The organism is Aeromonas sp. QDB62 (genome assembly GCF_027705695.1).
Lineage (GTDB): Bacteria > Pseudomonadota > Gammaproteobacteria > Enterobacterales > Aeromonadaceae > Aeromonas > Aeromonas allosaccharophila.
In genome coordinates, this window is sequence record NZ_JAPDCD010000031.1 from 1 (window position 1) to 56413 (window position 56413).

The 56413-nt window shown below is 59.4% G+C and carries 50 protein-coding genes; 29 read left to right on the forward strand and 21 right to left on the reverse strand.

What is annotated here, in order from left to right; translation table 11 throughout:
* Nucleotides 1–267: 267 nt before the first annotated feature.
* Nucleotides 268–2991, reverse strand: a complete 2724-nt coding sequence (gene rdrB / locus OKC27_RS15425) for an antiviral RADAR system adenosine deaminase RdrB (RefSeq protein WP_270806435.1) — start codon at nt 2989–2991, stop codon at nt 268–270.
* On the reverse strand, nt 2991–5909 hold the full coding sequence (rdrA, locus tag OKC27_RS15430) for an antiviral RADAR system adenosine triphosphatase RdrA (RefSeq protein ID WP_270806436.1): 2919 nt from the start codon (nt 5907–5909) through the stop codon (nt 2991–2993). The genes rdrB and rdrA overlap by 1 nt, the downstream gene beginning before the upstream one ends.
* A 537-nt stretch (nt 5910–6446) precedes the next feature.
* Between rdrA and OKC27_RS15435 the strand changes: the two genes are divergently transcribed.
* Complete coding sequence (locus OKC27_RS15435) at nt 6447–7622, forward strand: retropepsin-like aspartic protease (protein WP_270806437.1); 1176 nt, start codon at nt 6447–6449, stop codon at nt 7620–7622.
* A gap of 38 nt (nt 7623–7660) precedes the next feature.
* Here the strand turns inward: OKC27_RS15435 and OKC27_RS15440 are convergent, their stop codons facing one another.
* Nucleotides 7661–8257, reverse strand: coding sequence for an MliC family protein (locus OKC27_RS15440; protein WP_270806438.1), 597 nt, complete (start codon nt 8255–8257; stop codon nt 7661–7663).
* A 291-nt stretch (nt 8258–8548) separates the two neighbouring features.
* On the opposite strand from OKC27_RS15440, the gene OKC27_RS15445 reads away from it, so the two are divergent.
* Nucleotides 8549–8929 carry a hypothetical protein gene (locus OKC27_RS15445; protein ID WP_042059136.1) on the forward strand — a complete coding sequence of 127 codons (381 nt, stop codon included), beginning with the start codon at nt 8549–8551 and terminating at the stop codon, nt 8927–8929.
* Nucleotides 8930–9060: 131 nt separating this feature from the next.
* On the opposite strand, the gene OKC27_RS15450 is transcribed toward OKC27_RS15445, so the two are convergent.
* A complete protein-coding gene (locus tag OKC27_RS15450; RefSeq protein ID WP_042059134.1) occupies nt 9061–9426 on the reverse strand; it encodes a DUF2061 domain-containing protein in 366 nt (121 codons plus the stop codon).
* A 192-nt stretch (nt 9427–9618) separates the two neighbouring features.
* Between OKC27_RS15450 and OKC27_RS15455 the strand changes: the two genes are divergently transcribed.
* A complete protein-coding gene (locus tag OKC27_RS15455) occupies nt 9619–9825 on the forward strand; it encodes a hypothetical protein (protein WP_270806439.1) in 207 nt (68 codons plus the stop codon).
* A gap of 103 nt (nt 9826–9928) precedes the next feature.
* Here OKC27_RS15455 and OKC27_RS15460 read toward each other — a convergent pair whose 3' ends face one another.
* Genes OKC27_RS15460 through OKC27_RS15470 form a run of 3 tightly spaced genes read right to left on the reverse strand, consistent with a single transcriptional unit; the run spans nt 9929 to nt 13141 of the window.
* Nucleotides 9929–10783, reverse strand: coding sequence for a 23S rRNA (adenine(2030)-N(6))-methyltransferase RlmJ (locus OKC27_RS15460; protein ID WP_139707526.1), 855 nt, complete (start codon nt 10781–10783; stop codon nt 9929–9931).
* Nucleotides 10777–11238, reverse strand: a complete 462-nt coding sequence (locus tag OKC27_RS15465; RefSeq protein WP_270806440.1) for a DUF2390 domain-containing protein — start codon at nt 11236–11238, stop codon at nt 10777–10779. The genes OKC27_RS15460 and OKC27_RS15465 overlap by 7 nt, the downstream gene beginning before the upstream one ends.
* Nucleotides 11231–13141 carry an ABC transporter ATP-binding protein gene (locus tag OKC27_RS15470; RefSeq protein ID WP_139409248.1) on the reverse strand — a complete coding sequence of 637 codons (1911 nt, stop codon included), beginning with the start codon at nt 13139–13141 and terminating at the stop codon, nt 11231–11233. The genes OKC27_RS15465 and OKC27_RS15470 overlap by 8 nt, the downstream gene beginning before the upstream one ends.
* Nucleotides 13142–13295: 154 nt before the next feature.
* On the opposite strand from OKC27_RS15470, the gene OKC27_RS15475 reads away from it, so the two are divergent.
* Nucleotides 13296–13709, forward strand: coding sequence for a CBS domain-containing protein (locus OKC27_RS15475; protein WP_270806441.1), 414 nt, complete (start codon nt 13296–13298; stop codon nt 13707–13709).
* Nucleotides 13710–13853: 144 nt separating this feature from the next.
* Here the strand turns inward: OKC27_RS15475 and OKC27_RS15480 are convergent, their stop codons facing one another.
* From OKC27_RS15480 to OKC27_RS15490, 3 genes are all read right to left on the reverse strand, one after another.
* The gene (locus OKC27_RS15480) at nt 13854–15518 is read right to left on the reverse strand and encodes a hypothetical protein (protein ID WP_270806442.1); all 1665 of its coding nucleotides are present in this window, start codon (nt 15516–15518) and stop codon (nt 13854–13856) included.
* A 127-nt stretch (nt 15519–15645) separates the two neighbouring features.
* Nucleotides 15646–16113 (reverse strand): hypothetical protein, encoded by a 468-nt coding sequence (locus OKC27_RS15485; protein ID WP_042059124.1) that lies wholly within the window; start codon nt 16111–16113, stop codon nt 15646–15648.
* Between the two features lie 54 nt (nt 16114–16167).
* A complete protein-coding gene (locus OKC27_RS15490; protein WP_182938187.1) occupies nt 16168–17559 on the reverse strand; it encodes an aminotransferase-like domain-containing protein in 1392 nt (463 codons plus the stop codon).
* Nucleotides 17560–17675: 116 nt separating this feature from the next.
* Between OKC27_RS15490 and OKC27_RS15495 the strand changes: the two genes are divergently transcribed.
* From OKC27_RS15495 to OKC27_RS15530, 8 genes are all read left to right on the forward strand, one after another.
* On the forward strand, nt 17676–18272 hold the full coding sequence (locus OKC27_RS15495; protein WP_270806443.1) for a LysE family translocator: 597 nt from the start codon (nt 17676–17678) through the stop codon (nt 18270–18272).
* Nucleotides 18273–18396: 124 nt separating this feature from the next.
* The gene (locus OKC27_RS15500; protein WP_182938186.1) at nt 18397–18987 is read left to right on the forward strand and encodes a LysE family translocator; all 591 of its coding nucleotides are present in this window, start codon (nt 18397–18399) and stop codon (nt 18985–18987) included.
* Nucleotides 18988–19118: 131 nt separating this feature from the next.
* Nucleotides 19119–19817 (forward strand): aspartate/glutamate racemase family protein, encoded by a 699-nt coding sequence (locus tag OKC27_RS15505; RefSeq protein WP_042059117.1) that lies wholly within the window; start codon nt 19119–19121, stop codon nt 19815–19817.
* 130 nt (nt 19818–19947) lie between these two features.
* Nucleotides 19948–21054, forward strand: coding sequence for a 1-acyl-sn-glycerol-3-phosphate acyltransferase (locus OKC27_RS15510; protein ID WP_182938185.1), 1107 nt, complete (start codon nt 19948–19950; stop codon nt 21052–21054).
* Between the two features lie 314 nt (nt 21055–21368).
* Complete coding sequence (locus OKC27_RS15515; protein ID WP_182938184.1) at nt 21369–21839, forward strand: YhcH/YjgK/YiaL family protein; 471 nt, start codon at nt 21369–21371, stop codon at nt 21837–21839.
* Nucleotides 21840–22157: 318 nt separating this feature from the next.
* Nucleotides 22158–23357, forward strand: coding sequence for an acetate kinase (locus OKC27_RS15520; protein WP_042059110.1), 1200 nt, complete (start codon nt 22158–22160; stop codon nt 23355–23357).
* Between the two features lie 143 nt (nt 23358–23500).
* Nucleotides 23501–24742 (forward strand): mechanosensitive ion channel family protein, encoded by a 1242-nt coding sequence (locus OKC27_RS15525; protein WP_042656462.1) that lies wholly within the window; start codon nt 23501–23503, stop codon nt 24740–24742.
* Nucleotides 24743–24928: 186 nt separating this feature from the next.
* Nucleotides 24929–25855 carry a L,D-transpeptidase family protein gene (locus OKC27_RS15530; protein WP_058053307.1) on the forward strand — a complete coding sequence of 309 codons (927 nt, stop codon included), beginning with the start codon at nt 24929–24931 and terminating at the stop codon, nt 25853–25855.
* Nucleotides 25856–25924: 69 nt separating this feature from the next.
* Here OKC27_RS15530 and OKC27_RS15535 read toward each other — a convergent pair whose 3' ends face one another.
* A complete protein-coding gene (locus OKC27_RS15535; RefSeq protein WP_182938183.1) occupies nt 25925–26818 on the reverse strand; it encodes a VirK/YbjX family protein in 894 nt (297 codons plus the stop codon).
* Between the two features lie 325 nt (nt 26819–27143).
* Between OKC27_RS15535 and putP the strand changes: the two genes are divergently transcribed.
* The 10 genes from putP (at nt 27144) to rpoS (ending at nt 35668) form a co-directional block, all read left to right on the forward strand.
* Nucleotides 27144–28661, forward strand: a complete 1518-nt coding sequence (gene putP / locus OKC27_RS15540; RefSeq protein ID WP_139409173.1) for a sodium/proline symporter PutP — start codon at nt 27144–27146, stop codon at nt 28659–28661.
* 208 nt (nt 28662–28869) lie between these two features.
* The gene (gene ftsB / locus OKC27_RS15545; RefSeq protein WP_139707536.1) at nt 28870–29187 is read left to right on the forward strand and encodes a cell division protein FtsB; all 318 of its coding nucleotides are present in this window, start codon (nt 28870–28872) and stop codon (nt 29185–29187) included.
* On the forward strand, nt 29180–29872 hold the full coding sequence (gene ispD / locus OKC27_RS15550; protein ID WP_182938182.1) for a 2-C-methyl-D-erythritol 4-phosphate cytidylyltransferase: 693 nt from the start codon (nt 29180–29182) through the stop codon (nt 29870–29872). Before ftsB ends, ispD begins: the two co-directional genes overlap by 8 nt.
* 219 nt (nt 29873–30091) lie before the next feature.
* Nucleotides 30092–30568, forward strand: a complete 477-nt coding sequence (gene ispF / locus OKC27_RS15555) for a 2-C-methyl-D-erythritol 2,4-cyclodiphosphate synthase (RefSeq protein WP_182938181.1) — start codon at nt 30092–30094, stop codon at nt 30566–30568.
* A complete protein-coding gene (gene truD / locus OKC27_RS15560) occupies nt 30568–31626 on the forward strand; it encodes a tRNA pseudouridine(13) synthase TruD (protein WP_182938180.1) in 1059 nt (352 codons plus the stop codon). Before ispF ends, truD begins: the two co-directional genes overlap by 1 nt.
* Nucleotides 31607–32353 carry a 5'/3'-nucleotidase SurE gene (gene surE / locus OKC27_RS15565; RefSeq protein WP_042656468.1) on the forward strand — a complete coding sequence of 249 codons (747 nt, stop codon included), beginning with the start codon at nt 31607–31609 and terminating at the stop codon, nt 32351–32353. Before truD ends, surE begins: the two co-directional genes overlap by 20 nt.
* A gap of 7 nt (nt 32354–32360) precedes the next feature.
* Entirely contained in the window at nt 32361–32978 is a 618-nt protein-coding gene (locus tag OKC27_RS15570) for a protein-L-isoaspartate(D-aspartate) O-methyltransferase (protein WP_033138377.1), read from the forward strand.
* Nucleotides 32975–33556 carry a YqaA family protein gene (locus OKC27_RS15575; RefSeq protein WP_042656469.1) on the forward strand — a complete coding sequence of 194 codons (582 nt, stop codon included), beginning with the start codon at nt 32975–32977 and terminating at the stop codon, nt 33554–33556. Before OKC27_RS15570 ends, OKC27_RS15575 begins: the two co-directional genes overlap by 4 nt.
* Before the next feature lie 9 nt (nt 33557–33565).
* The gene (locus OKC27_RS15580; RefSeq protein ID WP_182938179.1) at nt 33566–34636 is read left to right on the forward strand and encodes a peptidoglycan DD-metalloendopeptidase family protein; all 1071 of its coding nucleotides are present in this window, start codon (nt 33566–33568) and stop codon (nt 34634–34636) included.
* A 45-nt stretch (nt 34637–34681) separates the two neighbouring features.
* Nucleotides 34682–35668: an RNA polymerase sigma factor RpoS gene (gene rpoS / locus OKC27_RS15585; RefSeq protein ID WP_182938178.1), complete on the forward strand. Its 987-nt coding sequence runs from the start codon at nt 34682–34684 to the stop codon at nt 35666–35668.
* Nucleotides 35669–35776: 108 nt separating this feature from the next.
* Here the strand turns inward: rpoS and OKC27_RS15590 are convergent, their stop codons facing one another.
* Nucleotides 35777–36814, reverse strand: coding sequence for an alkene reductase (locus OKC27_RS15590; RefSeq protein WP_182938177.1), 1038 nt, complete (start codon nt 36812–36814; stop codon nt 35777–35779).
* A 199-nt stretch (nt 36815–37013) separates the two neighbouring features.
* Here OKC27_RS15590 and OKC27_RS15595 point away from each other — a divergent pair, with 199 nt between their 5' ends.
* A complete protein-coding gene (locus OKC27_RS15595; RefSeq protein ID WP_182938176.1) occupies nt 37014–37580 on the forward strand; it encodes a TetR/AcrR family transcriptional regulator in 567 nt (188 codons plus the stop codon).
* Nucleotides 37581–37675: 95 nt separating this feature from the next.
* Here OKC27_RS15595 and OKC27_RS15600 read toward each other — a convergent pair whose 3' ends face one another.
* A complete protein-coding gene (locus OKC27_RS15600; RefSeq protein WP_182938175.1) occupies nt 37676–38629 on the reverse strand; it encodes a LysR family transcriptional regulator in 954 nt (317 codons plus the stop codon).
* Between the two features lie 155 nt (nt 38630–38784).
* On the opposite strand from OKC27_RS15600, the gene aguA reads away from it, so the two are divergent.
* Both aguA and OKC27_RS15610 read left to right on the forward strand, forming a co-directional pair.
* Nucleotides 38785–39882: an agmatine deiminase gene (gene aguA / locus OKC27_RS15605; protein WP_182938174.1), complete on the forward strand. Its 1098-nt coding sequence runs from the start codon at nt 38785–38787 to the stop codon at nt 39880–39882.
* A gap of 164 nt (nt 39883–40046) precedes the next feature.
* Complete coding sequence (locus tag OKC27_RS15610) at nt 40047–41750, forward strand: amidase (RefSeq protein ID WP_182938173.1); 1704 nt, start codon at nt 40047–40049, stop codon at nt 41748–41750.
* A gap of 113 nt (nt 41751–41863) precedes the next feature.
* Here the strand turns inward: OKC27_RS15610 and OKC27_RS15615 are convergent, their stop codons facing one another.
* From OKC27_RS15615 to OKC27_RS15630, 4 genes are all read right to left on the reverse strand, one after another.
* Nucleotides 41864–42325 carry a CesT family type III secretion system chaperone gene (locus OKC27_RS15615; RefSeq protein WP_182938172.1) on the reverse strand — a complete coding sequence of 154 codons (462 nt, stop codon included), beginning with the start codon at nt 42323–42325 and terminating at the stop codon, nt 41864–41866.
* Between the two features lie 112 nt (nt 42326–42437).
* Nucleotides 42438–43346: a hypothetical protein gene (locus OKC27_RS15620; protein ID WP_182938171.1), complete on the reverse strand. Its 909-nt coding sequence runs from the start codon at nt 43344–43346 to the stop codon at nt 42438–42440.
* Between the two features lie 275 nt (nt 43347–43621).
* Nucleotides 43622–44065 (reverse strand): hypothetical protein, encoded by a 444-nt coding sequence (locus OKC27_RS15625; RefSeq protein ID WP_182938170.1) that lies wholly within the window; start codon nt 44063–44065, stop codon nt 43622–43624.
* Nucleotides 44055–44942 (reverse strand): hypothetical protein, encoded by an 888-nt coding sequence (locus OKC27_RS15630; RefSeq protein WP_182938169.1) that lies wholly within the window; start codon nt 44940–44942, stop codon nt 44055–44057. Before OKC27_RS15630 ends, OKC27_RS15625 begins: the two co-directional genes overlap by 11 nt.
* 658 nt (nt 44943–45600) lie before the next feature.
* On the opposite strand from OKC27_RS15630, the gene cphA reads away from it, so the two are divergent.
* Both cphA and OKC27_RS15640 read left to right on the forward strand, forming a co-directional pair.
* The gene (gene cphA / locus OKC27_RS15635; protein WP_442866075.1) at nt 45601–46365 is read left to right on the forward strand and encodes a CphA family subclass B2 metallo-beta-lactamase; all 765 of its coding nucleotides are present in this window, start codon (nt 45601–45603) and stop codon (nt 46363–46365) included.
* A gap of 227 nt (nt 46366–46592) precedes the next feature.
* Complete coding sequence (locus OKC27_RS15640) at nt 46593–47864, forward strand: hypothetical protein (protein WP_182938167.1); 1272 nt, start codon at nt 46593–46595, stop codon at nt 47862–47864.
* An 88-nt stretch (nt 47865–47952) separates the two neighbouring features.
* Here the strand turns inward: OKC27_RS15640 and OKC27_RS15645 are convergent, their stop codons facing one another.
* The 3 genes from OKC27_RS15645 to OKC27_RS15655 all read right to left on the reverse strand — a co-directional run bounded on the left by OKC27_RS15645 (nt 47953) and on the right by OKC27_RS15655 (nt 51431).
* Nucleotides 47953–49203, reverse strand: coding sequence for a DEAD/DEAH box helicase (locus OKC27_RS15645; RefSeq protein WP_182938166.1), 1251 nt, complete (start codon nt 49201–49203; stop codon nt 47953–47955).
* 98 nt (nt 49204–49301) lie between these two features.
* Nucleotides 49302–50777: a GGDEF domain-containing protein gene (locus OKC27_RS15650; RefSeq protein WP_182938165.1), complete on the reverse strand. Its 1476-nt coding sequence runs from the start codon at nt 50775–50777 to the stop codon at nt 49302–49304.
* A gap of 189 nt (nt 50778–50966) precedes the next feature.
* Nucleotides 50967–51431: a hypothetical protein gene (locus OKC27_RS15655; RefSeq protein ID WP_182938164.1), complete on the reverse strand. Its 465-nt coding sequence runs from the start codon at nt 51429–51431 to the stop codon at nt 50967–50969.
* A 198-nt stretch (nt 51432–51629) separates the two neighbouring features.
* On the opposite strand from OKC27_RS15655, the gene OKC27_RS15660 reads away from it, so the two are divergent.
* Nucleotides 51630–52538: an SAM hydrolase/SAM-dependent halogenase family protein gene (locus tag OKC27_RS15660; protein ID WP_139707551.1), complete on the forward strand. Its 909-nt coding sequence runs from the start codon at nt 51630–51632 to the stop codon at nt 52536–52538.
* A gap of 177 nt (nt 52539–52715) precedes the next feature.
* Complete coding sequence (locus tag OKC27_RS15665) at nt 52716–55754, forward strand: cytochrome c peroxidase (RefSeq protein WP_182938163.1); 3039 nt, start codon at nt 52716–52718, stop codon at nt 55752–55754.
* Between the two features lie 69 nt (nt 55755–55823).
* Here the strand turns inward: OKC27_RS15665 and OKC27_RS15670 are convergent, their stop codons facing one another.
* Nucleotides 55824–56384, reverse strand: coding sequence for a gamma carbonic anhydrase family protein (locus OKC27_RS15670; protein ID WP_005343397.1), 561 nt, complete (start codon nt 56382–56384; stop codon nt 55824–55826).
* Nucleotides 56385–56413 lie beyond the last annotated feature (29 nt).

A 56413-nucleotide genomic window follows, 5' to 3' on the forward strand; every position in this document is an offset into this window, starting at 1 on the left:
TTGGCGACTAATGAGATCGCACAAACTGGACTGAGTTCCCTTCCTCCAGTGATCTACTATTCGGAACAGCTATTTAGTGCTAGGCAAACACCAAAGAAAATCAGACCAACCCCGGAAAACAGTGGAAGCCGACGAAAAAGATAACGTAACCAGTAACTTTCCCGCGCCTTGTTTTTTAACGCTATGGAATGAAAGCTATACATCTGAGTTAATTCATCAAAATTGGTAATTTGCCTTGGTGGTTTTTTTTCTGTCATTAAATTCCCCTTAAACCGGTTCAAACACCGGTAAATGATTGCGATGAAACTGCTCGAGCCCGTACTGGCGTAAAGTCTCCAGCCAGCGTTCGGCCACGGTGCGGCCAACTTTCAGTTCAAGTGCGGCTTCGCGCAGCAACAAGAACTCGGTGCGCAGCGTGGTCGGCATAATGCCGGGATCGTCGGTATTCACCAGCACGCGCACTGGGCCTCGGCGCAGGCCGAACAGGTTGGCTTCCGCTCCTTGCTCCAGCACCGATTCGTCCGGCGGATACCAACGGAAAATCGGGTGTTCGGCGTGTGATTGCAATCGGGCAATATATACATTGGAGGTCGGGTTGGCTTCGATGATCAGCCCCAGCTTGTCATATTCAGTCAGCAGCCAATCCTGTAGCGCGTGCATAAACTCCAGCTCTGCCGGCGTGTCCACATCTTCCAACATGCCTTCATCAACCTTGTGACCCACTCTGGCACTCCCTTTGGGCACAAACCCGACATGAGCCGCCGCTTCGTCACCCATGCGCACAATGACCAGCGGCGCTTCTGTCAGCGAATCCAGCCATCTATGCCGAGCCTGATACAGCTGGCTGGCCAGCGTGCGTTGCTCACTCAATGCTTGATGATCTGGCAAGGCCGACAGCTCGCGGGAATCGACCGGCCAGGCACCACTCAACGAGTTCAGACGGAAATGGCAATTACGCCGCAAATACCACGCCTGATAGAGATCGTTCGGCGTGACATCACGCAAAGGGGCATGTTCGAAATCGGCCAGCGGATCGACAGACTTGTTGCCGTCGCAGCCGCAGCCATCGTTGGCTGCCATTAAATCGGGCGCTTGCCACCAAGTCGAGCGGCGCCAAAACCGGGCAATGCGTCGCTCGAACAAGGGTAACACCTGCTGCGCCAGCGGCAGTACGCAGCTCAGCACGCTGGCGTGATGCCACAGCCAGACTAGATTATCCAGATGCTCGTCCAGTGGCAGCAGCATCTCGCCCTGTCGGGCAGCCCACTGTTTCGGCACTATGCCGAGCGCCAGTGCATGTCCCAGTCGGTCGCCTTCGCGCATCTCACAAAAGCGCACTGTCTCGTCGATATGGCGCATACCCGATGCCGGATGGGCGTAATCCTCACCAGCATGAATGCTCAGGTGAAAGCCGGTGCTAGCCCCCTCGCCATCGGGCAGTGTCTTGAAGCCGCTACGCAGCCAGCGCAGCACCGGAGCAAACCACTCGATTTTCAGCGCGTTTTCATCCCCTGCTACATCCAGCCCACGAAACCATCTGGCAGGCTGAAAATGGAAATTCGGGTTCAGCTTTCCACCCAGAAACTCTTGCGTATTCCAGCCGGACGCACTTTGCAGATTGCCCATCAAGGTGTTTGCGTCTTGCCATAGTTTTTCGCTATTTGGCTTTGGGCGCTGGTTTTGTTGGTGAGTTTTCGAGCGTGAGAAATGGCCACAGAATTGCCGGCGTTCCATCGCCTGCATGGTGGCCAATGCTTGCATATCCAGCTTGATATCAGATTCGCCAAAAATGTATGGGGGCTTTGGTAGGGACAAACTAGCGTTCGCGATCAGACCACGCGCAATGTCACCAACTAACTTAGGCTTGAATGCCAATGGCCCTGACTTGATTTCTGCAAGATCAGCTTGACCTACCCACAATCTGCGAATGTTTCCTTGATAGTCGCCGCCCCGACCAAGTGCTGATTGATAGTAGCGCTCGGCAAAACGGGTCAGTCCTTGGCCATCCATGATCAGGCTGCGGCGCAGCTGATTGACGGTCTGCCAGAAACACAAAATGGCGGAACGTTGCAGTGGGTGGGTGTGCTGCTCGTTGTAGCGACGGCAAAGATAGACATACAGCCACAGCCAGCGATTAGCCTCACCACTGTCCATCGCCATTGCGAACTCACCCAGTAACCAATCCGCACTACCAAGATTGGCCGCAGACAGGCTGGTAGCCAACAAATCCCAGTCCGGCTTGCGGATAGATGTGTCCATGGCAAGATTGAGCCGCGCCAAATGCTGCGGCCAAGCATCCGGATGATATGGTTCCAGCAACAACACCAGCAGTTGCCGCGCACGGTGCAGCAGGGGCTGCAGACTGTTGTACTGTTCGCACTGCCACCGACTCGCCTTGCCATCCAGATTCAGCAACTGTCCAGCCAACAGATAGTCATCGAGGATCGCGCTATCGGCTGTGACTCCCCAGAAATGCACATGACCTTCAGCAAACGGCAGCGATGGGTTGCCGGGAGGGGCGAAAAATGCAGTCTGCGCGGACACGACACGTCGAATATCGTGCGCCTGTGGCTGCGGCATTTCATCCAGCCACTGCGCCAAGTGCCAACCGGCCAGTAGTGTCGGATCCATCCCTGCCGCCAGTCGTACATAAGCCTGAATTTCACCTTCGCGGTAGCAGAGCAAGTCGCCATTGCGCTGCAATAGCCGCTGTTGCAGCTCGTTCAGCCAAGGCAGGGTGGGTGTCAGCAGCAAATGACCATCAAGCATCCGCCCCATCAGCTGTCGCACATCGGTCAGCCGGTGCTCGCGCGGATAACGCGCCTCTATTCCCTCGACCAGAAAATGGTAGAAATCATCTTGCAGTTGATGCCAGCGGTCAGACTCCAGAGCATCCGAGGGTGTGAGTAATGTGTCCCAGAGTAATCCAGCCAACCGCTGATCGCTAAAAAAACACTCGGCGGCATGTTCAGTTAGGGTACGCTGGAGCATTACGCTGGTTCCTGCTCAGGGTCTGATTGTTGATCTAGTGTCAACGTCTGAGATGGATGTTTTTGCTCTGTTCTTACTGGCTGCTCATCAGAAGGTTTAAGTTGTGTTTGGGGGGGGAAACCGGCACAAATTGCAGCAAATGTCTTCGTCCAATAATTATCTGCGCCAAATTGATTTCGCATTTCTGATAGTATACTTTCTCTCTCCTCCGAGGTTTTTCTCTTGGCATTCTCACGAACACGTTTCTCAAAGGTATCTTCCGCGCCAGCCCTCATTCCTAATTTTTTGATTAAGAACTCCTTGGGTTGGGTAGCTCCATCAGTTACCTGGTGGGCACCTATCTCCCTCTTTTGGTGGGGAGTTCCCCCCTCCTTAATCCGCCCATCGGTGATAGTTCCGATTTTCAGAGCACTTCTCAAAGCAGCTAACTGTGGCTCCAAGCGTTGTTTAGGAATAGCATCCATTACTGGATCAATAATCAAATGACGCAAAGGATGGCTGGCTAACACACCCGAAATGGTTCGGGTTGCTTTAGCAAACATCTGCCGAGCATCCGCAGAAGTCGAGCCCCTAGATAGATGCTGTTTATGTGGAGCAAGATGGCCAATATTCATCTTGAAATGGTCATTACTCTCGAAGTTTTTTACTGAATGCAAACCAACACCAGTAACTAATTCTGGCAAACCAAACAAACTTCCTTTCTCAAAACTGCCAAATGCCGACCAAGTCGCATAAAACACCAATCCAGCCTTGTTCAAGGCAATAGCCAGACTACCCTCTCCGTTCCCGTAATCACCATTATTAGATGCCATGGTGTAAACCTTTTCGAACACCTTGTAGATCAGCCAAGGCGAGACATCCAGTTCCTCAATGGCATAATCTTTGCGCCATTTTGCAATTGCCACCTGCAGTTTACTCAGGACCATGTCGAGTGGGTTTACTGTATCTTCGTCATTGCCTTCCTCAGCAGTCTCGTTTCCACCATCAACATCTTTCTGGTCTGAAACCGCAATATCCTGTACTTGTGATTTGGCAGAGAAAAATGGTGCTGAGTGAAGAATTCGCTGTAGGTCGCTTAATTCGACCTCACCAAGCAGGCTGGCAATAATTAGTTCGAAAATACGCCCAATATTTAGTACAAAAGTGCGACCCGTTGGCGTATAGAAATAATATTCTGCCAGTAAATTCAGCAAGAACCCAGCATCGTGTGAGAGCGATTCATTTGAAGTTAATTCCGTTGAGACCCTACCAAGTGCAGCCAGCCAGTCGTGATTATTTTCTTTGTGGCTGTAGGTAAGTTGCTTTTGCAAATCTCCATTTATATTGCAACCGACCTCGGCAAGCGGGTATGGCAGGATAGTTTTTAATCCTGACAAATCCCGAAACCATACTTTCGGCAGTTTTTCTTTCAATGATGCTTCCCAATCAGATAGATCATGATTTCGTTCAAAATGCTGATAGTTCACATTGCCTTGTATACGTGGCTGGAATAGCGGTGTGTCAAATATGCTGCCACCGCGTTGACCTGCCTCTGCATCTCGCCATTGCTGCCAATGTTTCCTTGCCAGTAAAATCAGATACGCAGCACCACCAGTAGATTCAAACTTAAAGTGTTTTTCTAGGCTTGATACCCAGGCCCCGCGATCTACGTTTTCCCTGCCTGAATTTGTATCGGTGGTAGATAATGGCTTGGCGAGTTTAGCAAATGCGGCATAAGCAGAACCATATTCCCTCTTCTCGTCCTTATGTCGTTGCTGATATTCCTTTTCAAAGTCTTCAATCGCTTTGACAGGCACGTCCGGCATTTGCCACGCTCGCTTGACCTGTAAGGCAGAATCAGCTTCTTTGACGGCTTTAGGTAAAGCGGGTATCAGTTGGTGACACCGATTCAATAATTGAGTCAGCGCGCGCATCGATGGAATCGGCAATGGCAACTGGCTATCGCCCAGACCATTTACCGGCCCTGCCAGAAAAATCTCCAGCCACGAAATAAAGTTGCGCAGCGGCATCAAGTCGGCTTGTTTATCATCACGCAAGTAGATATCGCTCTCCTGCCAATAGCGGCTGACTTCCGGCATGGTCAAACGGCGCGGGAATGGAAGGATCTTGCGCTGATACTCTGCCGCCAACTCTACGGCTCTGTCATAAGCAGCATCAGATAAATGGTGGGAATCCTTGGTCAGGCGGCCATGAAAATCGCGCCAGGTCACATCGTTGTAAAGTTCACGATCGCCGCAGACAATGGGCAAGACATGAGGCGTGGCCAGATAGCGGCGCACGATTTCGAGGTTTTCAAAAGCTCGATTAAGCGAGGTATCGACGTCGTCAATCGGCAGGATCAGCAGTTTTTTCTCCAGCAAACCAAGCACGTCACGGAAGAAATCCTGCACGCAGTCGGCCAACTGCTTGTTGCTGTACATGGCGCGTATCTTGTCCATGCCGTGATGCTGTTGCTGGGTCTCGACCGATTCTAGAGACTGGGCTAGTTTTTCCAGCGTCTGGTTCAGGCTGCGGGATCTGTTAGGTTGTTGTTTTTGTGCTTCTTTAACCTCTTTGTCATGCAGCACAGCCGCGACAATGATGTGCAGAAACAGCGATTCGCCATTTTCCAGCAGGGTTGGGTCTACCGGGTCGAGGATGTGAACATCTTTCAAGACATCTTGGTCTTTCAAAAAGCTTTTCAGGTTAACCAATACCGCAGTTTTACCTGTGCCGCGCGAACCATCTATCGATATGGCGCTATGTTCGCGCAGTTCATTGAGCGATTTGTTTTGGGCGGCTTTGGCCTTGTTTACGGCTTCAATAATCATCTGCGCCAGCGGTTTGTACACCTCGTCGCGGGGCAGTAAGGTGTTGGCGTCAGGCAAGACGGCGGACTCGCCGGCGTTTAGAGGTATATATCGCTTGTTATGGCTCATGTTCGGTACCTGGCTAGCTGATTTCTATAGGACAACGGTTGTAATTAACATGGTCACCAATCGTTATTCGGCAATGAAATTGGGGAATGGCATGTCGAGTGGCACGTGGTGGGAGCTTCATTGCGTATCAATTCCATCCGGCATGGCTACCGCCCCTGAATTTCAGCCTCCAGTCTGCTGCGTTTCACCAACGGGATGGGGTTGGCATGGCTCATGGGAGACTCCGACGAGGCAAGTGTTGCCAAATGGCAATATTAACCATGGCGCTGTGGAGATAAAGCTCAATATTTTGAATTTCTGTGCAAGATCAATAAATTAATCAAATGTCACCCACGATTTATGACGCGCCGAGATAGCGTGAACAACCATTCTTGAACTATCACCATAGAATATTCATGGTCATATCTGGCTTGAACCAGCATAAAACTCTTTGTTATTGTCCACCTCCCCCGCTGAAGTAGCTTATTTATCTATAAATCAACAAGATAGCATTATGTGGTGGCGTCGCGGGGGCATCTGCTATCGGGAAGGAGAGTTATGAAGTCGCAGTTCAAAGTGGCGCTGGCCATGTTGGCCCTGTTTGTCGTCCAAGGCTGCACAGCCCCGGATTCATCCGCCAAGCGCAATGCACCCGGCCCGGTGCTGACAGTGCATTACGAAAGTGCCCCCCTGATCCCCGTCACCATCGCCGGTGAGCAGTACCAGTTTTTGCTCGATACCGGGGCCAGTATCACCTTTATCGACCGTCGTCTGGCCAGCCGCTTCAAGGCGCTGACCTTAAGTGAATTGCCCAGGGCCTATCAGGCTGATTTTGCCACTGTGAACAGCGTTTCGAGCCAACTGGGCAGCGAGCAGCTTGGCTTTGTTGAGCCGCAGCCCTTCTCGGTGGGGTCGGTCACCATTGATGACAGCGAGCTGTGGGCAACTATTGATTTCGATCTCTTCTCCCAGTCTCTTGGCAGCCGTATCGATGGCATCCTCGGGATCGACACCATCCGCCGTTTCAACTGGGTGTTTGATCGCGACAAGCATCAGCTAACAGCTTCGCTGACGGCACCGTCGGCAGCCACGTTCGAGCGTTGCATCGGCTATGAAGATAGCTACAACCGTTCCCCGGCAGTGTATCTGACCCACGGCGAGAGCAGCGTGCGCATGTATCTGGATACCGGGGCCGATCAGAGCTATGCCGACCATGCCTTTATCGACTTTATGGCAAGCCAGAAGGCGATCTCTGGCGAAGATGCCACGCCACGCAAAGGGGTGGATGCCAGCGGTATGGTGGAGGGGCGTGAACATATCCTCACCGGCCTGCACTTTGATGAACGCCAGCTCGGTGAGCTGCGCGTGTCGGAAAACAGCAATGAGCAGTATGGTCTGGGGCTGGATTTTGTTAACCGCTTCAATCGCTTTGCGATCATGCCCGGGCGGATGATGCTCTGCTACGACGCCGACAGCCTGGCGCGAAAAGTGCCGCCAGTCCTGCGCAATATCGGGGTGCGTTTTGATGGCGCGCATCTGGAGGTCTTCTACAGCGACGAACGGGATCTCGCCCCCTATGGTCTGGCCAACGGCGATATTCTGGAGCAGATCAACGGGGTGGCTTATCGTCCCCTCGAGATCGACAAGGTGCGTGAACTGCTCAGCACCAGCAAGCCGGGGTCGCTCAAGTTGCGGATTGTGCGGGAAGGAAAACCGCTGGATATCGCCATCTAGTCAAGGCGGGGCGGCAAGACGAGCCGCCCCTATGAGCCTCAGCCCTTGGTTGGATTTTCCATGCAGGTGAGGGTTGGCTGGCCGTAACGTTCCAGCGTGGCTTCGTCCCCTTTGGTAAAGAAGGTGAGATTTTGCCCTTCATAACGGGCGCCGCTGGCGCTGGGGGCTTCATAGGCGAGCACTTGCTGCTGCGTGTCGCCCTCGCTCAGATTGATCACCGCGGCGGGCAGCTTGGCATCGTTATAGAAGTAGGTGGAGAGGGTGACGCTCTTGCCGCACAGGTAGTTGACCGGGGTTGGCACCATCAGCTGGCCGCCACTGATCTGCAGCTCGGTGATCCGCAGCAGGTAGTTATCCTCTACACACTGGCGCAGATCCTGCCCCTTCCAACAGTCGTTGCGCCCCTTGATCCAGCCGCGTTGCATGGCGCGCTCGGTCTTGAGCTGTTCGGGAGAGAGCGCGGCAATCGCCTTGGGGTAGAGGGCCGCCAGTTCGTTATCAAGGGCAGCCAGTCCGGCATCCTTGCAGATCAGGGTTTCGACCGACCCGGCGGCTTTGGCGCAGTCAAAGGAGGGGGTCGCGGCGCTGGCCAGCAGAGGAGCAAACAGCAGGGTGGCAAGCAAGGTCTTGTTCATCGATAGATTCCAGCAATGAAGAGGGCATATTTGCTTACTACAGCACACTCTACTGGGCAATGCAGCAGAGGTGCAGAGCACTTTTTGCGGCGCGGTGCGTGCTGGCGAGCGGTTTTGTCGTTGCACCTCGGGGAGGGGAACCCTTGCAGGTTGAGGCTTTTATGTGTGCAAAAAAGTCAGGAACGGTCGCTATTTTAAGCATTCAGGCTGGGCTGCGGCATTGCGGTTTCGCGCTGGTCCAAGTGGCGTGCTAGATTGCCGGCTTTTGTTAATTACAAGCAGGCTAAAAATATGTTCAGGTTTTTGCTCGGGGCCCTGATGGCCATCACGCTGTCCGGTTGTGCGGCCATGTTCAACGGCGCAAGCCAGCAGGTTTCCATTCGCAGTCAGGATCCGGATGCGGAGATCTACGTCAACGATATGCTGCTGGGCCATGGCAATGTGATCACCTCGTTCAAGAAGAAAGAGAATTACACCATCACGGTCAAGCGTGCGGATTGCTACTCGGTGACAGTGCCGGTCTCCAAGTCGTTCGATGCCACCACCCTGCTCGGGATCTTTATCGATTTCGGCGTGGTCTCCATTCTGGTGGTCGATGGGGTCGGCACCGGCGCCTGGCAGAAGTTTGATCAGAGTGCCTATATCGTTGACCCACTCTGCAAGAAAGCCTGACAGGCGTTGGTGGGGCATCGGATGATGCATCCAGATACAGATCTTTGCTGATGTGAAAAACCCGACACTCCTGGCCGGAATGTCGGGTTTTTTGTGGCCGCGATAAAGGGGGAGGCGGGTTGCCCGGTTGCTCAGGCCAGCGCCAGTTGCTGACTGCGGGCGCGCCACAGCCGCTCGTGGAAGAAGAACACCACGGTATTGATGGCCGGTTCGATCATTGCCATCACGCCGCCGGTGAGCAGCTCGCCGCTCAGCAGGAAGGCAACCCCGAAGGCGACGCTGAAGTGGACCAGTGCGAAGCTGCTGGTCTTGGCCTGCAGGCTGTGATTTGGCTTGAGCTTGTGCCAGCCAAGGTCATGAAAGTAGAAGGCGACCGTGTTGACGGCGGGCTCGATCAGGGCGATCAGGCTGGCGGTCAGCAGCTCACCGGTCAGCAGGTAGGCCACGGTAAAGGCGACACCGAAGTGCAGGATGGCAAAGCTGATGGTCTTTTTCATGATGGCGGCTCCCTTTGTTGATGGTGAGAGTATCCGCCGAAATGAGATTAAATGAAAACTATTCTCATCTATTGCCGGAATAGAGAGAACCTATCAACGGGCGAGTTGCCGGTGCGGTTCAGCGGTTGCCAATCGCAGCCAAGGCGATAAAGTACGGGGTCATCCACTTTTGCCCATGAAAAAGGATCTTTCATGAATATCAATGCCACCCTGCTTGGCCAGTTCATTGCGTTGCTGATGGTGATCGTCGGCGTCATCGCCTGGCGGCTGGCGCGCCGCAAGAGCGAGCATCCGGCGCTGGTCACCCTTATCTGCTCCCTGCTCTGTCTGTTTCCGCCCTTTGGCCTGCGGGCCCTGTTGCTGGTTGCGCTGAAACAGGATTTGCCTGCCCGCTCATAGGGTACGCAGGTTCAGGCTGCTGCACACTCCGGCCGCACCAATAGCAAAAGCCCCGTGACGGGGCTTTTGCTTTTTAACTTTGTGGTCACTGCGGGGCGGGGGATTAACCCTCGGCCTTGTTGAGCCACTCCACCTTGTACTGGGCGCCGGCACCCTGCGCCAGCTTGGCACAGAGCGGTTTCAAGAACGCTTCGATCTGCTCGTCCAGCATCCAGGGCGGGCTGATGATCAGCATGCCTGAGCCGTTCATGCCCCAGTCGGCAGTCTGACCGGCCACTTCCAGCTCGGCCACCAGGACGTTGCCGAAGTTCTCGCGCTTGATGGCGCGCAGCATGTCGCGGGATTTGTCCGCCTCTTGCCCGAGGATCGGATACCAGAGGGCGTAGATGCCGGTCGCCCAGCGCTTTTGCGCCTTTTTCAGGGTATCGACCACGGCGAAGTAATCTTCCTTCAGCTCGTAGGGCGGATCGATCAGCACCAGCCCACGGCGCGGGGTCGGCGGCAGCAGGGCGATCAGCCCCTCGAAGCCGTCGCGGTGGTGGACGGCGACGCGAGGGTCATAGCCCATGTTGGCACGCAGATCGTCCACTTCGTTGTTGTGCAGCTCCATCAGCGCCAGCTTGTCCTGCTCGCGGGAGAGGCGGCGGGAGAGCTCGGGCGAGCCGGGGTAGTAGTGCAGCTCACCGTTCTGGTTCATCTCTTCGATGACGCCCAGATAGGGGGCCATGGCAGACCACTGGGCCCGCTCGTCCCACAGCCGGCCGATGCCGTCGGCATACTCGGCCTTCTTCTGGGACCAGTCGCCGCGCAGGTCGTAGAGACCGCCACCGGCATGGGTGTCCAGCACGATGAAGGGTTTCTCCTTCTTCTTGAGGGACTCGATGATCAGGGCCTGAACGGCATGTTTCAGCACGTCGGCATGGTTGCCGGCGTGAAAGGCGTGGCGGTAGCTCAGCATATTAGATCTCTGAGGGGGCCCTGCTGGGCACCCAGTAACGATAGATAGTTCAACAAATTGCGGCTGTTGCCGCGAAACAGGGAGAGGCTGCGCAGGGTCTGCAACAGGACACCCTGTTGCAGCCGCTCCAGCTCCAGCTCGTGGGCCAGCATCGACTGATACTCCTGCTCGTCGAGCCGCGCCTTGGCGCTCTGGCGCAGGGTGCGCCACGGGGTCAGCACCGTTTCGGTCTGCACCAGCGCCGGTTGCAGGTCGGTGAGATCGACCACGATGCCGAGTTGATCGAGCCGGTACAGCAGCAGCGCCAGATTGACGTTGCCCCCCTGCGTCTGCACGGTGAGCCAATCCTGACTGCGCTCACCATAGACCTTGCCGCTCCAGTGCCAGAAGCCGATCGGCGTCGGCAACTCGTGGACCGCGACCCGCTCACTGGCCATCAGCTGTTCATCACGCAAAGAAGGCTTGCTCCATGGTTTCCAGCTCTTCGGAGAGGCTCATCCACTCCAGCTCCACCTCTTCCAGCTGCTCCTTGAGAGGGCCCTGGGATTTGAGCAGCTCGGAGAGCTTGTTCTTGGCGCTCTCTTCGTAGATGGCGGGGTCGGCCAGCTGGCTCTCGATATCGCCAAGCTTGCCTTGCAGCTTCTCCATGCTCGCTTCGAGCTTTTCCAGCTTCTGGCGCAGGGGACGGGTCTGCTGGCGGAACTCCGCCTCGCGCCGTTTCTGATCCTTGCGCGCTACTGCCGAGTTGGCAGAGACCGGGCCATCAGCCGGTTTGGCGTTGGCCTCTTTCTCCTGCTCGCCGAGCCATTTGTGGTAGTCGTCCAGATCGCCATCGAACGGCTCGACCCGGCCACCGTGGACCAGATAGAAGTCATCGGTAGTGGTACGCAGCAGGTGACGGTCGTGGGAGACCACCACCATGGCCCCTTCGAACCCTTGCAGCGCCATGGTCAGGGCGTGGCGCATCTCCAGATCCAGGTGGTTGGTCGGTTCATCCAGCAGCAGCAGGTTGGGCTTTTGCCAGGTGATCAGCGCCAGCACCAGCCGCGCTTTTTCGCCGCCGGAGAAGGGGGCGACCTTGTCGAGCGCCTTGTCACCGTGAAAGCCGAAGCTGCCCAGATAGTTGCGCAGCTCCTGCTCCGATTTGTCCGGCGCGAGGCGGGCCAGATGATCGAGCGGAGTGTCGTCGAGGCGCAGGGTCTCCAGCTGATGCTGGGCGAAGTAGCCGATGCTGACCCCGGCGCTCACCTCCAGCTTGCCCGACAGCGGCGGGTTGGAGCCGGACAGCATCTTGATAAAGGTGGATTTACCGGCGCCGTTGCGACCGAGCAGACCGATACGGGAACCGGGTACCAGATTGAGTTTGATCTTCTCCAGGATCACCTTGTCGCCGTAACCGGCAGAGAGGTTCTCCATGGCGATCAGCGGGGTCGGCAGGGCCGACGGCTCGCGAAACTCGAAGCTGAACTCGGAATCGGCGTGGGCGGGCAGGATCTTCTCCATCCGCTCCATGGCTTTCAGGCGGCTCTGGGCCTGACGGGCCTTGGAGGCCTTGTAGCGGAAGCGGTCCACATACGCCTGCATGTGGGACATCTCCCGCTGCTGCTTCTCGTACATCGACTGCTGCTGGGCCAGCTGCTCGGCGCGCTGCAGTTCGAAGTCGGAGTAGCCGCCGGTGTATTCGTTGAGCTTGCCGTTCTCGATATGGATGATGCGGCTGATGACCGAATCGAGGAAATCGCGGTCATGAGAAATCAAGACGAGTGTGCCCTGATAGCCCTTGAGCCACTTCTCCAGCCAGATCACCGCGTCGAGATCCAGGTGGTTGGTCGGTTCATCGAGCAGCAGCAGATCGGAGCGGCAGAGCAGTGCCTGGGCGAGGTTCAGACGCATGCGCCAGCCACCGGAGAAGCTGCGCACCGGCGAGCTCAGTTGCTCGTCGCTGAAACCGAGGCCGTGCAACAGCTCGGCGGCGCGGGCGCGAATGCTGTAGGCGCCGATGGTATCGAGGCGACCGTGCAGCTCGGCCACCAGCAGACCATTGTCATCCTGCTCGGCCTGTACCAGCTGGGCTTCCAGCGAGCGGAACTCCTTGTCGCCGTCGATCACGTACTCGAGCGCGGAGCAGTCGAGCGCCGGGGTCTCCTGCGCGACACCTGCGATCTGCCAGCCAGCGGGCAGGCTGAAGGTGCCGCTGTCAATGGCCAGCTCGCCCCGTACCAGTGCAAAAAAGGTGGACTTGCCACAGCCGTTTTTGCCCACCAGACCCACTTTGTGGCCGGGGTGAATGGTGGCGGAGGCGTTGTCCAGCAGCTTGCGGCCGCCGCGGATCAGTTCGATTTGACTGGCAACTATCATGGGTGGGATCTGCTTGCTCAAAATGGAGGAGAAAAACTGGCGCGGATCTTACGTGAAATGACGCAGATTTGCACTGTAGCGAAGGGCTGGCCACTGGCTGACGCTGCAAAAACATGCCATAACAGTGAAACCAGTTCGGATACCGGAGGTTAGCATGCATATCAGGGATATTATGACGACCCGAGTCGCCACCGTTTCAATGGATGATCGACTCAGTGTCATCAAGGATATCTTCGAGCAGGCTCACTTCCGCCACCTGCTGGTGCTGGAGGAGGGCGAGCTGGTGGGGGTGATCTCGGATCGGGATCTGTTTCGCGCCATCAGCCCTTACCTCGACTCCGAGGCCGAGATGAGCCGTGACACCGAAACCCTCACCAAGCGGGCCCACCAGATCATGAGTCGTCAGCTCATCACCATCGCATCTCATCTCACGGTGCGCGACGGCGTCAAACTGATGCTGGAGAAGGGGGTCTCCTGCCTGCCGGTACTGGAGAATGGCGCTCTGGTCGGCATCATCAGCTGGAAAGATTTTCTGAAAGTGGCGCTGGAGAGTGACGCGCTGGATTGATCCCGCCGTTCATCGCCACCAGCTGACAGAGAACCAACATGCAGAGAGGGGAGCCAAGGCTCCCCTCTCTCTATATTTGAGCGCAACGGATTGAACGCAACTGATAGCGCGCCGCAGAGGGCACAGCTCTGTGTGCAGCCCGGATCACGACGACTCGGGTCGCCCCTCGATAAGGCAGGAGGGGCCACTGGCGGAGAGGTGCGGCTGCAGGTGGCTGCGGATCTCGTGCAGGGTGCGGTGATACTGCTGGGCATGTTGATCGAGAAACGCGGGGCTGTGCTTGAGGCGCCGCTCCAGGGTGTCGACCAGCAGTGCCACTCGGGGGGCGGCCATGCCCGCTGGCCAGCAGTGTTGCAGCAGCTCCAGCAGTTGCCAGGCATCGCCGGGCAGGGCAGGGAACTCCTCCAGCAGCTGCAAGCCCGCTTGCAGGGCGGTCTGATACTGGCTGGCCTGCATCGCCTTGTGGCGCAGCTGGCGCAGTTCGCTCAGGCGCTGCTCTCTCGCCGTCAGGCGCTGGCCCAGCTCGGTGACCAGATGGTGGAACAACTGATGGGTGAGCGGGTGGGGCGCCACTCTGGCGCGGTAGTGGGTCAGCTGGGTCAGGTAGCGCCGGGCGTGGTGGGGCAACCCGCAGAATTGGCTGACCGCAAAGCCGAGCAGCAGGGCGAGGTGGTTGTCGTTCCCCTCGTCCGGCTGGTGGTGGGCAATCAGGATCAGCGCCTCGTCAAAGCGGTAATCCAGCCCCAGCATCAACGCCTGCAGCAGCTCATATTCGTGGGGGGCCAGCGTGGCGGTGCGTTTGAGGTGCTCCCACTCCTGTTGCAGGGAGCGGATCCGGTTGCTGGAGGGGGCATGCCACAGCACCGCCAGACTGGCATTGAGCATAAAGCTGTCGATGGCGAGCCGGACGCGCTGTTCGCTGAAGTGGCGCAGAGTCAGGCTGTTGGCCTGCTCCAGCACCTTCTCCTCATCTTGCAGCACCAGCCCGAGCAGCATCGCCAGCTGATGCCAGCGTGGCTGATGGGGGCGAAGCTGCTGCAGCTCCCCCATGGTTTCCCAGGCGGCCAGCCAATGCTGCTGGTGTAGTTGGCTGGCGAGTCGCAGCTCCAGCCGGGTGGCGGAGGGCAGCCTGGCCTGATGGCGCTGCAGGTCGGTCTGGGCGCTCTGCAACTTGCCGAGCCCCAGCATGGCGTAGAAGAACCCGGCCCTTGGCCAGCTCGCTTGATACTCGTTGGCACAGAGGGCGTAGTGCTGGGCGGTGGTGACCCGCTCGGCCGATTGCAGCAGCAGGTAGCCCTTGAGCCGATCCAGCCAGGGGGTCAGCTCGCGATGCTCCCGCTGAAACAGCAGGTCTTCGCACAGGGCGGTGGCCAGTTGCCACTCCCGCAACAGAATGGGGGCGGCCAGGGTGCGAGTCAGGCTGCTTAATTTCACCAGCGGGCCGAGCACGGTGGCGAGCTGCCGGGTCATGAAGGGGAGTGGCAGATAGAGGGAGAAGTAGAGATCCGAGGGGAGAAACTCCTGCTCGCTCTGATCGGCATCGAGCAATAGCAAAACGCAACCGGGTTGCAGCAGGCCGAGATAGTGCGCCTCGTGCAGCAGCCGGGCCCCTTCAAGGCCCTGTTGCTTGTCCTGCTGACAGATGATGGTGTCGAAGGGTTGCTGTTGCAGCAGCGCCAGCAGGCCACTGCGCTCCTGATTCGGATGGCTGTGATAGTGGATCCGGTCGGCGGGCACACCCTGTTCGGTCAGTTCCCGGGTGATGGCGCTACGGAGCAGGGCATCCTCTTCGAGCAGCAGTATCGTCATGCACGCACTTCCTTTGAGCAGACCATTGAATGGATCATGGTAGAGCCAAGGCGCACATAGGCCCAGTTTTGGGCGAGTGAAAAGTTGACAGTAGTCAGCAGGGTAATAGATGGCGCATGATGGACAGTTATTGTACTGGTGCGCCGCTGGCCGGGAAGCTGCATTCGGTCTGCCGGATCAGGCGAGATCCATCTCCCCTCGTACCCTGCCAGTTCAGATCGAGCTGTCCGAGGCGGCCCAGATGGCGCAGTTCAAATTCGTAGCGCTGGCAGAGGTTGTCCTGAGGCAGGGTCGCCATGCTCGCTGGCAGTCGGTATTGATAGTGAAGGATCGGCCCATCCTCCAGCTTGCTGCTGACCGGCACCAGCCCCTCGGCTGTGGGCTGCAGGGCACCCAGATAGCGGCGCAAACTGAGCGGGGCATCGATCGCCTTTTGATAGTGCAGGCCGTTCATCGCCGCCAGCTCCTCTTCCAACCGTTGCAACTCCCCTTCCAGCCCATTGAGCGCCGCCCCCAACTGCTGGTGGGTCGTTGACGAGGCGCAGCCACCCAGCAGCAGGGTGGCAAGCAGCAGGGCGGCTTTCATGGGGGGCATGGCTTCTCCTTGGCTATGACGATAAAGAGTGACGGTCAACTCGGCTGGCCCTGACTATAGCAGGGGGTTGCTGGGGGGCGTCCCCTGCAGCAGTTGCGCCAGTCGGGCCAGCCCTTCGCCGACCCGGGCGTCGGTGGCGGGTTGGCTCAAGCTCAGGCGCACCCCTTGCGGGGCGGCAAACTGGCCGGCGGCGAAGTGTTCCCCGCTCGCCACGCCGACGTCAAGGGCATCGGCGGCAGCGGCAAACTGCTGGCTGCGCCAGGGCTCCGGCAGCGGCAGCCAGGCGTGCATACTGCCCGGCTGCCAGCGGGCGGTCGGCAGCAGGTGGCGCAGCAGTTCGCCACGGCGTTTGAGGATCTCCCGCTGCTGCGCGATCAGCGGCATGATCTGGCGCTGAGTGACCATTTTGCAGGCCAGCTCGATCAATAGCGGACTCACCATCCAGCTCGACAGCCGCATGGTCTGGGCGAAGGCGCTGCGCAGGGCGGGTGGCGTCAGCACGAAGCCGACCCGCAGGCCGCCGCAGGCGATCTTGGCCAGACTGCCCAGATAGATGACCCGCTCCGGCGCCAGATTGACCAGCGGCTGCGGATGGGGCTCCGGCAGCAGGCCGTTGACGTCATCCTCAATGATCAGCAGATCGTGGCGACGGGCGATGGCGACGATGGCCTCCCGCCGCGCCAGACTCATGATGGCGGTGGTGGGATTTTGCAGGGTCGGGGTGAGGTAGAGCAGCTTGGCCCGGCGGGTGCGGCAGGCGGCGTCCAGCGCCTCGGGCAGCAGCCCCTCCTCATCCATCGCCAGCCCCACCACCTGATTCTTCAGCTGGCGAGCGTTGCCCAGCATACCGGGGTAGCTCAGCCCCTCGCACAGGATGGTCTCCCCCACGCAACCGGTCGCCAGCAGCGCCAGCATGATGCCGTGCTGGGCGCCGTGGCTGAACAGCAGGCGATCCTCACTGCAGGCCACCCCTTGCTCCGTCAGCCAGTCGACGAACTGCTGGCGCTGATCCGGCCGTCCCGCCTCCTTGTCGTAGCCGAGCAGAGCGTTGAGATCCCCGTCCGCCACTTCCCCCAGCATGGGGCGGATGATCGCCGCCCGATCCAGCTGCACCGGCAGGTTCTGCCACAACTCGATGCGGTGCCCCTTCTCCTGGCGGATCACCCACTCACTGGCGGGATCCGTGTTCGCCCCGTTGACCCCGCGCGCCTTGACCCAGGTGCCGTGCCCCACCCGGGCGGCCAGCAGGCCGCGTCGCTCCGCCTCACCGTAGGCGCGGGTGACGGTGCCGACGGTGACACCCAGGCGATCCGCCAGGGCGCGGTGGGTGGGCAATCGGGTCTGCGGGGGCAGCTCGCCGCTCGCGATCCCCTGTTCGATCGCCTTGACCAGCTTGAGGTAGAGGGGGCCATCGAAGGCCGCCAGGTCGGGGGTCCAAATTGTCATGGTGACAATAAATCCATTGATCCAAATTTGTTCCCAATATAGCGTGAATTTCAGCCTAATCACAATCAAATAGCACACATTGTATCGACACAATGTGGCAAGTAAGGAGTCACAATATGACGATGGAGTGGTATGTCACCCTGTTCGGGTTTGCCGTGCTCACCTGCGGTACGCCGGGGCCCAACAACCTGATGCTGACAGCCTCCGGCGCCAACTTCGGGGTGCGCTGCACCCTGCCACATCTGCTCGGGGTGGGGGTGGGGCAGCCGGTGTTGCAACTGGTGCTGGCGCTGGGGCTCTATCCCCTGTTCGAGCGCTGGCCGCTGCTACGCCTCGGTTTGCAGATCTTCGGCAGCCTCTATCTGCTGTGGCTGGCCTGGCGTATCGCGGTGGCCGGTGCCCCCGGGGATCCGGCCCGCCGCGCCCGTCCGCTGACCATGCTGGAGGGGCTGGGCTTTCAATTCCTCAATCCCAAGGCGTGGATGATGGGGATCTCCGCCATCAGTCTGTTCAGCCTGTCCGGTGCCAGTTACTGGCCGAGTCAGCTGGCGGTGATGACAGTGTTTGTGCTGGTGGCGCTGCCGGTCTGCTTTGTCTGGGTGCTGTTCGGCCATCAGCTGAGCAACTGGATCAGCTCGGATCGGGGCTGGCGGCGGCTCAACGGCTCCCTCGGCCTGCTGACGGCGCTCTGTGTGGTGATGCTCTGGTATTGAGCCGCGTTGCGCCGATGGGCGAGGGGCCGAGAAAGAGGCATTTCTGACTTGTCGCCACGGGGTTGGCTCTGCATATTAGAAGGCTTTCCCCATAACGGGCGCGTTGTATCGACAAGAGGTTGAGATGGATCTGAACTGGTTACTGCCCCTGGCGGGGTTTGCCCTGGTTACCTGCGGCACGCCGGGGCCCAACAATATGCTGCTCACCAGTGCCGGGGCGGCGCAGGGTTTTCGCCGCACGATTCCCCTGCTGGTGGGGGTGGTGGGGGGGATCAATCTGATGATCCTCGCCACCGCGCTGGGGCTTGGCGTGGTGTTCGAGAAGGTGCCGCTGCTGCACGATGGTCTCAAGTTGATCGGCTCGGCGTATTTGCTCTGGCTGGCGTGGAAGGTGGCGACCGCCAGCGGCCCGGCCGAGGGCAATCGGCCGCTTATTCCCGCCCATCAGGGGGCCATGCTGCAACTGCTCAACCCCAAGGCGTGGATGATGGCGCTCTCCGCCATCAGCGGTTTCACCCTGGGGGGGGAGGCTTACTGGCCCTCCGCGCTCTGGGTGCTGGTGATCTTCTTTATTACCGGCCTCTACACCGGGGCGTTCTGGGTGTTGTTTGGTGCCCAGGTGCGGCAAATCATCCGCACCGCCCGAGGCTGGCGGCGTTTCAACCTCGGCATGGGGCTGGCGACGGCGGCCTGTGTCGGGATGATCTGGATTTAGCTCGGGTTGACCCGGGCCTTTACCGGCTGTCTTGTTGGCCCCGCGGGGCCTTTTTTATCTCGCCCGCGTTGCCTTGCCTGCAAGTGCAAGGTGGTACGGTACGGCCCTCCCTTGGGATGAAAGGAGTTCCTATGAAATGTATCGGTCTGCTGGGTGGCATGAGCTGGGAGTCCACCGTCAGTTACTATCAGGCGCTCAACCGCGGGGTGCGGGCGCAGCTCGGCGGTTTGCACTCGGCGCGGGTGCTGCTCAACAGCGTCGACTTTGCCGCTATCGAGCGGTTGCAGCATGCCGGTGACTGGCCCGCCACCGCCCGCCTGCTGGCGGCGGAGGCGCGCAAGTTGCAGGATGGTGGCGCCGATTTCTTGCTGATCGGCACCAACACTATGCACAAGGTCGCCCCCGAGATTGAGGCGGCCATCGATATCCCGCTGCTCCATATCGCCGATGCCACCGCGGCCAAATTGCAAGCTGACGGGGTAACCCGGGTCGGCCTGCTCGGCACCCGCTTCACCATGGAGCAGGATTTCTACAAGGGGCGCCTGCAGGAGAAGTTCGGGCTGGAGGTACTGGTGCCCGGCGAGGCGCAGCGGGAGCGGGTGCACCGCATCATCTATGACGAGTTGTGCCTTGGCGACATTCGCGATGCATCGCGGGCCGAGTATCTGGCCATTATCGCGGGGCTGGCGGCCGCTGGTGCCGAGGCGGTGATCCTCGGCTGTACCGAGATAGCCCTGCTGGTGGGCGATGCCCGCGCGGCGGTGCCGCTCTACGACACCACCGCCATCCATGCCGAGGCGGCAGTCGCGCTGGCATTGGCATCCGATTAATAAACTGGTCAGATCTCACTATTCTTGCTTGCCACATACCCCTTGCCATAAAAGCGTGTAAAATTGCGCCCTGAATTTTCCCCAGCCAACGCGGGTTGGCTGCGGTTCCCTAGCATGCAAGGCTGACATTGTGACTGAAGTAGATAGATTCGCGGATATTCGCCCCTACCGCGATGAAGAAGTGCCGGCAGCCATCGAACGGCTGATCCAGGATGATGAATTTATCGGCGCCATCGCCAAGTATCGTTTCGGTTCCCTGATGAACTGGTTTGGCTGGGCCATTCGCCCGCTGATCCGCCTGTTCCTGCGTCGCAAGTGGTCAAAGGTGACCACAGTGCATCAGGTCCAGATGGGGGTCACCCGCTATATGTCCCGCATGATCGCCACCTCCACCAAGGGGGTGACCTTCTCCGGGATTGAGCATCTGAAGAAAGAGCAGGGCTATCTGTTTGTCTCCAACCACAGGGACATCGCCATGGACCCGGCGTTCGTCAACTGGGGGCTGCACAGCCATGGCTTCGATACCGTGCGCATCGCCATCGGCGACAACCTGCTGCGCAAACCCTGTGCCACCGAGCTGATGAAACTCAACAAGAGCTTTATCGTCAAACGCTCCGCCAAGGGGCCACGGGAGATGATGAAGGTGCTGGGCGAACTGTCGGCCTATATCGGCAACTCGGTTCACGAAGGGCACTCCATCTGGATCGCCCAGAAGGAAGGGCGCGCCAAGAATGGCGATGACAAGACCGATCCCGCCATCCTCAAGATGTTCTATGTCGACGGCAAGAAGCAGAAGATCGACTTCGTTGACTACATGCGCAGCCTCAATATCGTGCCGGTCAGCATCAGCTATGAGCTGGACCCGACCGACAAGGCGAAGGCGCGCGAGCTCTACGAGAAGTCGGTCAACGGCTGCTACGAGAAGGGCGAGTTCGAGGATATCGAGAGTATCGTCGCCGGTATCGTCGGCCAGAAGGGGCGGGTACACGTCTCCTTCGGCGCCCCCATCACCGAAGGGTTCAGCGATCCGGACGAACTGGCCGCGCTGATCGACAAGGCGATCTGGAGTAGCTACCACCTCTTCCCCAGCAACTATCTGGCGGCAGATGTCTCCGGCAAGGCCAATACCATCGAGCAGGCGGCCTTCCTGACCCGTCAGTCAGAGGTGCCGGAAGAGCACAAGGCGATCTGGCGGGCCATGTACGCCAAACCGGTGGAAAATGCCCAAAAGGCTTGAATGAAACCGGTTGTTAAACGGTTTTGCGAAAAAAACGGGCGCTGATGCGCCCGTTTTTGCGTCTGGTCAAAGTCGAGGGGGAAAGGGTGGTGAATAATATGGTTTCAGCTGGTACGATCACTATGAAAATGGGATTATGTCTCTTGGCAAGGTGCTGACGAGTGTGTAACAGTGCCCATATAGCTGAACATGAGCAAAAGCTCTAAACCGGTTTGCACGGATTGCAGACGGCATTATTGAAGGACCTGTCACAGGTCCTTTTTCATTGGCTGGCAAAGATGCCGCTCAGATATACCTAACAGGAAACAGACGCCATGATCACCGGTAGCCTGAACACCCTGCAGCGAACGCCGCTGCCCGCCCCGCTGGCCCGCATCATGGCCGAGGTGGTGAAGAGCGTGGCGCACTGGGGGGACGCTCCGCTCGGCAAGACCGAGATCGATGGCCTCAATCTGTTCTGTCTGGTGAGCGAGGATCTGACCGAGCCAGCCGCGGATCGCCGTGGCGAATTCCATCAGCAGTATCTCGATATCCAGTTGCTGCTGCGCGGTGAAGAGTGGATAGGTGTGGGCCCCCACGACTACGTGAGCGACGGCGCCGACCATCCCCATCCCGACCTCTGGTTTGTCGCTGACGAGCAGACCAGCTACCTGGCGCTGCAACCGGGCGATTTCGCCATCTTCTGGCCGGGCGAGCTGCACCGCCCGCTCTGTACCTTCAACCAGCCCGCCAAGGTGAAGAAGCTGGTGGTCAAGGTACACCGGGATCTGCTGGCCAGCTGCTAAGCGCTATCCTTGGGTGTCAGAGACCCGATCACAGCAGGGCCGCTTGCCCCGTCATGCATTGAAACGAGTGATGCGCACCCTTGATGCGTTGAAACTTGCAAGAATTGAAACCAGTGATACGCACCCTTGATGCGTGTTTACTGTGAAGACCAAGAATTGAAACGAGTACTGCGCACCCTTTAATGCGTTGAAACTCGCAAGAATTGAAAAATTGGGCGCACCCTCCTGCGACCATAAGCCCCCGGCAGGGGAATCCCATCCTCTTTTGGATGACACGACACTGTCGGCATAAAGCCGAAGCACAGGAAGATGTAGAACATGAGCAAGTTGGTATTGATCCTTAACTGCGGTAGCTCTTCCCTGAAATTTGCCGTAATGGACGCCGAAACAGGTGAGGACATGCTGTCCGGCCTGGCCGAATGCTTCAATCTGGATGATGCACGTATCAAATGGAAACTCCACGGGGTCAAGGGCGAAGCCATGCTGGGAGCGGGTGCCGCTCACCAGGAGGCCCTCGACCATATCGTGGGTCACATCCTGCCGCAGGATCCGACTCTTGCAGAGCAACTGGTGGCCATCGGTCACCGTATCGTACACGGTGGCGAGCAGTTCTCCCGCTCCGTGCGCATTGATGACGGCGTGATCGCCGGTATCGAAGCCGCCATTCCGTTCGCTCCGCTGCACAACCCGGCGCACCTGATCGGTATTCGTGCCGCGCTGAAAGTGTTCCCGCAGCTGTCCGAGAAGAACGTGGCCGTGTTCGACACCGCGTTCCACCAGACCCTGCCGCAAGAGGCCTACCTCTATGCGCTGCCGCACAAGCTCTACCGCGAACACGGTATCCGTCGTTACGGTGCCCACGGTACTTCTCACCGCTACATCGCGGAAGAAGCCGCAAAAGAGCTGGGCAAGCCGTTGAATGAACTGAACATCATCAACTGCCACCTGGGTAACGGTGCCTCTGTCTGCGCCATCAAGAACGGCGAATCCGTTGACACCTCCATGGGTCTGACTCCGCTGGAAGGTCTGGCGATGGGTACCCGCTCCGGTGATATCGATCCGGCCGTGGTGTTCTTCATGCACGATCAGCTCGGTTACAGCGTGGAGCAGATCAACCACACCCTGACCCGTGAGTCCGGTCTGCTGGGGCTGACCGAAGCGAGCAGCGACTGCCGCTACGTCACCACCAACTACGCCACCGACGCCGGTGCCAAGCGTGCGCTGGATGTCTTCACCTACCGTGTGGCCAAGTATGTTGGTGCCTATGCCGCTGCGATGGACGGTCGTCTGGACGCCATTGTCTTCACCGGCGGTATCGGTGAGAACGCCGCCATGGTGCGCGAGATGGTGCTGGCACGTCTGGCCCTGTTCGGCTTCAAGGTGGATAAAGAGGCCAACAACGCCGCGGTACTGGGTGGCGAAGGCCGCATCACCACCGCCGACAGCCGTTGCGCCATGGTGATCCCGACCAACGAAGAGCTGGTCATCGCCCGCGATGCCCTGAGCCTGGTCTGCTAAGTCAGCCTCGCTTTGAAACAACGCCCGGCCTGTGCCGGGCGTTGTCGTTTCTGGCGCTCGCCGATTTGACATGGGGGAGGGGGGCGGTACCCTGACCACCACTGTTTTTGCAGCCAGTGGGCTGCCCGGTTCGGGAGAGAGCAATGAAAGAGGCGTTTTTTAACTGGTTGTCGGGCCTGGGGGTGGAAGTGACCAACCTGATGGCGCTGGTGATCGCGCTGGGCTTTATCGTCATCACCTCGCTGCTGCTGCACATGGCGCTGCACCGGGTGCTGCTGGTCCGGCTGGTGGGGATCCTCGGCAAGGCCAAGCAGGTTTGGCTGCCGCCCCAACTGCAACAGCGCCTCTTCAACCGGCTGGCCTTCGTGTTGCAGGGGGCCGTGCTGCTCGGTCAGGCAGAGATCTGGCTGCCCCGTCAATCGGATAGCCTCAAGCTTATCGAGATGGTGGCCCAGCTCTGGATTTTGCTGTTCCTGCTGCTGGCCTTCTTCGCCCTGCTCGACTGCCTGTTGTCGGTGAGCCGTTACACCCGGCTGGGGCGGGATTTGCCCCTGCGCGGCATCTTCCAGGGGGCCAAGCTGGTAGGCAGCATTCTGGTGGGCATCCTGATGATCGCCCTGCTGCTCGGCAAGTCGCCGCTGTTCCTGTTCAGCGGTCTGGGTGCCATGACCGCAGTGCTGATGCTGGTGTTCAAGGACCCCATCCTCGGGCTGGTGGCGGGGATCCAGCTCTCCGCCAACCGGATGCTGAGCGTCGGTGACTGGTTGCAGATGGACAAGTACGGCGCCGATGGCGAGGTGACCGATATCGGCCTCACCACGGTCAAGGTGTCGAACTGGGACAAGACCATCACCACCATTCCCACCTATGCCCTGATCTCGGATTCTTTCAAGAATTGGCAGGGGATGACCGAATCAGGTGGCCGCCGCATCAAGCGCAGCGTCAATATCGACATGACCAGTGTGCGCTTTCTGACGGCCGATGAGCAGTTGCAGCTCAAGCAGGCGCAGCTGCTGGCACCCTATCTCAGCCGCAAGGAGCAGGAGTTGAGTGCCTACAACCAGCAGTTGAGCGATGCCCTGAGCTGCCCTATCAACGGTCGCCACCTCACCAACCTCGGCACCCTGCGAGCCTATCTGGATGCTTATCTTCGTGCCCATTCCGGTATTCGCAAGGACATGACCCTGATGGTGCGCCAGCTGGCGCCCACGTCAGATGGACTGCCGCTGGAAATTTACTGCTTTACCGCGACCACCGCATGGGCCGATTACGAAGGGATCCAGGCCGATATTTTCGACCATATCTTTGCCATCATTGAGCAATTTCATCTGCGGTTGCATCAATCTCCCACAGGTTACGACATGCGTGGCTGGCAACGGGGATAAACAGGGAAACCGGGCGGGTCGGGGACGCGGAAAAATCCGCATATTAATCATCGACCCGTCGCCACTTGTCAGTTGAAATTTGCCGTGCAGAGGAGAAAAATGGCGACCTTCTCTTCGCGCCCCTGATCCCGCTTGATCAGCTGCCAGCCCAGAGACGTCACTTCAAGTCATCATCATGGGAAAGTTATGAAGCTCCTTCGCAATAGTGTGGCAACACTCTGCTACAGCCTGCTGCTGACCGCTGCGCCGGTTTTCGCTGTTGAATATGCTCTGCCTGCGGCCAACAGCCGTCTGGTAGGGGAAAATCTGGAATACGTGGTCCCGGCCGAAGAGAACGGCCAGCCGCTGGAGGCCATTGCGGCGAAATTCCAGCTGGGGCTCACCAACATGACTGAAGCCAACCCCGATGCGGATCCCCTGCTGGTGCAGACCGGCGAGAAGCTGGTGATCCCCCAACAGCTGATCCTGCCGGATGCGCCGCGGGAAGGGGTGGTGCTCAACGTGGCCGAGATGCGCCTCTACTACTACCCCAAGGGTAAAAAAGTGGTGGAAGTGCTGCCCATCGGCATCGGCCAGCTCGGCACCGACACCCCGGAAAACTGGGTAACCAGCGTGCAGCGCAAGAAAGCGGGCCCGACCTGGACCCCGACCGCCAAGATGCATGCCGAATATGCCGCCCGTGGCGAGAGCCTGCCTGCGGTATGGCCAGCCGGTCCGGACAACCCTATGGGTCTGTTCGCCCTCTACATCGGCAAGATGTACGCCATCCACGGTACCAACGCCAATTTCGGTATCGGCCTGCGGGTGAGCCACGGCTGTGTGCGTCTGCGTAACGAAGATATCGAGTACCTGTTCAAGCAGGTACCGGTCGGTACCCGCGTCCAGTTCGTCAACCAGCCGATCAAAGCCTCTCTCGAGCCCAACGGTGTCCGCTATCTGGAAGTGCACCAGCCGCTGTCGCGCAGCGAAGAGGAGTTCAACTCCAAGCTGCCGGCACCGCTGCCGATGACTCCGGCGGTGACCCGCTTCATTGCCCACGCCGACAGCGACTCCCAACTGGTGAAGCAGGCGCTGGAGCAGCGCAACGGCATGCCGATGGCGATCAACCGCTAACGGCAAATCCCCGTCACGACAAAGGGCGAACAGCATGCTGTTCGCCCTTTGTGTTTCTGCTGTGCTGACTCAGCGTCGCAGCAGATTTGCCTGCAGCTCGCTGCCGAGCTGATCGAGCAGCTGGTAGCGCGCCTTGTAGCTTGCCCGCTTGCGGGAGGGGATCTCCTCCAGCGTCTTGCGGGGCACCTCCAGCGGCAGGCTCATCCAGAGGTCATCCTGCACGCAGCCCTGATGATCCTGCCACAGGCCGTCGAGGTCGAACTTGACCCGATCGGCGGTGCGCTTGCTGCTCTGATAGATGTGGCTTCGGGTGCGGATCCCGAGCAGGCGCTTGCACGCCAGCCCCCGGGCCAGTTCGGCGGCCATATAGACCAGCAGGGACATGGGGCGCAGCCCGCCGCACGCCTTGGTGACCTGCTTGATCTCCTCGCTAAGCCCCTTGCCGCCCTGCAGCGAGCAGATCTCGAGGGTCGGATTCGGTGCGGGGCGCAGATTGAGGGCCATGTAATAGAGCGCCGCGTCATCCAGCTTGAGGGTCAGGCTCATCTCCCCCTCTTTGCCCATGTGGGTCTGGTAATCCAGTTGCAGGGTCAGCGGTGTCGTCAGCTTGTCGCTCTGCCACTGGGCCAGCAGCAGGCCGCGCCCGCTGTAGATCGCCAGTTGCTGCGCCTTGGGCAGCTGGCGAGCCAGCTGCTGGTAGTGGCTGCTGATAAGCCCCGCTCGCAGGCGCTTGCTGAGCCCCTTGTGGCGATAGGGGTGGATCGGCTTTTCCAGAATATCGGGGAAGCGGCTGATCGCCTGCGCCAGCAGCGGTTGCTCCTGCTGCTGGCGATAGAGGGCGCGCGCGCCGGGATTGAGCCAGAGACGACCCACATACTTGGCCCGTCGGATGAGGTGACCCGACTCCTCCACCGGGTGAAGGCGGCGGGCGAGGGTGCGCAGGTGTGACAGATGAGATGACATGGTGCCGACCTCTGGCTGGTGTGATGAGACTGGGCGGGGAGTGTAGGAGCGGGGCGCAGGCTTGTAAAAAATGGATAGTAACAAAATGTGAAAACAGAACGCTCAATAGCCGCCGTTGCGACGATATGGTCGTAACGGCCATGGCAGGAAATCTGGCGCCATCCTCTTGATGCGGCAGATGATTTGATGCGCAAAGGTTTTTATTGTGTTTTGTGTTTGTTAAAAGTGGTTGAGCTGGCGCGAACGGCTGATTAAGCTAGGCCGGTTTTTTAGGGATGAGCCCGTCACCAGAGCGGGCAGAAAATGACACAAAACGGAGTTTTGCATGACAGCTAGCACACCCATGTTAATCACCTTCCTGGTGTATATCCTCGGAATGGTGTTGATCGGCTTCGTTGCCTATCGCGCCACCCGCAACTTTGATGACTACATTCTGGGCGGTCGCCGGATGGGGAGTTGGGTCACCGCCCTCTCTGCCGGCGCCTCCGACATGAGCGGCTGGCTGCTGATGGGGCTGCCCGGCGCCGTCTTCGTCAGCGGCATCTCCGAGAGCTGGATCGCCATCGGTCTGGTGATCGGCGCCTACCTCAACTGGCGTTGGGTGGCGGGTCGACTGCGGGTACATACCGAGAAAAACCGCAACGCCCTGACCCTGCCGGACTACTTCACCTACCGCTTTGAAGATCACAGCAAGGTGTTGCGCATCCTCTCGGCGCTGGTGATCCTGCTGTTCTTCACCATCTACTGCGCCTCCGGCGTGGTGGCCGGTGCCCGTCTGTTTGAGAGCACCTTCGGCATGGATTACAACACTGCCCTCTGGGTCGGTGCCGCCGCCACCATCACCTACACCTTCTTCGGCGGCTTCCTCGCGGTGAGCTGGACCGACACGGTGCAGGCGACCCTGATGATCTTCGCCCTGATCCTGACCCCGATCTTCGTCATCATCGCCGTCGGCGGGGTGGACAGCGCTATGATCGAGGTAGCCGCCAAGAGCGCCACCAACCTCGACATGTTCAAGAATCTGGATGTGATCGCCATTGTCTCGCTGATGGCCTGGGGCCTGGGCTACTTCGGTCAGCCCCACATTCTGGCCCGCTTCATGGCGGCGGATTCCCACCACTCCATGGCCAATGCCCGTCGCATCAGCATGACCTGGATGGTGTTCTGCCTCGCTGGCGCGGTGGCCATCGGCTTCTTCGGTCTGGCCTACTTCGCCCGCTTCCCGGAAGTGGCGGCTGGGGTGACCGGCAACCCGGAACGGGTCTTTATCGAGCTCTCCAAGATCCTGTTCAACCCCTGGATCGCCGGTGTGCTGCTCTCCGCCATTCTGGCTGCGGTAATGAGCACTCTGAGCTGTCAGCTGCTGGTCTGCTCCAGCGCCATCACCGAGGATCTCTACAAACCGTTCCTGCGCAAGAACGCCTCCCAGCGTGAGCTGGTGTGGGTGGGTCGCCTGATGGTGCTGCTGATCGCGGTGATTGCCATCGCCGTCGCCATGAATCCGGAGAACCGGGTGCTGGGGCTGGTGAGCTACGCCTGGGCCGGTTTCGGTGCCGCCTTTGGTCCCGTGGTGCTGCTCTCCGTGCTGTGGCCGCGAATGACCCGCAACGGCGCGCTGGCTGGCATGCTGGTCGGTGCCATCACCGTCATCGTCTGGAAACAGTTCGGTTGGCTGGGGCTGTATGAGATCATCCCGGGCTTCCTGTTCGCGCTGCTGGCCATCGTGGTGGGCAGTCTGCTGGGCGAAGCGCCCTCAAAAGCGATGCTGGAGCGTTTCCGCGATGCCGAGGAGGAGTACAACACTCCGGCCGAGAGCGCGGGAGAGCCAGTCGCGGTGAACTGATCCCCCCGATCGCTTTCTGATTGAGAGCCCCGCCCCCGGATAAGGAGCGCCCTGGTTGGCCATCCTTGCACCGGTTTGGCGGGGCTTTGTGCTATCTGATTCACTCTTGGGCACTTTTTTATGTTCGGCCGGGGGCTCGACGGTGCTCGCTTTCTTTTGTCTTGGCACCGAATATGGGACACTAGGCCGCCTGAAGGAGACCCAGTGCATGCGCCTATTCACCCTGATCCTGATCCTCCTGCTGGGGGGACTGCAATATGACCTCTGGCTGGGGAAGAACGGGCTATCCGATTACCAGAACCTGTCGGAGGCCATCTCGCAGCAACAGCGGGACAACCAGACTCTCAAGGATCGTAACGACCTCATCTACCGCGAGATAGATGATCTCACCTCTGGCCTCGAGGCCATCGAGGAGCTGTCGCGCAACGATCTGGGTTACATCAAGCAGGGGGAGACCTTCTACCGGATCATCCCCAAAGAGAAAGACAAAGAGACAGTGCCGGACGATGAGCCCTACGATGACTGATGCCAGCCGGGTATCCGGCCTGACGGCGATCGTCCCTGCCGCCGGCATCGGCTGCCGGATGGGGGCCGATTGCCCCAAGCAGTACCTGCAACTGGCGGGTAAAACCATTCTCGAACATACCCTGGAGCGGTTGCTCTCCCATCCGGCCATCGCGCAGGTGATCGTGGCGCTGGCGCCCCATGACCGCTGGTTCGAGGCCCTGCCCGTGGCGGCCGACCCGCGCATTGTGCGGGTAGAGGGAGGCGCCGAGCGCGCCTTTTCCGTCCTCAATGGTCTTCATGTGGCGCAAGGGGAGTGGGTGCTGGTGCACGATGCGGCTCGCCCCTGCCTGACTCACGGCGATCTCGATGCGCTGATTGCTGCGGCCATGGGCTGCGGTGGCGCCATTCTCGGCAGCCGGGTGCGCGATACCATGAAACGCTCCGATGGCGAGGGCAATATCATCGCTACCGTCGAGCGCGAGCAGCTCTGGCATGCCCTGACGCCGCAGATGTTCCCGACCCTTGCCCTGAAACGGGCACTGGAGGAGGGGCTGCTGCTGGGCGCCATCATCACCGACGAGGCCTCCGCCATGGAGCGGGCCGGATTCGCGGTACGCATGGTGGAAGGGCGCGCCGACAATATCAAAGTGACCCGGCCGGAAGACTTGTCGCTGGCGGGGCTGTTTTTAAGCCAGCAGGCATAAGCCCCTCAGTCAGCACAAACAGTTCAGAACAAGGTGTTCAGAGCAGGTTGTCTCGAATAAACAGGCCCGAACAAGGAGTTAGCATGATCCGGATTGGACATGGTGTGGACGTACACAAAATTGATGTGGGAGGTTGCCGCTGATGATGCGCATTGGTCATGGTTTTGACGTGCAAAAAATTGATGGGGTTGGTTTCAGCATGTCGGGAGGTCGTCTCTTATGATGCGCATTGGTCATGGTTTTGATGTCCATAAATTTGGTGGGGTTGGCCCTTGCATGCTGTGCGGCGTGCCGGTTCCCTACGAGCAGGGGCTGGTTGCCCACTCCGATGGCGACGTAGTGCTGCACGCGGTGAGCGATGCCCTGCTGGGCGCCATCGGTGCCGGTGACATCGGTCGCCACTTCCCCGATACCGCAGCCGAATTCAAGGGGATCGACAGTCGCATCCTGCTGCGGGATGTGTTTGCCCGCGTGCAGCGCGCAGGTTATGCCATCGGCAACCTGGATGTGACCATCATCGCCCAGGCCCCCAAAATGGCCCCCCATATCGACGCCATGTGCGCCGTGCTGGCCGCCGATCTGCAATGTGATTTGAACCGGGTGAACGTCAAGGCGACCACCACCGAACAGCTTGGGTTTACGGGGCGCAAGGAAGGGATCGCCACCGAAGCCGTCGTCCTACTGGTGAAACAATAATGCTGGAACAACTTGCCTATCTGCACGGGGCACCCACTGCCCGCGGTATCCTCAAGGCCGAGGCTGCCGATTTCGTGGTGAATGAAGATCTCGGCTTCGAGCCTTGCGGGGAAGGGGAGCATATCTTCGTCCGGGTGCGCAAAACCGGCGAGAATACCGCCTGGGTGGCCGGTCTGCTGGCCGATGCGGCCGGGGTCAACCGCAATGCGGTGACCTGGGCGGGCCTGAAAGATCGCCACGCGGTGACCGAGCAGTGGTTCGGCATTCACCTGCCGGGCAAGGCGGAGCCGGACTTGTCGGTCATCGAGAGCGACAGCATCCAGATCCTGCAAGCCAAGCGTCACAACCGCAAATTGCGGGTCGGCTACCTCAAGGGCAACCACTTCACCCTGCGTCTCACCGGTCTGGAACAGGCCGACGGGCTGGAAGCGCGCCTGCAGGCCATCGCCGGGCAGGGCGTACCCAATTACTATGGTGAGCAGCGTTTTGGCCGTGATGGCAACAACCTGGAAGCGGCCAAGGCGATGTTTGCCGGCAAGCGGATCAAGGATCGCAACAAGCGTTCCCTCTACCTCTCAGCCGCTCGCAGCATGCTGTTCAATGCCATCGTCAGCGCCCGCATCGAGCAGGGGCTGGCTCACCAGCTGCTGGCCGGTGATTGCGTGATGCTCAAGGGCAGCCACTCCATCTTCAGTGAAGAGGTGCTGACCCCCGAGCTGGAAGCGCGTCTTGCCTCCGGCGACGTGCAACTCACTGCGCCCCAGTGGGGCCGTGGCCGTCTGGCCAGTCAGGGTGCCGCTGCCGAGTTTGAACAAGGCGTGTTGGCCCCTTACGCCGAATGGTGTGACGGGCTGGAGAAAGCCGGGCTGGATCAGGATCGCCGCCCGCTGCTGCTCAAGCCGGAGCAGATGAGTTGGCAGCTGGACGGCGAGGTGCTGACCCTCTCCTTCTTCCTGCCGGCGGGCGCGTTTGCCACCAGCGTGGTGCGCGAGTTAATGCAGGCCGAAGAGGCCGATCATGGTTTCAGGAATCAGACCGATGCGAATTCTGGTCAGTAATGATGATGGTGTGCATGCCGAGGGCATTCGTGCCCTCAGCGAGGCGCTGCGCGCCTGCGGCGAGGTCATTGTGGTGGCGCCGGATCGCAATCGCAGCGGCGCGAGTCACTCCCTGACGCTGGAAGTACCGCTGCGGGTCACCCGTATCAGCGAAACCGGTTACTATGCGGTGAAGGGCACGCCGACCGACTGCGTGCATCTGGCGGTCAATGAGCTGGTACGCCCGGAGCCGGACATGGTAGTGGCCGGTATTAACCACGGCGCCAACCTGGGGGATGATGTCATCTACTCGGGCACGGTCGCCGCGGCCACCGAGGGGCGCCATCTTGGCTACCCCTCCATCGCTATTTCGCTGGTGGGCAAGACCCACTTCGCCACGGCGGCCCACTATGCGGCCCTGCTGGTGAAGGGGCTGATGAAACACCCCCTGCCTGCCGATCAGATCCTCAACGTCAACGTGCCGGACTTGCCCCTCGAGCAGATCAAGGGGATCAAGACCACCCGCCTTGGCAATCGCCACCGGGCGGAGTCGGTGATCTGCACCGAAGATCCCCGTGGCCAGCCCATCTACTGGATTGGCCCGCCTGGCAGTCAGCAGGATGCCGGTGACGGTACCGATTTTGCTGCCATCGAGCAGGGCTATGTCTCGATTACCCCCCTGACCATCGATATGACTGCCTATGACAGTCTCGCCGGTCTGGGGGCCTGGTTAGATCTGCAGGGATGAGGGTGGTGTGATAGTACAGCGCCTGTTAAATCAGCTCATTGCGCAGGATATTCGCGATTTTCGCGTGCTGGCGACCATCGCGAAAGTGCCGCGCCAGTTGTTCGTGGACGAGGCTATGGCGCACAAGGCGTGGGACAACACCGCCCTGCCCATTGGCCACGGCCAGACCATTTCGCAGCCCTATATGGTGGCGCGAATGACCGAGTTGCTGATGCAAAATGATCCGGCCCATGTGCTGGAGATTGGCACTGGCTCCGGTTACCAGACGGCGATCCTCGCCCATCTGGTGGAGCATGTTTATACCGTTGAGCGGATCAAGTCGCTGCAGTTCCAGGCCCGGCGCCGACTGCGCCAGCTCGATCTGCACAATGTCTCGGCCAAGCACGGCAACGGCTGGCTGGGGTGGCCCAACAAAGGGCCTTATGACGCCATTCTGGTGACGGCCGCGGCGAGCGAGATCCCCACGGCACTGACCGATCAGCTGGCCGAAGGGGGCCGACTGGTGTTGCCCGTGGGTGACAGCCAGCAGACCCTGCAGCTGATCGAACGATCCGGCTCCCAGCTGACCAGCCGTATTCTGGAGCCGGTACGTTTTGTTCCCCTGATTGACGGAGATGTTGAGTGAAGTTGTTTTCCCGTTTGTACGTACTGGTGATGCAGTGGGCCCGCCACAAGCATGCTCCCTGGTATCTCTCCATCACCGCTTTTATCGAGTCGGTGTTCTGGCCGATCCCGGTGGACGTGATGCTGGCGCCAATGGCGCTCGCCAAGCCGCACAAGGCGTGGCACTACGCCGGGTTGGCAACCCTCTTCTCGGTGCTGGGTGCGCTGTTCGGTTACGCCCTTGGCTATGCCCTGTGGGATCCGGTGGTGCTGCCACTGGTGGAGTCTGTCGGCTATCAGGACAAGATCGGGATCGCCCGCCACTGGTTTGAGCAGTGGGGGATCTGGGTCATTTTCATTGCCAGCTTCACCCCTATCCCCTACAAGGTGTTTACCGTGACGGCAGGGTTGTTGCAAATGGCTCTGCTGCCCTTCATCATCACCTCCCTCATCGGTCGTGGCATGCGCTTTTTCCTGGTGGCGGGCCTGATGCGCTGGGGTGGCGAGAAGATGGAACGCAAACTGATGCACTACGTGGATGTGCTCGGTTGGCTCTGTATTGGTCTGGCCGTTGTGGCCTATTTCTGGTTTAGTCGTTAAGGATCCATTATGCGTTCGCGTATTTGGCAAGGAAGCAGTGTCGTGGTGTTGTCATGGCTGCTGCTTGCCTGCTCCTCCAGTAAAAATGCAGCTCCGGTGGATGGGGTAGGTGATGATCAGTTCGTCTCGACCATTCCGGCTCGCCAGAGCGGCACTCAGCTCAGCGCCCCCATTCAGGGCGGCAGCTATGTGGTGAAGCGGGGCGATACCCTCTACTCCATCGCCTTCAACTCCGGCAATGACGTGCCGTCGCTGGCCAGTCTCAACAACATCAGCCCGCCCTACAATATCTACCCCGGGCAGCGGCTGCGTCTTGACGCGTCGGGCTCTGCGGTGACCAGCAGCAGAAGTGCCGGTACCTATGAGGTACGCCGCGGCGATACCCTGAGCAGCATCGGCCGCCAGTTCGGCATGACGCCGCAGGTGCTGGCCCAGAGCAACAATCTGAGCGCCCCCTATGCGCTGCAGCCGGGTCAGGTACTCAACGTCCAGACTGCTGGCGGTGGTTCGACCCAGATGGTGGCTGCGACTCGTCCGGCAACCGTGACGCCAGTGGCAGTGAGCCGTCCGAGCAGCGGACCGCGTCCGTTGGCCGAGCCGAGCGGATCTGGTCAGACCACGCCATTCATCGCTCAGAAATCCGTTGCTCCGGCAGCACCGAAGGAATACGCTCAGACCAAAGAACAAAAAACAAACAACTCCCAGTCGAGACTTGCTTGGCACTGGCCCGCAAAAGGCCGGATCGTCGAGGGGTTCTCTGTTGCAGAACAGGGTAACAAGGGTATCGACATAGCCGGCCAGAAGGGGCAACCCGTCTACGCCGCCAGCGGTGGTAAAGTGGTATACGCTGGCAGTGCTTTAAGGGGGTACGGCAAGCTGATCATCCTCAAGCATGATGATGACTATCTCTCCGCTTACGCACACAACGACGAGTTGCGGGTGAAGGAAGGGGACAGCGTCAAGGGGGGCTCGGTCATTGCCAACATGGGTAGCACGGACGCGCCGGATGTGCGATTGCATTTCGAGATCCGGTACCGAGGCAAATCGATCAATCCGATGAGCTATTTGCCAAAGCGTTAACCCCAGAGAGACCGTCTTACTCTGGTAACGTCAGGGAGACACACCATGAGCCAAGAACAACTGGTAATGCAGGATGCAGAGTTAGAGTTTGACGCTGAACCCGAATCGAACGAAGAAGAAGTAGAAGAGTTGCATGAGGTAGTCGCCGAGGTGGAAGAGACTATCTCCGATGAGTTGCTGGCACCGGAACTGAACAAGGTGATGGATGCCACGCAACTCTATCTGGGGGAGATTGGTTTTTCCCCGCTGCTCACTGCCGAAGAGGAAGTCTACTACGCCCGTCGTGCCTTGCGGGGTGACAAAGCAGCCCGCAAGCGCATGATCGAGTCCAACCTTCGACTGGTGGTGAAAATCGCCCGTCGCTACAACAACCGCGGCTTGGTGCTGCTGGATCTCATCGAAGAGGGCAACCTCGGTCTTATCCGCGCGGTCGAGAAGTTCGACCCCGAGCGCGGCTTCCGTTTCTCCACCTACGCCACCTGGTGGATCCGCCAGACTATTGAGCGGGCCATCATGAACCAGACCCGCACCATCCGTCTGCCCATTCATGTGGTCAAGGAGTTAAACGTTTACCTGCGCACCGCGCGTGAACTCTCGCACCGTCTCGATCATGAACCGACCGCCGAGGATATCGCCTTTGCGCTGGATTGTTCGGTGGACAGTGTGAACCGCATGCTCAAGCTCAACGAGAAGATCACCTCGGTAGATACCCCCATCGGTGGCGATCGCGACAAGGCGCTGCTGGATGTGCTCTCCGACGAACGCGGCATGGGGCCGGAGCTGGAGTCCCAGGATGACGACATGCGCGCCAGCATTGTGCACTGGCTGGAAGAGCTCAATCCCAAGCAGCGGGAAGTGCTGGCCCGTCGTTTCGGTCTGCTGGGCTATGAGCCGGCCACCCTCGAGGATGTGGGGGCCGAGATTGGTCTGACCCGCGAGCGGGTGCGTCAGATCCAGGTCGAGGGACTGCGCCGCCTGCGGGAGATCCTGCTGAGCCAGGGGCTTTCCATCGAGGCGCTGTTTCGCACCTGATCACGGTGGCTGCCGGCTGACAACAAACGGCTGAACAAGTGAATAGCACGAGGGGAGCAATCGCTCCCCTCGTTTTTTATTGCCTGTCGTCTGGCGATGGCGGCGTGGTTATACCAGCTCGGCCAGCATGGTGTCGGCGTAGGGCACCAGCGCTTCGCCCTTCTTCACCTTGGCGAGATAGTCCGGGTTGGCGATGAGCGGACGACCGATGGCCACCAGATCGAAGCGGTTGGCCTCGATGGCCGCGGCGGCGCGCTCGGCGTCGTAGTTGCCCACCCCGACCAGATTGCCCTTGTAGTGGGCGCGCAGATAGTCGGAGGCGCGGCCACCCAGATAATCGAAGGTGAGGTTGTCATCGAAGATGCCGAGGTGGATATAGGCCAGCGGGCGATCGTTGAGCTCGGCCAGCAAATAGTCGAACACGGCGCGATCTTCCGGGCTGCCCGCCAGATGGACATAGGCACCCGGGGAGAGGCGAATGCCAACCCGATCACCGCCGATACGGGCGCTGATGGCATCGACCACTTCCAGCGCGAAACGGCTCATCTTTTCCGGGCTGCCGCCGTAGTTGTCGGTGCGCAGGTTGGTGGAGTGGTGCAGGAACTGATCGATCAGGTAGCCGTTGGCACCGTGGATCTCCACTCCGTCGAAGCCCGCTTCGATGGCGTTGGCAGCGGCCTGGGCGTAATCCTGCACCAGCTGGGCGATGTCGGCCTCGGTCAGGGCGCGTGGCACCTGATAGGTCAGCTCGCGCATGCGGGGCACAGTGCCCTCGTGCGCCACGGCAGAGGGGGCAAGCACTTCAGCCTGATGGAAGAAGGGGTGGGAGAGGCGACCGACATGCCACAGCTGGGCGAAGATCTTGCCGCCTTTGGCGTGCACGGCGCTGGTCACTTTCTTCCAGCCATCGATCTGCGCCTGGGTAAAGAGGCCCGGGGTATTGGGGTAGCCCTGCCCGTCGGGGCGAATGATGACGGCCTCGGAAACAATCAGGCCGATGTCGGCGCGGCGGCCGTAATAGGCAGCCATCTGCTCGGTCGGCACCAGACCGGGGCCTGCCATGCAGCGGGTGAGCGGGGCCATCATGAAGCGGTTGGCCAGGGTCAGAGTGTCATTGAGTCGATACGGCTGAAACAGGGTATTCATGATAGTTTGTCCTGAACGGGTTATTCTTGAATGTGCATTCAAGACGTTTTTTGCGTCGGGCGCAAGCTTTTTTTGAATGCGCGTTCAAGAAGGTTGGCCCGAGCGGGCGGCTGGGGTAAACTTGCCGCCCTTTCCAGCCACTCTTTATCGGCGGGCCTGTTTGCCCCTTGCCGGTGAACCATTTCCCACGGGAGGAACCATGCGCATAGCCGAGTTTGATCGGGACGAGGTGCTGCGAAATGCCATGGAAGCGTTTCGTGCCAAGGGGTACGCCAAGACCACCATGCAGGAGCTGGTGGCCGCCACCGGCCTGCATCCTGGCAGCATCTACGGCGCCTTCGGCAACAAGCGCGGCTTGCTGCTGGCGGCGGTGGATCACTATGTCGAGGGCAAACGCACCCTGCGCCGCGCCTTGCTCGACAACCCGAGCCCGCTGGCGGGCCTTGCTGCTTATCTCGACGGAATTGTGGGAGAGGCGCTCTGCGGCTCCTGTCTGGTGACCCGCACCATGATGGAGTTGAGCGAGCAGGATGAGGAGCTGACCCAGCGGGTCAAGGGGATCTACGGCGAGCTGGAGCAGGACCTGGCCGAGTTGCTGACGCAGGCGCAGGCAAAGGGCGAGCTAGCCCCTGATAGCAATATCCGCACCCTCACCGCCCTGCTGCTGATCAACCTGCAAGGGCTGGTCACCTTCGCTCAGTGTCGCCCCGATCGTGTTTTGCTCGACGACGTAGTCGCTCAACTGATGCGGGCCCTGCGGGCGTAACGCGATACCGCAGAAACAACAGTGGCTCCCGAGGGAGCCACTGTTGTTTCTGGTCTCAGTCCTTGCATCAACCTTTGGTGCCAGACGCAGCGGGCTTACCTCGGCCCCACCAGCTCCTTCATCAAATCTTTCAGCCACACCAGCGCCGGTTGCTGCGCGTGCACGGGGTGCCAGACGCAGTTTAGGTGGTAATCCGGCACGTCTTCGGGCAGCGGCAGGCTTTTCAGCGGCCAGTGGCTGGCGAGCAGCTCGGCCACCATGCTGGGCAGAACCAGCAGGTGATCGCTCTGGCTGACGATGGCGGCGGCGGACATATAGCTCTGGCTGTTAACCGAGATGGTGCGGCTAAAGCCCTGACTCTTCAGATAGCGGTCGAGGCTCGCCTCCGAGGTGCCGAGCGGTGAGTGGAACACGTGGGGCATGGCGATCAGCTGCTGCAGGGTGATGCGCTCCATCCACAGGGATGGGTCATCCTCGGCGCCGGCGGGGGCCGATTTGGCAATCGGCAGATCGGCGCGCACTAGCCCAGCCAGCGGCTCGGTGAGCCAGGTCTCCTTGCCGAGATACCCCGGCACCTGCATGTACTCGTCAAACCCCAGCACCAGATCGATCTCGCCGCTTGCCAGCTCGGCTTCGGGCAGGGTGTCGCGCAGGATGCGGATCTCGATGGTGACCCCCGGCGCCAGCCGCCTGAGCCGCTGAATAAGCGGCGGGATCAGCACGCACTCCACGTAATCTGTGGTGCAGAGCACGAAACGGCGCCTGGAATGGATCGGCTCGAACTCCTCTTCCTCGGTGAGCTGCTGCTCCAGCAGCCGCAGCGCCTGCTGCACCCCGAGATGCAGCCGCTGGGCGCGCGGGGTCGGCAGCATCCCCTGCGGGGTACGCACCAGCAGCGGGTCGCCGAGAAAGGTGCGTAGCCGGTTAAGGGAGTGGCTCATGGCGGGCTGGCTGATAAAGAGCGCTTCGGCGGCGCGGGTGACGCTCCCTTGCGTCATCAGGGCGTCAAACGCGAGCAGCAGATTGAGGTCGAGCTGGTGCAGTTTCATGGGGGGATTATTCGCCGTGTTTATGGGACAATCCATCCTATTCATTTGATGGATATGGGCGCAACGTCTTACTGTGCGACCCACTGTTATTTTTCCAGGATTCCCGCGCCGTGTTGGCGTAAATGGGGGCCTCAATCCATGCAAGGAGCCTTGCGATGAGCATCAAGACCATTCATTCCACGCCGGCCGCCGACGGCTTCACCATGCCCGCCGAGTGGGCGCACCAGCAGGCCGTCTGGATGATCTGGCCGTTTCGCCCTGACAACTGGCGTGAAGCCGGTCGCTTCGCCCAGCCTGTCTTTGCCAAGGTAGCGGATGCCATCGGCGGCGCCACCCCGGTCTTTATGGGGGTGCCTGCCCAGTTTATGGAGCAGGCTCGCGCCATCATGCCCGCCCACGTGACCCTAGTCGAAATGAACAGCGATGACTGCTGGGCCCGCGATACAGGCCCCACCATTGTGACCAACGTTGCCGGCGAGTGCCGTGGCGTGGATTGGGGCTTCAATGCCTGGGGCGGTCACAAGGGCGGTCTCTACTACCCGTGGAATCAGGATGAAGAGGTCGCTGCCCAGATGCTGGCCCAGCACGGTATGGCTCGCTACGACGCGCCGCTCATTCTGGAAGGGGGTTCCATCCACGTCGATGGCGAAGGCACCTGCCTGACCAGCGCCGAGTGCCTGCTCAACGAAAACCGCAACCCGCACCTGAGCAAAGAGCAGATCGAAGCTCACCTGCGCGACTATCTGGGCGTCACCAGCTTTATCTGGCTGGACGAAGGCGTCTACATGGACGAAACCGACGGCCACATCGACAACATGTGCTGCTTCGTGCGTCCGGGTGAAGTGGCGCTGCACTGGACCGACGACCAGAACGATCCCCAGTACGCCCGCTCCGTGGCCGCCCTCAAGGTGCTGGAAGCGGCAGTCGATGCCAAGGGTCGCAAGCTCAAAATCTGGAAGCTGCCCCAGCCGGGCCCGCTCTACTGCACCGAAGAGGAGTCTGCCGGCGTCGAGTGCGGCAGCGGTGTGCCGCGCGAGGCCGAAGGCCGTCTGGCCGGTTCCTACGTGAACTTCCTCATCACCAACGATCGCATTGTCTACCCGCTGCTGGATGCAGCCACCGATGGCGAAGCCCAGCGCATTCTGGAAGAGATCTTCCCGGATCACACCGTGATCGGCGTACCGGCTCGCGAGATCCTGCTGGGCGGTGGCAATATCCACTGCATTACCCAGCAGATCCCCTCCGGGAAATAAGCCGTAGGCGCGATTAGCTCGACAAAACCCCACATCGTGGGGTTTTGTCCCTTGATATGCGGGTGGTCGGGCGTTGTAGCGGCGGCGATCACCCTGAAGCGATTAGCTGCGATATGGCTGCGTTAGCCGATATTGCACACCGTCACCCTTTACAGGAGATCCCCATGATCGAAGTGACCGAGGTTTCCATTGCCGAACTGCGTGCCGCGCTCGAATCAGGCCGCACCACAGCGGTCGAACTGGTCAAGGCCTATCTGGCCCGGATCGAGGCCTACAATGGCCCCGAGACTGCCACCAAACTCAATGCCGTGGTGGTCGCCAATCCCGATGCGCTGAAAGAAGCCGAAGCTTCCGATGCCCGCCGTGCCCGTGGCGAGACTCTGGGCCCGCTCGACGGCATCCCCTACACCGCCAAAGACAGCTATCTGGTCAAGGGGCTGACTGCCGCCTCCGGCAGCCCGGCCTTCAAGGATCTGGTGGCCCAGCGCGATGCCTTTACCGTTGAGCGCCTGCGCGCCGCCGGTGCCATCTGCCTTGGCAAAACCAATATGCCGCCGATGGCCAATGGCGGCATGCAGCGCGGCGTCTATGGCCGTGCCGAGAGCCCCTACAACGCCGACTACCTGACTGCGCCGTTTGCCTCCGGCTCCTCCAACGGCGCCGGTACTGCCACCGCCGCCAGCTTCTCCGCCTTCGGTCTGGCCGAAGAGACCTGGTCGAGCGGCCGTGGCCCTGCCTCCAACAACGGTCTGTGTGCCTACACCCCGTCCCGTGGCGTCATCTCGGTGCGCGGCAACTGGCCGCTGACTCCGACCATGGATGTGGTGGTGCCTTATGCCCGCACCATGAACGATCTGCTGGAAGTGCTGGATGTAGTGGTGGCTGACGATAGCGATCCCCGTGGCGATCTGTGGCGCATGCAGCCCTGGGTGCAGCTGCCCAAGGCCTCCGAAGTGCGTCCGGCCTCCTATCTGGATCTGGCTGCCAAGCCCGATGCCCTCAAGGGCAAGCGCCTCGGCGTGCCGCGCATGTTTATCAACAAGGATGAACTGGCTGGTACCAGCGAAAACCCCGGTATCGGCGGCCCGACCGGTCAGCGCATCCATACCCGTCCGACCGTGATCGCCCTGTGGGAGCTGGCCCGTCAGGCGCTGGAAGCCGCTGGAGCGGAAGTCATCGAAGTGGACTTCCCGCTGGTCTCCAACTGCGAAGGGGACAGACCCGGTACGCCGACCGTGTTCAATCGCGGCATCGTGAGCCCGGAGTTTCTCAACGACGAGCTGTGGGAGCTCTCCGGCTGGGCGTTCGACGACTTCCTGCGCGCCAATGGCGATCCCAAGCTCAACAAGCTGGCCGATGTCGATGGCCCCCAGATCTTCCCCCACGATCCGGGCACCCTGCCGAACCGCGAGGGTGATCTGGCAGCGGGCATGGACGAGTACGTCAATATGGCCAAGCGCGGCCTGAAATCCTGGGACGAGATCGCCACAGTGCCGGACGGCCTGCGCGGGTTGGAGCAGACCCGCAAGCTGGATCTGGAGGACTGGATGGACGAGCTCAAGCTCGACGCCGTGCTGTTCCCCACCGTGGCCGATGTCGGCCCGGCTGACGCGGACGTGAATCCGGCCTCCGCCGATATCGCCTGGAGCAATGGCATCTGGGTTGCCAACGGCAACCTCGCCATTCGCCACCTCGGCGTGCCGACCGTTACCGTCCCCATGGGCATCATGGCCGATATCGGCATGCCGGTGGGGCTGACCTTTGCCGGTCGCGCCTATGACGACAACAACCTGCTGCGCTTCGCCTCGGCCTTCGAGTCCACCGGCAGCAAGCGCAGGGTGCCGCCACGCACGCCGCCGTTGGCTTGATCGTTACAGCTGGCCTGATTGCTTTAGCGCCCTGTCCGCGAGAAATCAGGGATAAAGAGAGAGGGAGGCATCATGCCTCCCTCTTTTTTGTATCCATTTTCTGGCTGTGGCCATCACACCCGGATGTTCTGGCCCGCACCCATCTCGCTCTTTGTCACATGCGGGGTCTGCTCCTCTTGGGACAAGCTGGCCTCCCACTCGTGGGCCTTTTCCAGCAGATCGGCGAGGCGCTCCCTGATCTGCTGCGGGCGATAGCTCTCCAGCGCGATCCGGGAGAAAAACGATACCCGCTCGGTGCCAGGATAGATGCCGACCCCGTAGCAATGGCGCAAGGGGGCGAGGGCATGCTCGCCAAAACGCAGGAACAACTCGCGAGACAGACGCTCGGGAAGATCGCTCGCCGTGGTCACCGAGAGTACCAGCGCCATCTCGTCGGGTTGAGCCACGATATTGACCACAAAGGGGGCTGTCGCCTCCTCTGCTGCCCGCTGGATCTCGAACGTGCAGACGCCGTTTTCATCGAAGGCCAGCGGTTCGACCGACAGCTCGGCCAGGATTTTCTGATAGATATCCAACACAACACTCCAGTCCGGTTGCCCGGTCGTCTTCGAAGGGGCAGGGCAAGATCACCAAGAGACGGCCCCGCCACCGAGCGGGCAGGGCCGTCATCCATATTCACTGCAAGGGTTACACCTTGATATTGAGTGCTCGACCCTCTTCCAGCTCGAACACCCGAACATCGCTCACCGGGTTGTCGTTAAAGCACACGCTTTTCTTCATTTTGGCGGGGGCGTTCTCCCCGTCCGATGAGCCTGTGTGCTCTTCGACCAGCTGTGAGGTTTCGTTGGCGCGGGTGTTTGCCTCGGTCAGGGCGTCCAGCTCGGCGGTGGCTCTTTGCTCAAACAGCTGGCCGAAGCTGCGATTGAACTCGGCATTGACCTTGGTGTTGAACACCTCAGACTCCTGACTCTGCACCTTCAATGCCTCTTGCAATGCCTTGGGATCGTTGCTCAGCGAGGCGAACAACGTAGTGGTCTGCTCGATGGCACGGGAACTCAGCAGGCCGAAGATGGCGTCTCTCCCGTTGATAAAACTGGAGAAGTGCTCCATGGCAAATTCCCGGGAGGAATCACTCATGGTCTCAAGACCCAGCCGATTCTTGTTGGCGTCGGTCACATCCGCCAGAGTCGCGGTCTTGGGATCGCTGCCCGGCTTCAGATATTGGGCATCGTTTTTGAACTCGCTGATGGGCTGGTTAAAGGCTTGCTGCACAAGCTTCTTGATCTGGCCAAGCTCAGTCAGCTGCCGCTGCACCTCGGACTGAATTTGAGTGGCCCGGGTGGTGAGTGCACTCTCCCCCTTGGTGGCGGCTCGGCTAAAGAAATCGATCACCGCATTTTTGATGCGGCCCAGCGTGCTTAAATGGGCCAGGTCCCGTTGTACGGAGACATCCCCACTCTTGCCGATATGAATGCTGTACTCCTTGCCTTCACCCAGATGAAGGGCCAGCTTCTGATTGCTGCCGGGATTGACGTTGGCGAGCTGCAGGCTGTCGATAGCCTTCAACATCACCGGGGTAGCTCCATGAATAGCCATGACCTTGGTTCCTTATCTCACTAACAAGCGATACATCTGGCCTGCATCATACCCGTCAGTGAAAACGCCGTTTATTAGCCATGGTTGCACTATTTTAGTTTCGGGTTGGCCTGCGCTGGCGTGTGTGAGAGGAGAGCCGGTTGCAGTGTGGCCTCAGATTTTGAGTCCATAGCTGCAAGCGTATGGTGCCGCCACGGAGGCCGCTGTTGGGGGGATTGCCGCTGTGAGTTACATATTCCGAGTTTGACAGGTAATAACAAAAACAAACCCACCCGCTATGCTGGTGGGTTTTCTTTCTTCTGTTCGAATACTTCATCAATCATTACATGTGCAGCTGAACCAATCCAAAAGAATATAGAGGTCGCAACAATGTAGAGGATTACTTGAATGGTCATTATGTAAATTGAACTGGCATCGTTCAATAAAATTATCGCAATAAGAATTAAGCATGGCGTGACCCCCATTATAAAAAGCAACGTAATTATCAAAACTATTCTTGGCGAAGCGGAGTTTTTATTGATAACACCAGCGCTAACAATTTTCACTATTGCTTGGCCGAATAGGATTGCAGATGCAAAACTCCAATCTGCAGCAGCAAAAAAGTCACCCATACTTGATTTGTATAATTTTACCATTCCAATAACAATAAATGGCAAAAGTATAAACAAATACTCGGAAAGCAATGTTATTCTTGCATTTGAGTAGACATTATTCTTCATAGTCAAAATTCCCCTGTTTATAAAACCGCATTTCTACAGGGTTGTGCACCTTGATTACTTCATATTTTGTCTCTACAGGTTTGTCATATTTATCATAAAATACAATAGTAACTAAATCGCATAATAGGCCATCTCCAGGTGCCACTAATACCTTCCGATTATGAAACTCTGTCAACCATTCAGGAACACGCATCTTAGCTGATATTTTTGTTTTCCCTTTAATAAAATCCCACATGGAGTTACCAATGAAATCTGCTTTTTTAATGATGAGAGTTTCTTTTGTTATATTGCTTCGAGTTGAATCCACGATTAGTAAATCAATGTCATCCTTTGTCAGTTTGAAATTTTTATTAAGCTTTACAGTATGCCCATTTGCTAAAACATATATATCATCATGAGCATTAAGCTTTCCTGATGCATCACTGATGGATGTATAAGATTTCAACAATCGATATCTGTTAAGGTCAAGGACATTCGGGAATTCTTCGAGTCTAAGCTCATCGGCTTTTCTATGAAGTTCATTTATAAGAGGGTCTAATTCATCTACATTTGTTATAGTATCTTTGTCTTTTATAAAAGTGATTAATCGTTCTGTACAATAGTTCATGAACCCAATGAATTTACTTTGCTTTTCATTAGGGATTTCACCGTCTATATTGATGGTGAGCCAAGATTTTATGGATCCTTCATTAATATCTGATAATAGAAGGAAAGGTCTGATTTCTGTATCTACTGCGTGTAAGACACTTTCGTGGAACTCTTCAACGCTACTAATTAGAAGACTCATGGAGTCAAAAACCCGTTGAGGTTTTTCAGAGTTTTTTTGAAAATCAATTTTCAAGCATATATTATTTTTGTATGAACTCTCTATTTGCATAAACGTAATCCATTTCAGCATTAGATGTATACATGAACAACGACCCAACATTGATACCCGGATGAGCACGGTAGCCATAATGAGGTATTGTGGAGAGGAGAACAAGAGGGTCTTCAGTGCGAATAGCTACTAAGCGTACTTGGGCCAGCGTGAAATAAGATTACCGAAATGCCGTTGATATCCATGGTGTCCTGCTAGTCTTGCCATCATCATTTTCACGGTAAACGGACGATTACGCTGCGCTAATCGTCCCTACATTATGTGGCTTATTGTTACCTCCCCCTCATCCCCGGCCCTTCTCCCCTTGTTTGTGATCAAGAGTGGGAGAAGGGAGCAGATATGCTCCGCTGGTTGTGTGTTGGCTCTGTGGTGCGGGTGAATATGAGTAGCGTGGAATTGGCACGGGCCATCCCCTCTCCCTCGGGAGAGGGCTAGGGTGAGGGGCAGCTATCTGTGTTGTAGGTTCGAATAGCGCAGCGTATTCGGACGTTCGCGAATAGGAGGTGGCCGCCGATTTTCCCGGACTTTCCCCAGACTTCACCTTCTCTTCACAGAACCTCATTTTCCCCTCACAAATCCCCCGTATCTTCTGCCCACTGCTTAAAAGGCCCTGCTTGCCACAGGGGTGGCGAGGGGCCGGTTGGAGTGAGGGAGCAAGATGATGAAAGGTTGGATAAAGTGCACATTGGCCGGGGCCGTGGTGCTGATGGCGAGTTTCTGGGGTGGCAGCGTGCGGGCGGCGGGGATCTCCCTCAAGCAGGTAAGCGGCCCGGTTTATGTTGTTGAAGATAACTACTACGTAAAGGAAAACTCCATGGTCTATTTCGGGGCCAAGGGGGTGACTGTGGTGGGGGCGACCTGGACGCCGGATACCGCCCGCGAGCTGCACAAGCTGATCAAACGGGTCAGCAGCAAGCCGGTGCTGGAGGTGATCAACACCAACTACCACACCGATCGGGCGGGCGGTAACGCCTACTGGAAGTCCATCGGGGCCAAGGTGGTGGCGACGCGCCAGACCTGGGATCTGATGAAGAGCGATTGGGCCGAGATTATCGCCTTTACCCGCAAGGGGCTGCCGGAGTATCCGGATCTGCCGCTGGTGCTGCCCAACGTGGTGCACGATGGTGACTTCACGCTGCAAGAGGGCAAGGTGCGCGCCTTCTTCGCGGGCCCGGCCCACACGCCAGACGGCATCTTTGTCTACTTCCCCGACGAGCAGGTGCTCTATGGCAACTGCATCCTCAAGGAGAAGCTGGGCAACCTGAGCTTTGCCAATGTGAAGGCCTATCCGCAGACCATCGAACGGCTCAAAGCGATGAAGCTGCCGATCAAGACGGTGATCGGCGGCCACGACTCCCCGCTGCACGGCCCCGAGCTGATTGATCACTATGAAGCGCTGATCAAGGCGGCGCCGCAGTCATAACCGCCGCATGACAGACCGCCTGCAAGCCTTGCCATTGCTGCACTCTGCGCCATAACGGCCCACTACAAAACGCCCGCTTTCAGGAAATAAGTGGGCGTTTTTCTGTTGCGGCTTTTCTGCGGCCGCTTATTGCGGGCGTTGGCACGGCGAGATTAAGGCTGTTCAAGGCGGGTGGGCTTTCATAAGATGGCCTTCTCTCTTTTCCCTGAAAGTTATCCATTTTCGTTATGCAATACGCCTCTCTCGCGCGCCTCAAGCAGGCCTTTATCACCGGGATGTGGGCCTCGCTGGTCAGCATCGTTATCGGCTTCGCCTTCAAGGTGTGGCTGGCGCAGTGGGTCGCCAAGGGGGAGCTGGCGCTGTTCAACAGCGTGGTGGACCTCATCTCCCTCTCCTTTATCCTGATGACAGGTTTTCGCTCCTCCATGGTGGTGAGCTACTCCCAGACCAAAAACGATCGGGACATCATCAATATCTTCCGCTACTTCCTCATCGGCATCGTGCTGCTCACCTGGGGGACGGTGATCCCCTATATCAAGCACGGGCTCCATATCCGGGTGGAGTATCTGCAACTGGTGGGGGTGATCTTCGGGCTGGGGCTCAAGGTCTACTTCACCAATCTGGTGGCCATGTACCGGATGTATGCGCTCTCCAACCGGGTCACCTGGCTGGAGCCGCTGGCCAATGGCCTGCTGTTTATGGCCTGTTACTTTGGGCTCGGGATGGCTGCGCTCCCTTCGCTCTTCTACGGGCTGACCTTCTCCTCGCTCGCCATCGCCGGTTATATGTATGTCTCGCGGCGTCGGGCTATCGCCACCAAGCCGCTGGCCAAAGTGGCGCTCGGCCCCGAGATGGTGAGCTATGTGAAGAAGAGCTTTACCGCCTCGCTGGAGGCGGGGGCCAGCATCCTGATGATTTACATCACCGTGCTGCTCACCATCCGCCACTTCAGCATCGACGAGCTGGGGGATTTTCAGGTGGTGGTGCGCCCCATCTTCACCTATATGACCACTCTGTTTGTCTTCCCCATCTACCGCTTTGTGCTGCCGGAGCTGGCGGTCAATCTGCGCAACGGCGATCACCGCCAGATCAGGATGATCCGCCGCTGGATCTTCCGTCTCTCCGCCATCGTCAGTCTGGTGTTCTTTGTGCTGATGCTGCTGGCGGGCAAGCTACTGGTGTTGCTGCTGTTCCCCGTCGACTATGTGGGCGCCGTGCCCGTGCTGTTCCACTTCTCCATCTTCTTTATCTTCATGATGCTCAACGGCTATCAGCTCGCCTATATCAAGGCCCATGGCCACTTTACCCAGAGCCTGCTGATCCGGCTGGCGGGCATAGTGGCGCTGGTGGCGGCCTACTATCTGGTAGCCCGCTTCACCACCAATGTGGTGGCCATTATCGTGGCACTCGGCCTCGGCTATATGGCGATGTTTATTCTCTCCACCCTGGCGGAGCGGCAGATCCTGAAATCCCTGCCATTGGTGCTGGCGACCCGCTAGGTGTTCAGTCGCCAAGGGTGGCGCTGGTCTGTATTGGATAATAAAAAACGCCCATTCGGGCGTTTTTTGTTGGTGGGATTGAGGTGGCTTAACGCTTGCCCTTGCCACTCTTGTTACCGCTTAGGGCCTGTTTTCTGGCTCTCTGTTTCTGGGCGGCCTTGCCGTTGCGGCGCGGCTCGGGTTCGAAGCGGGTGAGGTCTGGCTCAAAGCCCGGGAACCACTGCTGGGGCAATCGTGTGTCGAGCACGGCTTCCACCTTCTCCAAGAGCGGCGCATCTTCCGGGCTGAACAATGTGATGGCCAGCCCCTTGTTGCCGGCGCGGCCGGTGCGACCGATGCGGTGGACGTAATCTTCGGCCACAAAGGGGAACTCCAGGTTAATCACGTAGTTGAGATCCAAGATATCGAGGCCGCGGGCCGCCACATCGGTGGCGACCAGCGCCTGCAGGGTGCCGGCGCGAAACTCAAGCAGTACCTTCTCCCGCGCCCCTTGCGACAGATCGCCGTGGAAGGCGAGCGCATTGATGCCCGCCTTGCCGAGCTGCTGGGCCAGCTTGTCGGCCCCTTGGCGGGTACGGCTGAAGATAAGTGCGGGCGCCCAGTCCTTCACCTTGATCATGTATTCCACCAACGCCAGCTTGCGCTCGCCATCCACCGCATAGACCCGCTGCTCCACCTCGGCCGCCGTTGTGTTGCGCGGCGCCACTTCAATCAGTTCGGGGTCGCGCAGCAATACGCGGCTCAAGGCAAACAGGTTGTCGTCGCAGGTGGCCGAAAAGAGCAGGGTCTGACGATCCGCAGGGATCTGTTTCAGCAGGGCCTTGATCTCGTCCATAAAGCCCATGTCGAGCATGCGGTCCGCCTCGTCAAACACCAGATGGCGGAGGCTATCAAGGCTCAAGGCCCCCTGCCGCAGATGGTCGAGCAGGCGGCCCGGGGTGGCGATCAGCAGATCCACCCCGGCTTGAAGCGCGTCGACCTGCGCCGCGATACTCACCCCGCCATAGACCAGCGTGCTGGTGAGGCCGGTGCCTTGCCCGTAACGCGCCACACTCTCGGCGACCTGCACCGCCAGCTCGCGGGTCGGCACCAGTACCAGTGCGCGGATCGGGCGTGGGGATTCTGCTTGCGGCTGCGCCAGCAACTGCTCCAGCAGCGGCAGCACAAAGGCGGCGGTCTTGCCGGTGCCGGTCTGGGCGCCAGCCATCAGATCCCGCCCCGCCAGAATGACCGGGATGGCGCGAGCCTGAATGGGGGTGGGCGCGGCATAGCCGAGTTCGCTCAGGGTCTGCTGCAGATGGGGGGAGAGGGCCAGTTCGGCAAAGGAGGCAATGGACATAGAAGGCACCAGTAGGGGGTTATCGCGGCCAGCGGCCACAACGACACAATCATCGTGGCCGCGATGGTAACAGAAGCAGGGGGATCGGCAGAAGGCGGCTATGCCTCTGCGTCGTCCGGCAACGGGCGGATCAGCCGGATCGTTTTACCCTTGTAGCAGGCGATGTTGTGTTTGCCATGCTGTTTGACGTGGTAGAGCAGCTCGTCGGCCAGATGCACCGCCTCGGTGACGGTGAGGTAGTCGCGAATGCGGATCACCCCGGCGGAGAAGGTGATGGGGGCTGGCAACTCGGGGATCTGCAAGGGGGCGTTTAACAGCCGCTCGGCCGAATGGATCATCATCTCGTCATCCTCCATCCCCTGAAACAGCACGATAAACTCCTCGCCGCCCCAGCGGATGGCGGTATCGATCTTGCGAATGCTGACCTTGAGGTGGCGGGCAAAGGCGATGAGTGCGGCATCGCCAATGCTATGACCATGCAGATCATTGATCGACTTGAAGTTGTCGATATCGAGGATCATCAGGTAGTCGTGCTCGTGCAGCAGCCTCTGGGTGAGAATGTCCCGCCGTGGCAAGCGGGTCAGGTGATCGGTATGGGCCAGGGTGCGCAGCCGCTGATAGATCTGCTTCCATGCCACCATCACCAGCAAAATGATGATGAGATAGATCTTGAACGCGGGGCCGTGAAAGGCCAGCTGGATGAAATCGAGCCAGGAGTAGGACCACCTCAGATAGAGATCTTCCCCTGCCTTGGTGCGCATAAAGGGTTTGCTCAGGCAGATCTGCCAGGGGAGGCAGGGCTCGGCAGCCTCAAACGAGATATCTGTACGGGTCGGATTGACGGTATCGAAGGGGTGCAGCACATCCCGAAACGCCTCATCGACGGCGATGTCGATGCTAAGCAGCCCGTACTTGTAGCCGCCGCGCCCCGACTGATGAATGAAGGGGAAGCTCATCACTATGGTCTTGCGCATGCTGAAGCTGTCGATACCGATATCGGAGACAAAGGCCTCATCGGAGCTGCAGAAGGGGCGGCCGGGTGCAAAGCTGGCGCAACCGAAGTAGTGATACCAGGCGGGCAGTGTCATCAGATCCAGATTGATCGGCGCCAGTCTGGCGGGCAGCAGCTTGTTGTCGGCCACCATGCCGATCAGCCGGTAGTCATTCCAGATGGTGTAGATGTTGATCACCTCCGGATAGGAGAGGGCATAACGAAAGGTGTTGAGGAGATTGGCGGCCGGGTATTGCAGCGGCACATCGGCAAAGCGGTGCTTGCTTCTCAGGTCGTAGCCATAGAGGTAGTTGGTGTTCGACTCGTTGCGAACGAGGTGGGCGGGAGTCTCCAGCGACCGCTGGTAGGCGAGATAGCTGGTGATGTTCTCCACCTCGAGGATCTTGGCCCGCTGGTAGAACACGTCGAACACGTTCTTCTGCTTGGCGGTGATGAGGTCCATGTCGTGGCGCAGGCTCTGATAGGTGTAATAGAACACGCAGCCCAATCCGGTCAGTATTAGCAGGGTTACCCCCAGCAGCGTCAGTTTGGGGTGTTCGATTCTAACCTTATGCCAAGCCATGGCGAGGGGCGCCTCCAGAGTGAAAAGGGTGTGATATTGCTGGCAGGTCGCCAGATTAGCTGGAGTATACGTCAAAGCAAGTCCGGGAGAGTCCGCCGCTGCCGTTCATCGCCGACAGCGGGGTGGTAGCCGGCAATGAGCGGATAGTTGCTCCCGAGGGGATACGCTGGTGAGCGGCGGCGTAGTCAGCTATTCGACGATCAGCACGCTCTCGCTGGCCAGATGGTGCAGCCACTCTCTGGCGATCAGCAGCACGGCAGCAAAGCACTCATCACGCGGCAGCAAGCTGGTGGCGAGGGGATCCCCTTCCGCCATGGCGGCGAGCTGGCCGAACGCCTGCTCCACCAGATCCCGGTCGAGCTGGTTGTCCCCCAGCACTTCGGCCAGTGACGGCTGGCTGCGCAGGGTCAGCTGCAAGCCGGGCGGGATCTGCGGGGCGATGCGCATCAGCTCATCTTCCACCACCATGATGGCCCGCTCCAGTTCGAGCGGGGTGGGCGGCGCATGGCGAAACGGTCCGGGCTGGATGGCGTGGGTGCCAAAGGCCAGCGGGTAGTGTGAGGGGGCCCCATCTGGCTGGCTAAGCCAGACCTGACTGCTCTGTTCACCAATCTCCAGCAGCAGGGTCATCATCTCGGGTACGGGTTGTGTCATGGTGCCGGGCTCCTGTATTGTAAACGTTTTCCCATTCTGCCTTTGATACCCCCGCTGTCGCCGTTTGGCGAGCACAATTTCTGCGAGTCGCCCCTCACTTTGGTGCAAACTCCTTGCAAAAAAATCTATCAATGGCAGTCTAGATGTCTAAATGGCTGTTGCCGTTTCGTTATCCTCAGATGATTCAGGAGTTCAGATATGGATATTCGCACCGCTCCCCGCGCCATCGCGCTCGCTCTCATGCTGGCCAGCGGCATCGCCGCCGCCAACGAAGCGCTGGTGATCCAGACCGATTTCGGCCTCAAAGATGGCGCCGTGTCGGCCATGAAAGGGGTCGCCTTCGGGGTGGATCGCACCCTGCCGCTCTATGATCTGACCCACGAGATCCCGGCTTACAACATCTGGGAAGCCTCCTACCGCCTCTACCAGACCCTGCAGTATTGGCCCAAGGGCACCGTGTTTGTCAGCGTGGTGGATCCCGGCGTGGGCACCGATCGCCACTCGGTGGTGCTCAAGACCAAGAGCGGCCACTACATCGTCACCCCGGACAATGGCACGTTGACTCTGGTGGCCGAGCACTTCGGCATCGAGGCAGTGCGCCAGATTGACGAGAAGCGCAATCGCCTCAAGGGCTCCGAGAAGTCCTACACCTTCCACGGCCGCGATGTGTACGCCTACACCGGTGCACGGCTCGCCTCCGGCGCTATCAGCTATGAGCAGGTCGGCCCGCTGCTGCCCGCCGAGGTCGTGAAGATCCCCTATCAGCCTGCGGTAGCCGAGAAGGATGGTACCCTCAAAGGCACCATCCCGATCCTCGATGTGCAGTACGGCAACGTCTGGACCAATATCGACGATGCGCTGCTGACCAAAGTGGGGATCAACAAGGGGGATAACGCCTGCATCAAGATCAGCGAAGGGGATGCGGTCAAATATGACGGCAAGGCACCCTACGTCAGCAGCTTCGGCGATGTGCCGGAAGGCCAGCCGCTGGTCTACCTCAACAGTCTGCTGCAGGTGTCGGTGGCGTTAAACATGGACAGCTTCGCCGCCAAGCATCAGGTGCAATCCGGCGCCAACTGGCATATCAGCCTGAAGAAGTGCTCCTGAAGATTGTCGGGCTTTCGACAAGCGGGTTTGAAGCAAGCGAGGGCAGCCAAAGAGGCTGCCCTCTCTCATTGGCTGATAAGGAGTTGCTGTCAAAAAGCATATTAATTGAATGCAATTGATAATGATTGGTATTTGGTTGGGTAATCGCGCACTTGTCTGACCACCTAACCATAACGAATGAAAACCAGCCTTTTACTGCTCAGCCTGCTGGCCCTGACCGCATGCAATGACAATCACAGCAATACGTCGGTGGCCCCCTCACCCGAGGTGACCCCGCCGGTCGTCAAGCCGACTGAACCGCCCATCACGCCACCCATAGTACCGACAGCGACTCATACCCGGGTGCCCCTGACCATAGAGGTCAATGTGGCGGATCGGCTGGGGGCGGGTGCACAGCTCGAGGTGAAACAGGTCGCCACCGGGATCCGCGTGCAACAGGCCATCGAACCGGGCCAGCTTGTCAGCATCACCTTGCCAGCAGGTCTGCAACTGGATCAGCCGCTGGAGCTGCTCGGTAGCGACGAGGGCTATCTGCTGCGTGCGGTATCGGTGCGGGTGGTGGATCTCTCGGCCGGGATCACTCTGGCGCGCCGCAACAGCGTGCCGCGGCTGGGATTGAACGAGGAGGAGACTGCGCTCTTCCTGCTGGCGGATCAGAGCGGAGATGGTTCCCTCAGTCAGGCCGAGTGGGGCAGGGCAGAGGAGATCCGCGTGCAGCAACAGGCAGCCATTGAGGATTACGCGGCCTTCCTGCTGGCCCAGCGCCAGCCGGGCGCCGTGCTCGACTATGCCGATAGCTGGCAGATGCTGCTGGCCCTGCGCGATGACAAGCAGGCGCGTAGCTGGTATCAGCGCAGCAACAGCGTCCAGATCCAGTCCGCTCGCACCCAGCTCTATCCCGCCAATCCCAGCCAGCCGGACGAGCCGGAGACGGCGGATCTGCTGCGCCTCGATGAGCAGGGCCAGCTGGTGGTGCGCGGCCCCTGGCAGTGCCTGCACGATGTGCGCACAGTCAGCGGGGTCAAGGGCAGCCAGTACTGGCTTTATGGCAGTGACACCAGTGCGTTGACGGTTGCCAGCCAAGCACAACTGGCGGCGGTGCCGAGCGGTTGTGGCCGCAGCGACTGGCGCCTGCCGACCCTCACCGAGTTCGAGCGATTGCTGAGCAGTGACAAGTCGGCATGGCGTTACCCCAATACCTTTGCCGTCCCCCTGCCCACCCAGCTCTGGCTGCAGGATGGTGCGGGTCAGCCCCGTCTCTATCAGCTGGCGACCCGAATCTGGCTGGATGAGGGAGAGGGCAGTCTGCTCTGGTATGCGCTGGCACCCTATCCGGTGCGACCCTCCGTGGTACGCGACAGCAGCAAGCCGGACATGGCGGCCCTGCGCGCCCAATACAGCGGTTCATCGGCCCAATGGCCTGCCGCCCGGGTGGATGACGGGGTGGAATGGCAGGAGCTGGGGCTGCTGCCGGCGGTTCCTTTCCCGGCCGACAACCCCTATAGCCGGGCCAAGGTAGTGCTGGGTCAACAGCTCTTCTTCGACAAGCAGCTTTCCAAGGGGCGGGACATCAGCTGTGCCAGTTGCCACGATCCGCAAAAGGGGTGGAGCGACGGCCTGAGCGTATCGGTCGGTCATCTGGGCCAGAAGGGTAATCGCAACGCCCCCTCCATCCTCAACAGCGCCTTCAGCTCGACCCAGTTTTGGGACGGGCGGGTCGCCACGCTGGAGGAGCAGTCGCTTCACCCGATCCAGAACCCCATCGAAATGGCGCTGAGTCATGACGAGCTGCTGGCTCGCTTGCAGGCCAGCCCCGACTATCAGGCTGCTTTTGCCACCGCCTTTGGCGATCAGGGGATCACGCTGGAGCGGATCGCCAAGGCGATCGCCACCTTCGAGCGCACCATCATTAGCCGCGACAGCGATTTTGAGCGCTTCGTCAAAGGGGATAGTCAGGCTATCAGTGACAAGGCGCTGTGGGGGATGCACCTCTACCGCACCGATGGCCGCTGCATGAATTGCCACTCCGGCCCGCTGCTGAGTCAGCACGGGTTCGAGAGCGTGGGGCTCACCTATTACGGTCGTGGCAAGCTGGAAGATCGCGGTCGCTTCCTGCAGACCCGTGACAAGGCAGATATCGGTCGCTTCAAGACCCCCAGCTTGCGGGACGTCGCCTTTACCGGCCCCTATATGCACAACGGCATCTTCCCGATCCTGGCCCAGCGTATCGGCGGCTCGGTGCAGGGGGTGGTGGCCATGTACAACTTTGGCGTGACCAAGTGGAGCAGCGGGGTCGGCTTCCCGACCGGTGCGGATCAATACGATCCCTTCTTCCCCAAAGCCTCCGATCACCTGCATGCCCTTGGCCTCAGCAATGACGAGCTGGATGCCATCGGCGAGTTTTTGCGCAGTGCCTCGGCCGAGCCGCGTCGCACCCCGGCCACGGTCGCTGAGCTGGGGGTGAGTGAGGCGGATGATCCGACCCCGGTGGGGGCGGTGATCACCGGATTGGCGGTGCTGCCTACCCAGCCTCAGTTGGAAGTGGGGCGCTCACTCCCTCTGCAACTGCAGTGGCAACTGAGCGATGGCTCTCTCGGCCTGCTCGGTGCGCCTGTTGAGTGGCGCAGCGAACAGCCGGAGTTCGCCACCGTGAGTCCGCAGGGCGAGGTACGCGGTGTGGCGGTCGGTACGGCACGACTGGTGGTGACCACGGCTCGTCACACGTTGACCGTAACGGTGCAGGTGGTCGATGCCCAGCCCGATTTTGCCCGGGGCTGCCGTCAACCCGAGCTGGTGGCGGGCAAGCTGGTCTTTGTCTGCCAGTTGACCAAGGACGAGGCGGAGCGTCTGTCCATCTCCTATGACGGTGTGAGCAGTGACAGCGATGGTGACTACAATCCCTTCCCGCTGGAGTATGTGACCATGGGTCAGGCGCGGGCGCGGGATTACTGCCAGCAGCTGGTGGCACGTGGTCATGATGACTGGCGTCTGCCAACCCGGGCCGAGCTGGAGGCACTGTTTGCCGCCTACAACAAGGATGGCGCGACGGATCAGTTGCTTCAGCAGCAGGGGTGGCCGCTCTACAACCGCTACTGGAGCAGCGATGCGACTGCCAATGACGATGGTGAGCTGCCGCTGCTAGATCTGAGCACTGGCGACCCGCTGTGGGATCTGGTGGATGAGGCTCATGCCGCCACCTGCGTCAGGGCCATCTAGCCTTCATAGATAGTCAGATGAAAAACGGGCGCCTCGGCGCCCGTTTTGTTCTCTGGAAATAAAGAGGGATCAGAACTCGTTGGAGAGCGCCTTGTACCCTTTGACCAGATCGATATTGGTGTGAGCTACGTCTTCGGAGAATTCGGCAGCATCGACCGAAACCCGCGGAATATGGGTCAGATCGCTCTGCTGGTTGATGCGGGTGGTGGAGGGGACGTAGAACTCCGGCGGCAGATCGCAACCATCGATCACCGAGTTGTGGCGCACCACGGCACCGTCGCCGATATGGCAGTTGAACAGCACGCTGTTGAAACCGATAAAGACCCGGTTCCCCACTTCGCACGGCCCGTGGACGATGGAGCGGTGGGCGATGGAGGTGTACTCGCCGATGGTGACGGCGGCGCCGGATTTGGAGTGGATCACCACGCCATCCTGGATGTTGGAGTTGGCGCCGATGACGATGGGCTCCATCTCGCCGTTAGCATCCACCTCGTCGGCGCGGATCACCGCATAGGGGCCGACAAAGACATTCTCTTTGATGATCACCTTGCCGCAGATGATGGCGGTCTTGTCGATATAGGCGGATTCGTCGATGACAGGCAGATGGCCGGAGGGATTCTTGCGGATCATGTTACATCCTGTGGTTGCCAAGAGGATTA

What these genes read in the sequence shown, in the direction of transcription:
- OKC27_RS15620 (WP_182938171.1), bottom strand. Translation starts at nt 43,346, where the DNA reads ATGGCTATTCATGGAGCTACCCCGGTGATGTTGAAGGCTATCGACAGC.
- OKC27_RS15515 (WP_182938184.1), top strand. Translation starts at nt 21,369, where the DNA reads ATGATCACCGGTAGCCTGAACACCCTGCAGCGAACGCCGCTGCCCGCC.
- cphA (WP_442866075.1), top strand. Translation starts at nt 45,601, where the DNA reads ATGATGAAAGGTTGGATAAAGTGCACATTGGCCGGGGCCGTGGTGCTG.
- OKC27_RS15520 (WP_042059110.1), top strand. Translation starts at nt 22,158, where the DNA reads ATGAGCAAGTTGGTATTGATCCTTAACTGCGGTAGCTCTTCCCTGAAA.
- ftsB (WP_139707536.1), top strand. Translation starts at nt 28,870, where the DNA reads ATGCGCCTATTCACCCTGATCCTGATCCTCCTGCTGGGGGGACTGCAA.
- rpoS (WP_182938178.1), top strand. Translation starts at nt 34,682, where the DNA reads ATGAGCCAAGAACAACTGGTAATGCAGGATGCAGAGTTAGAGTTTGAC.
- OKC27_RS15490 (WP_182938187.1), bottom strand. Translation starts at nt 17,559, where the DNA reads ATGACAATTTGGACCCCCGACCTGGCGGCCTTCGATGGCCCCCTCTAC.
- OKC27_RS15580 (WP_182938179.1), top strand. Translation starts at nt 33,566, where the DNA reads ATGCGTTCGCGTATTTGGCAAGGAAGCAGTGTCGTGGTGTTGTCATGG.
- OKC27_RS15435 (WP_270806437.1), top strand. Translation starts at nt 6,447, where the DNA reads ATGAAGTCGCAGTTCAAAGTGGCGCTGGCCATGTTGGCCCTGTTTGTC.
- OKC27_RS15655 (WP_182938164.1), bottom strand. Translation starts at nt 51,431, where the DNA reads ATGACACAACCCGTACCCGAGATGATGACCCTGCTGCTGGAGATTGGT.
- ispF (WP_182938181.1), top strand. Translation starts at nt 30,092, where the DNA reads ATGATGCGCATTGGTCATGGTTTTGATGTCCATAAATTTGGTGGGGTT.
- ispD (WP_182938182.1), top strand. Translation starts at nt 29,180, where the DNA reads ATGACTGATGCCAGCCGGGTATCCGGCCTGACGGCGATCGTCCCTGCC.
- OKC27_RS15455 (WP_270806439.1), top strand. Translation starts at nt 9,619, where the DNA reads ATGAATATCAATGCCACCCTGCTTGGCCAGTTCATTGCGTTGCTGATG.
- rdrB (WP_270806435.1), bottom strand. Translation starts at nt 2,991, where the DNA reads ATGCTCCAGCGTACCCTAACTGAACATGCCGCCGAGTGTTTTTTTAGC.
- OKC27_RS15625 (WP_182938170.1), bottom strand. Translation starts at nt 44,065, where the DNA reads ATGAAGAATAATGTCTACTCAAATGCAAGAATAACATTGCTTTCCGAG.
- OKC27_RS15500 (WP_182938186.1), top strand. Translation starts at nt 18,397, where the DNA reads ATGGATCTGAACTGGTTACTGCCCCTGGCGGGGTTTGCCCTGGTTACC.
- OKC27_RS15590 (WP_182938177.1), bottom strand. Translation starts at nt 36,814, where the DNA reads ATGAATACCCTGTTTCAGCCGTATCGACTCAATGACACTCTGACCCTG.
- OKC27_RS15470 (WP_139409248.1), bottom strand. Translation starts at nt 13,141, where the DNA reads ATGATAGTTGCCAGTCAAATCGAACTGATCCGCGGCGGCCGCAAGCTG.
- OKC27_RS15525 (WP_042656462.1), top strand. Translation starts at nt 23,501, where the DNA reads ATGAAAGAGGCGTTTTTTAACTGGTTGTCGGGCCTGGGGGTGGAAGTG.
- OKC27_RS15640 (WP_182938167.1), top strand. Translation starts at nt 46,593, where the DNA reads ATGCAATACGCCTCTCTCGCGCGCCTCAAGCAGGCCTTTATCACCGGG.
- OKC27_RS15645 (WP_182938166.1), bottom strand. Translation starts at nt 49,203, where the DNA reads ATGTCCATTGCCTCCTTTGCCGAACTGGCCCTCTCCCCCCATCTGCAG.
- OKC27_RS15535 (WP_182938183.1), bottom strand. Translation starts at nt 26,818, where the DNA reads ATGTCATCTCATCTGTCACACCTGCGCACCCTCGCCCGCCGCCTTCAC.
- OKC27_RS15595 (WP_182938176.1), top strand. Translation starts at nt 37,014, where the DNA reads ATGCGCATAGCCGAGTTTGATCGGGACGAGGTGCTGCGAAATGCCATG.
- aguA (WP_182938174.1), top strand. Translation starts at nt 38,785, where the DNA reads ATGAGCATCAAGACCATTCATTCCACGCCGGCCGCCGACGGCTTCACC.
- OKC27_RS15440 (WP_270806438.1), bottom strand. Translation starts at nt 8,257, where the DNA reads ATGAACAAGACCTTGCTTGCCACCCTGCTGTTTGCTCCTCTGCTGGCC.
- OKC27_RS15600 (WP_182938175.1), bottom strand. Translation starts at nt 38,629, where the DNA reads ATGAAACTGCACCAGCTCGACCTCAATCTGCTGCTCGCGTTTGACGCC.
- OKC27_RS15660 (WP_139707551.1), top strand. Translation starts at nt 51,630, where the DNA reads ATGGATATTCGCACCGCTCCCCGCGCCATCGCGCTCGCTCTCATGCTG.
- OKC27_RS15480 (WP_270806442.1), bottom strand. Translation starts at nt 15,518, where the DNA reads ATGACGATACTGCTGCTCGAAGAGGATGCCCTGCTCCGTAGCGCCATC.
- OKC27_RS15460 (WP_139707526.1), bottom strand. Translation starts at nt 10,783, where the DNA reads ATGCTGAGCTACCGCCACGCCTTTCACGCCGGCAACCATGCCGACGTG.
- OKC27_RS15650 (WP_182938165.1), bottom strand. Translation starts at nt 50,777, where the DNA reads ATGGCTTGGCATAAGGTTAGAATCGAACACCCCAAACTGACGCTGCTG.
- OKC27_RS15610 (WP_182938173.1), top strand. Translation starts at nt 40,047, where the DNA reads ATGATCGAAGTGACCGAGGTTTCCATTGCCGAACTGCGTGCCGCGCTC.
- surE (WP_042656468.1), top strand. Translation starts at nt 31,607, where the DNA reads ATGCGAATTCTGGTCAGTAATGATGATGGTGTGCATGCCGAGGGCATT.
- OKC27_RS15485 (WP_042059124.1), bottom strand. Translation starts at nt 16,113, where the DNA reads ATGCCCCCCATGAAAGCCGCCCTGCTGCTTGCCACCCTGCTGCTGGGT.
- rdrA (WP_270806436.1), bottom strand. Translation starts at nt 5,909, where the DNA reads ATGAGCCATAACAAGCGATATATACCTCTAAACGCCGGCGAGTCCGCC.
- OKC27_RS15445 (WP_042059136.1), top strand. Translation starts at nt 8,549, where the DNA reads ATGTTCAGGTTTTTGCTCGGGGCCCTGATGGCCATCACGCTGTCCGGT.
- OKC27_RS15670 (WP_005343397.1), bottom strand. Translation starts at nt 56,384, where the DNA reads ATGATCCGCAAGAATCCCTCCGGCCATCTGCCTGTCATCGACGAATCC.
- OKC27_RS15630 (WP_182938169.1), bottom strand. Translation starts at nt 44,942, where the DNA reads ATGCAAATAGAGAGTTCATACAAAAATAATATATGCTTGAAAATTGAT.
- OKC27_RS15475 (WP_270806441.1), top strand. Translation starts at nt 13,296, where the DNA reads ATGCATATCAGGGATATTATGACGACCCGAGTCGCCACCGTTTCAATG.
- OKC27_RS15665 (WP_182938163.1), top strand. Translation starts at nt 52,716, where the DNA reads ATGAAAACCAGCCTTTTACTGCTCAGCCTGCTGGCCCTGACCGCATGC.
- putP (WP_139409173.1), top strand. Translation starts at nt 27,144, where the DNA reads ATGACAGCTAGCACACCCATGTTAATCACCTTCCTGGTGTATATCCTC.
- truD (WP_182938180.1), top strand. Translation starts at nt 30,568, where the DNA reads ATGCTGGAACAACTTGCCTATCTGCACGGGGCACCCACTGCCCGCGGT.
- OKC27_RS15530 (WP_058053307.1), top strand. Translation starts at nt 24,929, where the DNA reads ATGAAGCTCCTTCGCAATAGTGTGGCAACACTCTGCTACAGCCTGCTG.
- OKC27_RS15505 (WP_042059117.1), top strand. Translation starts at nt 19,119, where the DNA reads ATGAAATGTATCGGTCTGCTGGGTGGCATGAGCTGGGAGTCCACCGTC.
- OKC27_RS15495 (WP_270806443.1), top strand. Translation starts at nt 17,676, where the DNA reads ATGACGATGGAGTGGTATGTCACCCTGTTCGGGTTTGCCGTGCTCACC.
- OKC27_RS15450 (WP_042059134.1), bottom strand. Translation starts at nt 9,426, where the DNA reads ATGAAAAAGACCATCAGCTTTGCCATCCTGCACTTCGGTGTCGCCTTT.